Raw genomic sequence first — 57,671 nt, 5'->3', positions numbered from 1 at the left:
ACCTCTACGGCTCTCACGCCAATTGGCCAGAGGTGCGCATTGTCGATGCATTGCCAATTGATGATGGCACTGGCGGCGGGAACAGTGGTGGTGGCAATGGTGGTGGAGACACCGGTTCCGGGGCTCCTTCCGGAGTGATCGTTTGGGAAGCAGGCGTCACTCAAGCCAAGGTTGGCGATACCGTAATTCATCAAGGCAAGTGTTTTACCGCCAAAAACAAACCTGGCGTTTGGGAAACGCCAACGCAAACTAACTGGTTTTGGCAGCAAGTGAATTGCCCGGCTTAAAAATATCATCAAGATCTATAAATCACTGATTTATTATAGAAAATAGAGCGGCAGTTCGGTATCCTCTAGGCTGGTTAAAAAGGACGCATTGGCCAGACATTGAAACATGGACATCGCACTGAGCTGCTGCTCAACTTCCACTATATGGATGAGGCTGATCAAGCCACATATCTTGATAAACTAAAGCACTCAGACCCCAAGCTATACCAGGAACTGCTCAGAGAACAGAGCACCGTACATTCCGATCTAACGCAAATATTAGGTCGACACGCCAGTGTGCATGTCGATGGCTCTGCGATTGCTCAAACCGAGCTCGGACCCTATCGGGTTCGTGAGCGAATTGGGCGCGGCGGCATGAGCCAAGTCTATCTGGCCGAGCGTTGTGATGGCCGATTTGAGCAATCAGTCGCCATTAAGGTGTTTGAGCCTCATCTAACCAACATGGTTGGCAAGGCCATGCTGTATTGGGAAGCACAGCTTCTGGCTAAGCTTAATCACCCTAATATCGCCAATGTATTGGATGCCAACGAAACCGATTCATCGGTATTTTTGGTGATTGAGCATGTAAAAGGTCAACCTCTCAACCAATGGCTTACCACCAACCCCAGCTATAGTATGAAACTGGCGCTGTTTTCCGATATTACCGATGCTATTCACCACGCTCATGCGCAAGGCGTGTTTCATGGGGATCTCAAGCCAGAAAATATCCTGGTCGACGAGAATGGCGACGCCAAGGTGATCGATTTTAGTATCGCTACCCATGATGCTCGCTATACCGACCTGCACATCTACAGTGCCGACTATGCCAGTCCAACGCAAAAACAAACCGGTAAAGTCGATGCATCAAGCGATATTTATGCCCTTGGTAAAATTTTCAACAAACTGTTTCCCTGCCACCAGCACAATTCTGAATGGCAATGGGTCTATCATAAATGTACTCAGCCAAGTGCATTTCAATACTTTCGAATTGCAGAGTTGAAGTCGGACATTAAAGCTCTTCAGCACAATAAGCCCATCGACCACCCCGATGCAAACGCCCTTTATCGATGTCGTAAGCTGTTAAAGCGCAGACCTCTCGCCAGCGCCTTGACACTGCTACTCATGATTTCCGGCTTAGGATTTATTTCTGCGCTAATTAATAAGAACCTTGAACTCCAACAACAGCAACGCGTTTCCAATGAGCTCCTGCTTGAGATGACCCAATTGCTGTTCCACGGCCATCGCAGCGATGCCGTCTCTTTGAAAACCATGCTGGATTTAACCAGCATGCGTTTGCTGAATCATCAAGATTTACCGATTGATATCAAGCAGAAGCTAGTGCTGGCGATGTTAATGCCAGATCAGGACTCTGCCAAACAAGAACAAAAAGACATAGGTACAACCTCAGAATGAAGCGTATGAATCCTACCTGGATGACCATGGTGGCCTCCCTTGCAAGTACGCAAGTTTTCGCAACTGATATTCAGATTGGACATTTTATAGATGCGCCAGTCACAGGCCTTTACTACGAAACCAGCTCCAAGCTTAGCGGCTACACCCAACAAGGCCAATTTGAGTTTAAAGACGGCGATGAAGTGCGTTTTTATTTAGGCAGCACAAATCAACATAAACTGCTGGCTACAGTGGCAGCCCAAGAGGTTGTGACACCAAATCTCGCCTCAACAACCCCGAGCAAAAGCCTCAATATGGTTCGACTCTTGCTCGGCATCGATACCGAACCTAACCGAGAGGATCTCATCAATCTCGACAGTGAATGGCTATCTTCAGATAAGGTTCAAGCACTACTCAAAGCACTGGATCTCAACAACCTACCTGAAAACCTCAGCGTGTCAGATAAGCCGCTCGCCAGTGTGCAAGAGGCAGCTAGACACCTAGAAAGCAGCCAACAATACATTGAGAAGAACTTTACCTCCAAACAAATACTCACAGCGCCATTAGACGTAAAGCTAGTCAACACGATTCTCAAACGTAGAGACTGGCGAGGAAACCTGTGTTTTTACGATACCGCGCGACGCGACGAACCGAATTATCACGGTCCAATTGGCAGCACAACCTACAAGATTGTTGATGGCGGCATCCCGATGTGGGAGATTACTATGGCAGCCGTGATGGCTCCGTCAGCAGCTGTGAGGTCAATGTCAGTCATAGCTACCAAGAGCAAGAATTTGAGAGGATAAACGACTACTCCGACTGGGGCGGACTCATCGCTTGTGCTCATACCGGCTGCACCCACCAAGACCTGAATGGATTCGATATCGAAGATTTTGATGATGAGGGCGATTGGAAGTACCGAACCGTGGCAATCAGCTACAACACTACCACCAAGTTGCTTACTCAAAAGTCCCAAGGATTAGGCAAGAAGACTAAGGTAGAGCACGACAACCTAACTGAACATCTATGGTTTACCTCAGCCATAGACGAAAAACAGCAAATCGATTTTCAAGGCTACTGGCGCCAACGTAATCTTGCGTCCGGTGACACTCGCTGTCTGTACATCGCCAAGGAGCGCGTTCTACAGAGTAAGCGAGCTGTATGCACTACAAACAACCAAGACTATACCCAAGATGTCACGGCAGAGTTTGGCGATATGTGGTGGCTTAACAGCACCGGTACGAATGCAGCAAGTATTGAGCAACTCAACAGCGGTGTGAAATGGTACAGCGCCGATAACACGCCTCGCTATAGCATGTGGGAGTTCCTACCCACTCAAAAACAGTGGAGCGATGGCAAAATTTATCGCCGCTTTCAAGACATTCAAGTCGACCAATTTGGCAAACAACAAGCGCGCACTACGGCGGTGTTTGAGCTAGAAAAACTTCCCGAAGACTCGTGGATATAGGATAACCCATGCAACTGACTGATATTATTGTCCGCTGGCACAATGGCGATAAGCAGGCTGAAGGCCTGCTGTTTCACTTTGCTTATGAGCAGCTCAAGACGATTGCCCACAAAGAGCGCGTGCGTGCTTTGGAGAAGTTTGGCGATAATGCAGAGCACCACGAGCAAGAGATAAACAACACGACTGCCCTAATTCATGATGCTTACCTCAAGCTATCCCAGCACGACGTCAGCTATCTTCAAAATCGGAAGCAGTTTTTCTTATTGGTATCCAAAATTGTGCGCCAAATCCTTATCGACCAATCAAGAAAACGTCTTGCCCAAAAGCGTCAACCAGCAACATCAACCAAACAAGACCAGCAAAACTTTGATCAATTGATGAGCTTTGACAGCGCGTTGGGAGAGCTGAAAAAACGCTTCCCACGCCAATCTGAAGTGTTGCAACTGCGCTACTTCGCCGGCCTCAAAAATAAAGAAATCAGTGACATGCTGCAATGTAGCCCCAGTCTTATCGAGAAAGACCTCAAATTCTCTCGCAGCTGGATGCAGTCACAAATCTAAATTAATTTTACGGCTTTTCGCTGCAATTACGTTCCTTGTTGCTCAGTTGATAAATGATTAAAAAAGGGTCATTAACCGAGTGAAAGCAAACAAGGAACGACCCTATGAAACAACTTAGCGCAATCGCCATCGCGGTTTCTTTGATTCTTACTGGCTGCGGCGGTAGCGATAGTGGTGATGCTGGCACCTCAGCTGGCGGCGGTGAGCAAGCCAAGCCTTCATTGCAGCGACAAGCTCTTGATGGCTACTTGGTCAATGCTGATGTCTACGTTGACCGTAACCGCAACAACATTGCTGAAACCGATGAGAAGTTGACGGCGACCACCGATTCACAGGGTAAGTTCACCATTTCGGAAGCCGATGCCGACTTCCCAATCATCGTTCGCGCCGTTGCGGGTCGCAGTTACGATACCGATAAAGGTGGCAGGCTGATCAACACATTTGAGATCGCGGCACCCGCAGGCACCGCGGTTGTCAGCCCATTCTCAACCATCGCCGTTCTCGAACAGAAAACACTGGAAGAAGTCGCGACAGATTTGAATATCGACCGCACCGTCTTAGATGCGGACTACGTGGCTGCAAAACAAGCCAACGCCGAGGCAAAACAAGTGCATGCCATTGCGCGCTCACTGACGCTGCAACTGGATAGTGATCTCGCCGGCTCAGAAGCAAACCTCTCTGATATCAAAACTCAGCTCACAAACATCCAAGATAAAATTGCTGAGCAGGTCAATAACAACGTCGATCTAGACACCATCATCGTCGATGAAAAGGGTAACGTCACGGAGTCGCCAAAAACCATCAAGAGCATGATGGTCGGCTCGACCTATTACTATGTCTCGACCAATGATTACTATTTCCATACAGAGGGGGTTTCAGAAATCACCTTCCACGAAAACAAGGTGAGTTTTATTGATGACAACGGTAAAGTTGGTGAGCAGCCGCTTACTTACACCGATACTGGCTACATTACCTCAGACGGCGAAGAAACCATCATTTTGCTTGGTGAGAAACTCAGCTTAACCGTGACACCTCAAAACGATTTATTTGTGGCTAGCCAAGTAAACTTTGGTGACACTGGCTATGAAAAGCGTGTGGTGACGGCATCAGAGTTTGCTGGCAAAACGTTATACCACTTCTGGGATGATTCCACGTCTAGCAAGGCTAACCCAGACATGGCTAAGATAATCCTCAATGAGGATGGTAGTGGCGTGATTGTGGAAAGAAATGGGCTCAATTGGCCAGAGACTGAAATGCAAGGCTCATGGCGTATTAGTGACCAAGGTGACCTCGTGCTTAGTGCCAGCGACTTCGATGAAGATTGGGTTATCTCATTCACCACATTAACAAGCCAAGGCTTGCATGTGGCTTACGAGGACAGTCGTAATCAATCTAAGCCGCTATTGTTTACTGAGAACCACGATCTGGCTGACAACCTATACAGAGAATGGCTTAAACTCGCGAAGTAACGCGAGCTCCTCAAACTGCCCTGCGGGGCAGTTTTTACACAACTCTGATCCCCTCTACCTTTCTTAGTTGGCAAAACTTCCTTATAGTTTGTGGAGACTGTAAGGAGTTGTTAATGGAAAAAAAACACGTTTATTTCTTTGATGCTATGCGCTGTGTGGCGGCGCTGGCGGTGATCATCATTCATGCGCTTGGACCTTACCGTCATGAACTTGGACAAATCCCAATGGGCGAGTGGGTAACGGCGATCACTTTCAACGGTTTTAGCCGCTGGGCGGTGCCGGTGTTTATTCTGATCACAGGCGCTCTGATGCTCAACGATACGCGTCCTTTCGATCTCAAATACTATCTGTCACGCCGCTTAGGAAAAGTACTGATCCCATTTCTGGTGTGGTCACTGTTTTACGCCTATTTGTCCGGCTGGACGATTGAAGGTTTTAATGGCGATACGGTGAAACAGGTGCTAGCTGAGAGCTATCATCACCAAACCTATTACCATCTTGGCTTCTTCTATTACTTCATCCCGCTGTATGCGGCAATTCCGTTTCTGCAAATCTTTGTGCGCAAGTTTGATGATGGCGCACTTTATGCGTTTACTGGGCTTTGGCTATTGACCACGTTGCTGTTTTTGATGCGGATTGACGGGCCATGGAGTGAGCAGTTCTGGCTGTATATGGGCTTATTGCCACTCGGTTATATTTTGTATCAGAAGCTACCAGCCAGTCGCGGTGTGGTAATGGCCTCCGTCATTCTTGGCGTTGGTGCGATGGCGCTGAGCAGTTACATGGTGGTGCAAGGCAGTATTGAAGCTGACCGCTATTATGTCGGTCGCTGGTTCTCATACAAGACGCTGAACACGGTTCTCGCCGCCAGTATGATTTTCATCCTATGCAAAGCGTATGCGGATAATCTAAAACCAAAAGTGAAAAAGGTCGTGAGCTTTATTAGTCAGTACAGCCTTGGCATCTACATTCTGCACCCACTGTTTTTATGGCCGATGAATGAACTCGGTCTGCACCACGGGCACCCGATTTATATGATCCCATTCTGGGTCGTCATCAGCGGCAGCTTGGCATTGGGTACCAGTTGGTTACTGGCTCGCAGCGCAAAAACTCGCTGGCTGCTGCCATAACACTTACTTTCCGACACACACCACATTCAACAAGGTGTTGCCTTTAAGCGGTGACACCTTGCCATTAGTAAATAGCCCTTTCTGACCATCGCCCCAATACGGCATCTGCATTGGCCATTGATTCTTGGTCATGATATTGGAGCCAACAAGCGTCTGCCACTCACTGTTGCTCACCAAATGCATATCGAGATCGCTGCATACCTTAATCGCACTGTTATAGCTCAGGCGATTCCAAGCCTTGTCATGCTCCATGTAGAATTGATGGTCACCGCCAGATAGGTAAGGTACCGCATAGCGTTTTCCGTCAAGCTGTGCTGCAAGGCGGATGGAGAGAGAAGAAGACGCAGTGCTAGGGAGAGCGGGTATTGATGTGGCTTTTTTAACGGGTTTGGGCGTTGCCGCTGTAGATTGAGGGACGGGCTGTTTGGGTTTGTCGAGGTTGCGGCTTTCTGATGTCATTTGCGGAGCGCTTTTTTGCTCCGCAGCGTGAGGCTTGGCAAAGGCGGCTTTGACGCCTTGAGTGTTTGACTGAGAGGACTTCTCAGCCTGTCCGTCTCGCTCAACGATGCGAATAAAGGCATCGCCATAACCGCTTACCCCTTTGACCTCGATTAAGTCTTGCTTAGCCTTATTCACATCAACGTAGGGGCCAATCAAACAGCGATAGCTGCTCTTTTGTGGCAACATCCAGACATCCGACGATATCTCTGAGTAAAGAGGCATCGCTTGTTCAAGAGCCATGGGAGTCTCAAGTATCCCACACTGGATCCAATACACGGCGCCGGTCGATACCGGGACTTTACTGCCCCATACTCCCTTCCCGATAGGACAGTTTTCAGCGAGGACGGGAAGTTGATTGGTCGACATTTGGCTGGCATCACACAGTGCATCGTCAGCCAGCACCCCGTTAGACATCGCCAAAACACTTAGCAGAACACTACTACGCAGCCAACGTGATGTTACGCTTGCCAATCCCTTTACTCTGCAAAAAGAGCCCATACCTATCCCCTGAACACTTCATCTGGAATTTGCGGCACAAATAAAAAGAGCCGCAATGATTTGCGACTCTTAGTGTAGTGAGGATTGGGTTTAAAAATCAATCACTCTCGATCACCCTTTGTAGATTTTCGGGTTAAATACATCACGTAACCAGTCACCTAATAGGTTGATTACTAGTACTAAAGTGATCAGAACTAGACCAGGGAACGCCGTGATCCACCAAGCACCAGAGAAGATGTACTTAAAGCCGATACTAATAAGTGCACCCAGCGATGGTTGGTCAACCGGTAGGCCAAGACCTAGGAATGACAGAGCTGCTTCTGACATGATCGCATTCGCAACCTGTACTGTTGAGATAACCAAGATAGGCGACAAACAGTTTGGCAGGATGTGACGGAACATGATGCGAGGCGCTTTAAAGCCCATCACACGTGCAGCTTCTACATACTCTTTCTTCTTCTCAGCCAGTACCGAAGCACGAATGGTACGTGCGTACTGCGGCCATTCGGCAATACCGATGATCACCACCAGCATCAGTACTGCATATTGACTGAAGAACTCACTACCAAAGCTCGCCTTAAAGATAGCCGAGACAATGATCGCTACCATCATGGTTGAGAACGACAGCTGAACGTCTGCAAAACGCATTAGGAAGCTATCAACGCGGCCACCAAAGTAACCTGCTGACAAACCAATAACGGTACCTAGAAATAGCTGAAGACCTACTGCCGCAAAGCCAATCGTCAGCGATAGACGAGATCCGTAAAGAATCGTCGACAGAATATCACGACCTTGCTCATCGGTACCCAGCGGGAAAGTTGCGTCGCCGTCTTCCATCCAAGATGGTGGCAGCTCGGCATCCATAATGTCGATGGTACTGAGATCGTACGGGTTATGCGGTGCAATCAACGGCGAAGCTAACGACATTACTAGAATCACCATAAAGACAGTGAAACTCGTCATCGCAACCTTGTCGCGCTTGAAGTAATACAGAAAATCCGATTGTTTGAAACGCTCCCAACGTGAAGGAACGGTTTGTACTGCTTGTGTCATGGTTATGCTCCTTTACCAGTTAGGTTTACTGTTGGGTTAATCAAGCCGTATAGCAGGTCAACGATAGTGTTAGTCACAACGAAGATAAGACCTACAAAGATAACGTACGCGGTGATAAGCGGCGTATCTACGCGGTTGATTGCCTCTAGGAAAAGGAAGCCTGTGCCAGGCCACTGGAATACGGTTTCGGTTAGGATGGTGTACGCCACCATAGTACCGATTTGCACGCCACCTACCGTCAGTACCGGTAGCATGGTGTTTTTAAGCGCGTGTTGGTAATAGATCTTATGCAGAGCTAGACCTTTTGCTTTACCAAATTTGATGTACTCAGAGCTCAGTACTTCCAACATCTCTGCGCGCACTAGACGAATAAACAGTGGCAACATAATGGAAGCCAGTGCGATACATGGCAGCACCAAGTGCGCCAGACCATCAAGCGTTAAGAAGCCAGAGTCCCAACCAAACCAGTTTGCGGTTTCACCTCGTCCGTAGGACGGGAACCAACCCAGTTCGATAGAGAACACATACATCAACATGATTGCCGTTAGGAAAACAGGGATCGAGATACCGATGCTGCTGCCTGCCATCACGACTTTGGTAAAGAAACTCTTCGGGTTAATTGCCGAATAAACCCCAAGAGGGATAGATAAACAGATTATGATTAACGTGGCACCAAATACCAGCTCTAGCGTCGCCACTAGTTTGCTCGCAATCACTTCAACCGCTGGACGCTTGAAGAAGTATGAGTTGCCTAAATCACCTTGTACCGCGTTACCAAGAAAACGCGCGTATTTCGTAATGAAGGGATCGTTGAGGCCCATTTCATCGCGCATCGCTTGACGCTCTGCTTCTGAAACCGACTGACCTACAAGTTCACGCAACGGGTCGCCCAGGTTATCCTGAATGGCAAACGCCACCAAACTGATCACAAACATCACTATCAGTGCCTGAAACAGGCGCTTGACCAGAAACGAAAACATTCCTTGCCCCTTATGTATCCATTACATTAAAAATTTCGTTCAGCCTAAAAAGCGCGCTCTGCTCGCTGAACAAAGCAGAGCGCGATTATCTGTCGCTTACTCAGCGAGAGAGTGCCGCTTACTTAACGACTAGGTCACCAAAGTATGGGAAGTTCATACCGTTGATGATTGGGCCAATCTCAACGTTAGATTTCGCTGCCCATGATGGATCTTGCCAGTGTAGAGGAACAAACGCCGCTTCATCGTATAGCGTTGCTTCTACTTGCTTAAGCATCGCGCTACGCTTCGCTAGGTCTGTCTCAGAGTTAGATGCAGAAACGATCTTGTCCACTTCTGGGTTAGAGTAGTGACCACAGTTGTACTGACCACGACCCGTAGTTTCATCACGAGTCATCGTTAGGAACTCTGTGAAGTTCGCTGAATCTTCTGTATCTGGGTGCCAGCCGATCATCATCATGTCTGCTGCACACTTATCAAACTCTGGCCAGTATTGCGCTTTAGGCATTGTCTTCAGATCAACCTTGATGCCGATCTTAGACAGCATTGCTGCTGCAGCTTGAGCGATCTTGTCGTCGTTCACGTAACGGTTGTTTGGCGCCATCATAGATAGCGTAAAGCCGTTCTCGTAACCCGCTTCCTTCATTAGCTGTTTCGCTTTCTTCAGGTCGTAGCGTGGCTTAAGTTCTTCGTTGTAACCCGCGTAACCAACTGGGCTTTGCTGACCTGCTGGTGTCGCAGCACCTTTCATGATCTTCTTAGCAATACCTTCGTTGTTGATAGCGTGAACGATAGCTTGACGAACGCGAACGTCTTTCAGCGCTTCGTTGCTGTTTTGGTTCATTTGGAACGTGATTACACGCGTACCAGGCATAGTGTATAGGTTGATGTTGCTCGCGCTATCCACACGCTTGTAGTCGTTTGGTGCTACTGGAGCAATCATGTCTACGTCGCCAGAAAGAAGTGCTGCTACACGCGTTGCTGCTTCTTTGATTGGAACAAGTGTTAGGTTATCAACGTTACCTTTTGATGCGGTATCCCAGTAGTTAGGGTTACGCTCAAACTCAACCTTGATGCCTTGCTCACGTGATTTAACCGTGAATGGGCCAGTACCAGAAACGTTAGTAGAAGCAAAAGAGTTACCGTGCTTAACGATTTCGCCTTTGTCTTTACCGTCTGCCGTTGTACCAGAGTAGAACTTGCTGTCCATTGGGAAGATGTACGTTGCAACGTTCTCAACTAGCGGGTAAGTGCCGTCAGTTTTGATTTCGATGGTGTAGTCGTCAACTTTAGTCAGTGACACTAGCGGCGCAAAGATACCTTTGAAGTCAGCTGACTTCTTAAGACGCGCAAATGTCCATACTACGTCGTCAGCCGTTAGTTCGTTTCCAGAGTGGAACTTAACGCCTTTACGTAGGTTGAAACGCATAGTTTCGTTGTCGACACGCTCCCAAGACTCAGCCAAACGTGGCTCAAATTCCATGTCTTGGTTAAAACGTACTAGTGGGTCAAATACCATGTGTGAAAGCTGCATCACACCGCCAGATAGCTGTTCTTGTGGGTCAAGCGTTACTGGGTCAGCGTCGTATGCTACGGTGATGTTTGCTGCTGCAGCGCTAAGGCTTAGGCCAGCTGCCATCAAAGCCACTGCTAGTTTACTTTTCATGGTTTTCATTATGCATAACTCCTTCATGCGGGGATCCGGATCCCTTTTTGTTGTGTTTGCTTCTGCTTATATTTCCGATAAGGAACTTATTTGGCTTACGCCGTTTTTACTACATCTTCTCTTAAACCTGTAAATTCAGGCATCAAGGAAATCAGTTGCTTGCTGTACTCATGCTGTGGGTCGGTAAACAATTGTTCAGTCGGTGCTACTTCCAGTAGCGTACCCATTTGCATTACGCCCACTCGGTCACACATCTGACGGATAACCGGCAGGTCGTGACTGATAAACAGCATGGTGAGATTCAGCTCTTGCTGAAGATCTTTAAGTAGGTTCAAAATCTGCGCCTGAACGGATACATCCAGTGCCGATGTTGGCTCATCACAAATCAATAGACGTGGACGCGTTGCTAGTGCGCGAGCGATAGAGATACGCTGACGCTGACCACCTGAGAACTCGTGCGGATATTTCACACCCGCCATCTTACCAAGGCCCACGTGCTCAAGCAGATCTTCAACAATCTGTTTGGTTTCTGACTCATTCGCCGTCAGCTTGTGGAAGCGAATAGGCTCGGCGATGATGTCGTAGATCTTCATGCGCGGGTTCATTGAGGTGTACGGGTTTTGGAACACCATCTGCATCTGACGACGCATCGGACGACGTTCTTTCTCCGACTTAAGCGAGGTTAGGTCGATCCCCTCAAAGGTCACTTTACCTGAGTTTGGTGCGTACAGACCGGCAATAACACGAGCAATGGTTGATTTACCAGAACCTGACTCACCTACCAGACCAAATGTCTCACCCTCATGAACTTCAAAGCTCACATTATTAGACGCTTGAACATACTCACGACGGCTTTCGAACAAAGAATCTTTGGTCACAAAGCGTAGGTTTACATTCTCTACGTTAAGAAGTGGGCCTGTGTAGTCACGGTGATCTTGGCTTTGACCTAACCAGTGGTTTTTCACATCAAGCGGCTCCATTTCGTGAGCTTCTTCGATGTAGCTAACCAGTGGGAAGCGATCCAGTTTCATGTCTGAACGAGGAACCGCGGAAATCAGGCTGCGTGTGTATGGGTGATCTGGGTCGCCCAGTACTTTCTTAGTCGCGCCAAACTCCACCAGGTCACCGCGATACATTACCGCTACGCGGTCAGTTACGTTGGAAACCACACCCATATCATGCGTGACTAGCATACAACCCACGTTGTTCTTGATGCACAGTTCGCGAATCAAACCTAGGATTTGATCTTGAATTGATACATCCAATGCCGTGGTTGGCTCATCAGCAATGATTAGGTCAGGTTCACCCGCTAACGCGATAGCGATAACCACACGCTGACGCATACCACCAGAGAACTGGTGTGGGTATTGTTTAAGACGGTTTTCTGGTTGTGGAATACCCACTTGCTTCATTAGGTTAAGCGAGCGCTCATAGGCCTGCTCATCCGTCACCTTCATATTGGCGTGGATGGTCTCTTTTAATTGTTGCTCAACCGTGAAGAGTGGATTAAGTGAGGTCATTGGGTCTTGGAAAATAAACCCGATTTTTGAGCCACGAACTTTTCGCATCTGTTCAGGAGATAGACCGGAGATTTTCTCTCCATCCAAGAACACTTCGCCACCAGCGATCGTTCCTGGAGGTGATAGCAAATCAATCACCGCATTACCTACGGTCGATTTACCTGCACCAGACTCACCCACAACACCAACAATTTCGCCGCGCTCAATATTGAACGACAAATTTTTAACCGCGGCATGTACCCCATGGCGAGATGGGTATTCGATACGAAGATCTTTAACTTCTAATAATGACATTACCAGACCTCTACTGCTTTGGCAGTTTTCTGCCCCTGTCTGAAAAATTGAATCCATTCTTAGACAGCATTTTCTACTGACTAATTACAAGGGCATCAATTTGGCAAAACTTTCACAGAAAAGCAACAAAAATAGTATAAAAATTCGAAAATAATTCTATGTAAAGGCTTAGTAGTAAATAATTATGCACAATAGGCACATATAATATTGTGATACAAAATTCAAAACAGTGATAATAAACCGCGTTCTCACAGGGTGAGATCACAACAAAACGCTAAAAGGGTTACTTTACATAGCATTTACCACCAAACGATATAGAATAGTTATTCCCATATAGTTTTAACACAAATGAAACAAATGTTTTGTAACTGTGTTTGCCGTAGTTGTATTATCTAGATCTAAGTCACATTAACTAGGGCAACCACTCAGGCTGATGAATAATTCAGAACATCACCCTAGGCCTAGGTAAAACAAATTTACTTTTCAGCAAACTCGCTATTTTTCAGATAACTCTACAATCCACAAAAAAGGCAGCACATCACACTATCCACAACCATTTAACTAGTTAGTCGTTCAAGTTACCTCCTGAAAAACCTCAACTTACACATCTATCAACAGCGTCATTCTATCCATTAACGCCCACGAGAATGCCCACCATGAAGGCTCTACCCACTGCCAACGCACATCTCCAAATGTATTAAATGATAGATACGAAAAAAGCCTCATCTTTCGACAAGGCCTTTGAATAGTGGTCGGTGAAAAGGGGATTCGATTGGTTCGACACTCGAGGACTGGGCTTCCCGACCCCCGACTCGCATGAGCTTTCCTCAAAAACTGCAAAGCTACATACGAAAAAAGCCTCGTCTTTCGACGAGGCTTTCGAATGGTGGTCGGTGAAGAGGGATTCGAACCCCCGACCCTCTGGTCCCAAACCAGATGCGCTACCAAGCTGCGCTATTCACCGACAATTTTTATTACGCTTAACAACGTAAAGGGGAGCACTTTAATTTGAAAGTGCTACCAAAATTAATGGGGTGGCTAACGAGATTCGAACTCGCGACCACCGGAATCACAATCCAGGGCTCTACCAACTGAGCTATAGCCACCACAAATTTTGTTTTGTTACCGTTCATAACGATAACTGAAATAGTGGTCGGTGAAGAGGGATTCGAACCCCCGACCCTCTGGTCCCAAACCAGATGCGCTACCAAGCTGCGCTATTCACCGACGATGTTCTTTTCAGAACGATTTCGTTTCGATTAAATCAAAACAGGAGACAAAAGTCACCGAAATAATGGGGTGGCTAACGAGATTCGAACTCGCGACCACCGGAATCACAATCCAGGGCTCTACCAACTGAGCTATAGCCACCATTATGTTTTGCCAATATTATATCCGGATGGCACGCCCGAAAGGATTCGAACCTTCGACCTTTGGCTCCGGAGGCCAACGCTCTATCCAGCTGAGCTACGGGCGCATGCCCTATCGGCGGATGGGAATAATACGGATATCACACTATGTCGTAAAGTACTTTTTCAACTTTTTTTCTCGTTTGTTGTCTTTTTCAGCACTTTGGTACAGAAAATACGAGCTTTACGATGTGATTCACCCCGTGAAGCTGAAAACTTGTGGTTTATTGCAACAAGTTAACAGGATATAATCACCCAATGTTTACATTGATTTAACAGCCGTTAGATCAGCAAGCAGAATAAAATCGTATAAATGAATAGCAAGCACCGACTTGCTACCTTGTTGGATAGTAAAGTGAGTTTAATGGATATGTCTCGTCGAATCTTAACTGTGTTGGTCGCTGCACTAACTTTTTCTACTGCCTCTTTTGCAGCGGATGTGAGCCAAGAAGAATATGACGCTATCGCAGAGCGTATTAAACCTGTTGGTGGCGTTTACTTAGCCGGTAGCGAGCCTGTTGTAGCAGAACCTACAGGCCCACGTGATGGTGCTACTGTTTACAACACCTTCTGTACCGCGTGTCACTCTATTGGCGTCAGTGGCGCACCGAAAACAGGTGACGCTGGTGATTGGGCACCGCGTATTGCTCAAGGTAAAGACGTGTTAGCGGATCACGCTATCAACGGCTTTAACGCGATGCCAGCAAAAGGCTCTTGTATGGATTGTTCGGATCAAGAAATCATCGATGCTATCGAGCACATGATTGCCGGTCTGTAATTCAGAAAAAGCACTCTATATAAAGAAGGGGCTCACTAGTTAGTGAGCCCCTTCTTTATATAGAGTGCAAATTGTCGTTACTTCTTATTGAACATCGCACGAATATTAGCGATATGCGCTTGGCCTTTTTGCATCCGCTCTTCTGCAGAGACTGGCTTTTTAGATTGCTCCCAGTCGACATCATCAAATGGGAGTTCGTCTAGGAAGCGACTATGCTCGGGCTTGATGAGCTCACCAAACTGGCGACGCTCTTTACAGATGGTAAATGTCAGCTCTTTTTGTGCCCGGGTGATGCCTACGTACATAAGACGGCGCTCTTCCTCGACATTGTCCTCATCAATACTGGTTTGATGCGGCAAAATCCCCTCTTCTGAGCCAATCAGATAGACATAAGGAAACTCCAGACCTTTGGAAGCATGCAGCGTCATGAGTTGAACGGCGTCGCTGTCATCTTCTTCTTCACCGCGCTCCATCATGTCACGCAAAGTAAGACGCTGAACCACTTCTTTCAGTGTCTTCTCTTCTTTATCGTAATTGTCACCTTCTAGGTCTGCGACAATCCATGAGTAAAGATCCGACACGTTCTTCATACGCATTTCTGCCGCTTTTGCGCTTGATGAGGTCTCGTAGAGCCAGTCTTCGTAATTAATATCACGAACCAAGGCGCGCACAGCTTCGACCGTGTTACCACGCTCGGCATTATCGCCGATGGTCACTATCCATTGGGTAAAGCGACGCAGATTCTCAAGACCTCGGCCTGTTAAGTGTTGCTCTAGCCCTAACTCGAAACTGGCCTCAAACAAGCTCTTGCCACGCATGTTGGCGTAGCTGCCGAGTTTTTCTAACGTCGCCGGTCCAATTTCTCGGCGCGGCGTATTGACGATGCGCAAGAACGCATTGTCATCATCAGGGTTCACCAACACACGCAGGTACGCCATGATGTCTTTAATTTCTGCACGGGCAAAAAACGAGGTACCACCAGAGATCTTATATGGGACTCGGTTTTGCATCAGCGCCTTCTCAATCAAACGCGACTGATGGTTGCCTCTATATAAGACAGCATAATCACGATAATCGGTGCGATTAACAAAGCGGTGTGCAATGAGCTCCCCCGTGACGCGCTCTGCCTCATGCTCTTCATTCTTGGCTTTAAGTACCTTGAGCTTTTCACCATCAGGGATCTCCGAGAACAGTGATTTCTCAAATACGTGCGGGTTATTAGCAATCAAGATATTCGCCGCACGCAGAATTCGACTCGTTGAACGATAGTTTTGCTCCAGCATGACCGCTTTCAGATTTGGAAAGTCTTTGTTAAGCAATACCAAGTTCTGAGGCTTAGCACCACGCCATGAATAGATAGACTGGTCGTCATCACCTACCACGGTAAAACGTGCTCGCTCACCAACAAGTAACTTAACCAGCTCGTACTGACTGGTGTTGGTATCTTGGTATTCATCCACCAGCAAATACTGAATGCGTTTTTGCCAGCGTTCGCGCACCTCTTGATTGGTTTTGAGCAGAATCACCGGGAGCGCAATCAGATCATCAAAATCGAGCGCATTGTAGGCCTTCATCTGGATTTGATACATCTCAAAGCAGTAAGCAAATAACTGCTCTTGCTCAGATCGCGCACTGCCTTTGACCTGCTCAGGAGTGAGCATGTCGTTTTTCCAGTTCGAAATTGAACTCAGTAGCGAGCGCAACAAATCTTTATCACCATCAAGCTGCTTTTCGGTCAGCTCTTTGAGTAGCGCCATTTGGTCTTGATCATCAAACAGCGAGAAGCCCGCCTTTAACCCCAACGCTTTGTACTCACGGCGAATGATATTCAGGCCCATAGTGTGAAAGGTCGAAACCATCAAGCCCTTTGACTCATTTTTGCCAAGAGTTTGCCCGACACGCTCTTTCATTTCGCGCGCCGCTTTATTAGTAAAAGTCACGGCGGCAATATTTCGCGCCTTATACCCGCAGTTTTGAACTAGGTAGGCTATCTTATTAGTTATCACGCGGGTTTTACCCGACCCGGCACCAGCGAGAACCAGACATGGACCAGAGACGTATTTAACCGCCATATCTTGCTGCGGATTTAGCTTCATTGATGTGCTCACTACTCACGACTTGTAACGCGCACATAATAGACTGCTACTGGCGACAATGCCACGCTCTGTAAGAGTTTTTAACTTTTATAGAATAGTGATTAAAAATAAGTTGCACGTATGCACCTATGTTGATCTATAATGAATGAACGTTCATTCATTATGGTTGGATGGCTTATGACAACAATGAAAAGCGGTGATAAACGCCAACAAATCCTCGAAGCAGCAGAAAAAATGGTTGCTGAATTTGGGATTCAAGGGGTGTCGATGCAAAAGTTAGCGAATGCCGCTGGCGTCGCAGCGGGCACCATTTATCGCTACTTTGATGACAAAGACCACTTGTTAGAGGAGCTGCGACTTTATGTCGTCGCCCGTATGGCCAAAGCAGTTCAAGCTGGCGTCGATGCGGACAAACCACTAAAAGAACAGTACCGAACCATGTGGCTAAATATATGGCGAATCGCTGCATCGAATATCAATTCGTTAAAGACTCGCGCTCAATATGATTCTATTCCTTCAAAAAATTGTTGTTCTGCTCGGGAACAAGAACGAAAAATGTTTGCCAAAGTGGACAACTTATTCAACGAAGGAAAGAAACAAGGGGTTTTCAAAAACCTCGATAATGAAATTCTGTCTGGACTAAGCTTAGAGGCAAGCGTATCACTTGCTCGCAAGCATGCTCTGGGTCTGTATCAACTTGATGATGCATCGTTGGAAGCAGCGATTGAAGCAAGTTGGGATGCAATAATAAAACACTAATGTGGAGTTCTCGTTAGAATGAAAAAGTGGACATTTTTCATGCTACTTATCGCAGTACTGCTGTTCGGCAGTGTGATAGGTTTCAACCTGTTCAAGCAACAGAAAATTGCTGAGTATTTAGCTAACCGCCCGGAGCCTGAGTTTCCAGTCACCGTGACCACCGTTAAACCTGTAGATTGGGTACCGGTTATCGAAGCGATTGGTTTCGTAGAACCGAACCAAGGTGTCACACTGACTTCAGAAACGAGCGGTGTGATCAGCAATATCTCGTTTGCATCGGGCTCTATGGTTGAAAAAGATCAGCTACTTGTATCTCTGGATTCAGACGTAGAAAAAGCCAACCTCAAGAGTTCGCAAGCGCGTCTTCCTGCAGCGAAAGCAAAATACGAGCGTTACCAAGGTCTTTACAAGAAAGGCTCTATCTCTCGTGAAGCTTACGATGATGCTGAAGCGAGCTACTTCTCTCTATCTGCTGACATCGAAAGCTTGAAAGCTCAGATTGACCGCCGTGAGATCAAAGCGCCGTTTTCTGGTGTCGTGGGCATCCGTAACGTATTCCTAGGCCAATACCTACAGCCAAGTGACGACATCGTTCGCCTTGAAGACACTAGCCTAATGAAGCTGCGTTTCACGGTTCCTCAAACCGATTTCTCACGCATTTCTATTGGCCAAGATGTTGATATCTTTGTTGACGCGTATCCAAACCAGCCATTTAAAGGCTCTATCTCTGCTATTGAGCCTGCGGTTAGCATCCAAAGTGGTCTGATCCAAGTTCAAGCGGATATTCCAAATAACGATGGCAAACTGCGTAGTGGTATGTTCGCTCGCGCTAACATCATTCTGCCTAAGCTAGAAAACCAAGTAACGCTGCCGCAAACCGCGATCACGTTTACGCTATACGGCGACAACGTGTATGTCGTGACTGACGTTGATGGCGAAAAACGCGTTAAACAACAAGTAATTAAAGTCGGCGAGCGTACAGGTGACATCGCGCACATCTTAGAAGGCGTTAACCCAGATGACATCATTGTTACCTCTGGCCAGGTTCGTCTGAGTAACGATGTAAAAGTCAAAGTGGTGGAAAGCGATGCAACCGTCCCACCTGCTGAGACACCGATGCTGTAATTGGAGGCAAAATGCGTTTTACTGATATTTTCATAAAACGTCCTGTTCTTGCGGTATCGATCAGCTTTTTGATTGCCCTGCTTGGTTTACAAGCAGTATTCAAAATGCAGGTACGTGAATACCCAGAAATGACGAATACGGTTGTCACTGTGACAACCAGCTACTACGGTGCCAGTGCCGACCTGATCCAGGGCTTTATTACTCAGCCTTTGGAACAAGCTGTCGCGCAGGCCGACAATATTGACTACATGACCTCTCAGTCTGTACTCGGTAAGTCGACCATTACCGTCAACATGAAACTGAATACCGACCCTAATGCGGCACTGTCAGATATTCTGGCAAAAACCAACTCGGTTCGTTCTCAGCTTCCTAAAGAGTCAGAAGATCCTACCGTAACCATGTCAACAGGTTCGACAACGGCGGTGCTGTATATCGGCTTTACCAGTGACGAGTTGGCATCAAGTCAGATCACTGACTACCTGGAACGCGTGATCAATCCACAGCTGTTTACCGTTAATGGTGTATCGAAAGTGGATATGTACGGTGGTATGAAATACGCTCTGCGCGTATGGCTAGACCCACTGAAAATGGCAGCACTGAAGATGACCGCGGCAGACGTGATGAACGTTCTGAACGCCAACAACTATCAGTCGGCAACCGGTCAGGCAACGGGCGAGTTTGTTCTCTATAACGGTAATGCGGATACCCAAGTATCGAATACCGATGAATTGAAAAACCTCGTAGTCAGCTCTAGTGATGGTCAAGTCATTCGCCTAGGGGATATTGCGAAAGTGACTCTAGAAAAGAGCCACGACGTATATCGCGCGAGTGCTAACGGTCAAGAAGCGGTGGTCGCTGCCATTAACGCAGCCCCAAGTGCTAACCCGATTAACATTGCTGCTGATGTGCTAGCACTTCTTCCTCAACTAGAGAAGAACCTGCCTAGCAACATCAAAATGAACGTGATGTATGACTCGACAGTGGCGATCAACGAATCGATTCAAGAGGTTATCAAAACCATTCTTGAAGCCGCATTGATCGTACTGGTGGTTATCACCTTGTTCCTGGGCTCTTTCCGTGCCGTACTGATCCCTATCGTGACCATCCCGCTATCACTGATTGGTGTTGCTATGGTGATGCAGGCGATTGGCTTCTCATGGAACTTGATGACACTACTGGCAATGGTACTGGCTATCGGTCTGGTGGTTGATGACGCGATCGTTGTTCTTGAGAACGTTGACCGTCACATCAAACTTGGTGAGTCGCCATTCCGTGCGGCGATCATTGGTACGCGCGAGATCGCGGTACCGGTTATCGCGATGACGCTAACGCTGGGTGCGGTATATGCACCAATCGCCCTGATGGGGGGAATTACCGGATCGTTATTTAAAGAGTTTGCGTTGACGCTAGCGGGCTCGGTATTCGTTTCTGGTATCGTGGCACTGACACTGTCTCCAATGATGTGTTCGAAGCTACTTAAAGCCAATGAAGAACCAAGCAAGTTTGAACAAAAAGTGCATCATGCACTTGATGGGATGACCAACCGCTATGAAAAAATGCTCACAGCAGTGATGCAGCATCGCCCTGTGGTGATTGGTTTTGCGGTCATTGTGTTTGCAACTCTGCCAGTGCTGTTTAAATTCATCCCAAGTGAACTCGCACCGTCAGAAGATAAAGGCGTAGTGATGTTAATGGGTACCGGTCCATCGAATGCGAACTTGGATTACCTGCAAAACACCATGAACGACGTGAACAAAATCCTGTCGGATCAGCCGGAAGTCGCCTTTGCTCAGGTATTCACGGGTGTGCCTAACTCTAACCAAGCGTTTGGTATTGCCTCTATGGTGCCTTGGAGTCAACGTGAAGCTAGCCAGGCTGAGGTGAAAAACCGCGTGAGTGCATTAGTATCACAGGTTCCTGGTATGGCCGTGACTGCGTTTGAAATGCCAGAACTTCCAGGGGCAGGCTCAGGTCTTCCTATCCAGTTTGTTATCACGACACCGAACAGCTTTGAAAGCTTGTTTACAATCGCGACCGACATTTGGTCTGATGTTCAGCAAAATGCGCAGTTCGTCTACTCAACGTTAGATTTGAACTACGACTCAGCGACAATGAAGATCAATATCGATAAGGACATGGCTGGCGCTTACGGCGTGACCATGCAGGATATTGGTATCACGCTAAGTGCGATGATGGCCGATGGTTACGTAAACCGTATCGACCTGAACGGTCGTTCGTATGAGGTTATTCCTCAGGTTGAACGTAAATACCGCCTAAACCCAGAGTCGATGAACATGTACTTCGTTCGTTCTGATGATGGACAAGCGATCCCGCTAGGTAGCTTGATTAGCATTGATGTGGTTGCAGAGCCTCGCTCACTGCCTCACTTCAACCAGCTAAACTCAGCGACCGTTGGCGCAGTGCCATCACCAGGTGTCGCTATGGGTGATGCCATCGCATGGTTTGAGTCCACAGCGGAAAACAAACTGCCGAGTGGCTACAACCATGACTACATGGGTGAAGCACGTCAGTACGTAACGGAAGGTAGCGCACTGTACGCCACATTTGGTTTAGCGCTAGCGATCATCTTCTTGGTACTGGCTATCCAGTTTGAGTCGATTAAAGACCCATTCGTTATCATGGTCTCGGTACCATTGGCGATTTGTGGTGCCTTGATTGCTCTCGCTTGGGGCGCAGCAACGATGAACATCTACTCGCAAGTGGGTTTGATTACCCTAGTTGGTCTGATTACCAAGCACGGTATTCTTATCTGTGAGGTTGCTAAAGAAGAGCAGCTTCTGCATAAGAAGAGCAAGATGGAAGCGGTCATGGAAGCGGCGAAAGTCCGTCTTCGTCCAATCCTGATGACAACGGCAGCGATGATTGCAGGCCTTATCCCACTGATGTACGCAACCGGTGCGGGTGCGGCTCAGCGCTTTAGTATCGGTATCGTTATCGTTGCTGGTCTTGCGATTGGTACGCTGTTTACGCTGTTTGTACTGCCAGTTATCTACACCTACTTGGCAGAGCGTCATAAGCCTCTACCTGTGTTTGTTGAAGACAAAGACTTAGAGAAAATTGCTCGAGTTGACGAAGCTTCAGCTGCATGCAAAGAGAATCGCGTATAAACAGTGAATGTGATTCTACGCTGTGAGTTAAAAACAGCGTTACTTAGAAAAAGGCCACATTGTGGCCTTTTTTATTACGCTAAATAACGACATTGCCCGGTGGATTACATAGAATAGTGGGATTACTTAAGGAGTTACCAGACATGTTTGACCCAAAGAAACTTGAACAGATTGCTAAGCAGATTCACGACTCTATGCCACAACCGGTGAAAGAGCTTGGAGCGGATGTTGATCAGAAAGTACGTCAAGTGATTCAAGGCCAATTGAATAAGCTTGATGTGGTTAGCCGCGAAGAGTTTGACGTGCAAACTCAAGTGCTGCTTCGTACTCGCCAAAAGCTAACGGAAATGGAACAAAAGCTTGCTGAGCTAGAGCAAAAACTAGCTGACAAGTAACCATTTGTTCACTGTATTCGCGCATTAGGCGCGAATGATATAGACAAAAGAAAGGGGCTACCGATTGGTAGCCCCTTTTACTATGTTGTGTTTACTTTTTTATCTAATTTTTGGTCGGCTTAGCCGCCTACAGCGATGCGCTTCATGTCTGTCATGTAGCCACGTAGCTCTTCACCGATGTACTCAACAGGATGGTTGCGAATAACGTCGTTTACTTCGATGAGCTTACCGTTATCAACTTGGTTAGATGTCTCACCTAGACCTTTACCGATTACGTCCGTACTTACTGATGGCATGAACTTCTCACGAAGAAGTGGAGTCGCCACGTTAGCGAATAGGTAGTTACCGTATTCAGCAGTATCAGAGATGACTACGTTCATTTCGTATAGACGCTTACGTGCAATCGTGTTTGCAATCAGTGGAAGCTCGTGTAGAGACTCGTAGTACGCTGACTCATCAATGATGCCTGATGCTGTCATAGCTTCGAATGCTAGCTCAACACCCGCACGAACCATAGCCACCATTAGGATACCGTTGTCGAAGTACTCTTGCTCAGAGATTTCTACATCAGATGCAGGATAGTTTTCGAACGCTGTTTCAGCTGTCTCTGCACGCCAACCTAGAAGGTTAACGTCGTCATTTGCCCAGTCAGCCATCATAGTGCTAGAGAATTCGCCTTGAATGATGTCATCCATGTGCTTGTTGTAAAGCGGACGCATTAGGTCTTTTAGCTCTTCAGACAGGTCAAACGCTTTCACTTTCGCAGGGTTAGATAGACGATCCATCATGTGCGTGATGCCACCGAATTTCAGTGCTTCTGTGATGGTTTCCCAACCGAACTGAAGTAGTTTGCCTGCGTAGCTTGGGTCGATGCCGTCAGCAATCATCTTCTCGTAACATACGATTGAACCTGCTTGTAGCATGCCACAAAGGATAGTTTGCTCACCCATTAGGTCAGACTTAACTTCAGCAACGAATGAAGACTCTAGAACACCTGCACGGTGACCGCCAGTTGCTGCTGCCCATGCTTTAGCGATTTCAAGACCGTCACCTTGAGGGTCGTTCTCTGGGTGAACCGCGATAAGTGTAGGAACACCAAAGCCACGCTTATATTCTTCACGAACTTCAGTACCTGGACACTTAGGTGCAACCATGACAACCGTTAGGTCTTTACGGATTTGCATACCTTCTTCAACGATGTTGAAGCCGTGAGAGTAACCTAGAGATGCGCCTTCTTTCATTAGCGGCATTACCGTCTCTACCACGTTAGTGTGCTGTTTGTCAGGAGTTAGGTTAACCACTAGGTCAGCTTGAGGAATTAGGTCTTCGTAGCTACCCACAACGAAACCGTTGTCTTTCGCGTTTTTGAACGATTGACGCTGCTCATCGATCGCTGCCTGACGAAGTGCGTACGACACGTCTAGGCCAGAATCACGCATGTTCAAGCCTTGGTTTAGGCCTTGAGCACCACAACCAACAATGACTACTTTCTTACCTTTTAGGTAATCCGCTTCTGAAGCAAATTCAGAGCGATCCATAAAACGACAACGACCTAGTTGGTCTAATTGCTCACGCAAGTTAAGAGTATTGAAATAGTTAGCCATAGTTGGGCTCTCCTGTTGAATTCTGTCCGTAGTGTCGATGCTTATCATCGAATGACTTCATACTAAAGCAGAGACCAAATTGCTTAAAGTGATATATTCACAATTTGTTATTGCAATTAATGCAACTACCGATATCTTTAGTATTATGAATATTAAAAGCCTTCAAGCTTTTATCCACCTTTGTGAGAGTAAAAGCTTCAGTAAAACCGCGACAGCGATGCATGTCAGTGCGTCAGCACTCAGTCGCCAGATCCAAAAGCTAGAGCAAGACACTCATCAAAGCCTGTTCTTGCGTGATAACCGCTCGGTAGAGTTGACGCCAGCGGGCAAGAAATTATTGCCTATCGCCGTTAACATCGTGAGTGAGTGGCAACAGTTTCAATCAGACAGCCAACATGGTGAACAGGAACTTCGCGGCAAGCTACGACTGTTTTGTTCAGTCACCGCGAGTTACAGCCATCTGCCCGAGCTATTGGCGGAGTTCAGGCTGCTCTATCCTTATATCGAATTTGAACTCTCAACAGGCGACCCCGCACAAGCAATAGATAAGGTCATCAACGATGAGACCGACATTGCCATCTCTGCTTTGCCCGAACTGCTTCCTGCACGACTGGAGTTTGAGACCATTAGTGAGATCCCGCTATCCGTGATAGCACCAGCAGGCGTTAGCAGCTTTGGTTCTGAACTTGCCGATGGCATGCCAGACTGGAGTAAGATCCCGTTTATTGTCCCAGAAGCGGGCACCGCTCGCGAAAGAGCCAACCTCTGGTTTAAAAAGATGCGTATCAAGCCCAACATCTATGCGCAAGTATCGGGTCATGAAGCCATTGTCAGTATGGTGGCATTAGGGTGTGGTGTGGGTATCGCACCAGAGGTCGTTATCGTCAACAGTCCGGTTAGGGACAAGATCCAGCGCCTGAAACTAGAGCCCATCAAACCCTTCAAATTGGGGGTGGTGTGTAAACGCTCGAATCTCGACAACCCACTGCTTTCCGCATTTTGGAAAGTGGCAGAAAAGGTCTATATCCAGCCTTAATCAAGCGCTGTGCTATGACACAGTCGGGATACTTTGTTACCGCCGTTATCGATACTATATGGTTAGTATTCTGCTCAATAGGCCCGTTGTTTTATGCTCAAAGTCAAAAAAACCGTTCTCGCCTGTACATCCATAGTGCTATTTGGCTGTGCATCTGCACCAGACAATGTGCCTTTATCAGAAAGGGACTATTGCGCAGAGCTCACCAAGAGAGAGCACTTACCGCTGTCTCACTATACTCAGCCTTTCGAGACTGAAATGAAGAGTAGTACAGGTGTTTATGTATTAGAGCAAGGGGCAGAAGCGATGATGTCGCGGGCTTGGTTGACCGAGCGAGCAGAAACTTCCATTGATGTGCAGTACTTTATTTTTTCAGTCGATAACGTAGGGCTCATTGCTACCGACTATCTTGTCAGAGCGGCTGAGCGAGGCGTTAAAGTTCGAGTATTGGTAGATGACATCATGCTCAACGCCAAAGGGGATGAGCTGCTCATGTTGGCCGCCCATGACAACTTTGAGATAAAGATATACAACCCTAACGCCAATATCGGCAAAAACATTGTACAAAAGATGACGACAGTCTTAACCGATTTCCACGGCATCAATCAGCGCATGCACAACAAGGTCTTTTTAGTCGATGACCAAGTTGCCATTACTGGCGGTAGAAACATTGCTGACGAATATTTCGGTTTCGACCACGAGTATAACTTCCGCGATAGAGATGTTTTTCTCGCTGGCAAAGCCGTTGGAGAGATCGATACATCATTTGAGCAGTACTGGAACAGTCCGCTCAGTGTTCCCGTAGAAGATCTGTTTAAATCCAACCCCTATGATAGCAATCCAGATTTCTCACGGTTACATTCCTATGCCTGTAACCCGAAGCACTTCCATCCCGAAATAAGAGCTGAAATAGACAAGGTGCCAGAGACCTTTCAGGCTCTATCTAATGAAGGCAAATTTTTATTCGTTGATAAAGTCGAGTACATAGCAGATAAGCCAGGAAAGAACGATCGCCAGACCTTCTTGGGCGGTGGTAGCATTACTCGTGACAAACTGATTGAGCTGGCTGAGAGTGCGCAATCATCGATCCTGATCCAAACACCTTATCTGATCACTACCAGAAAGGATCGTGATTTTCTCAGCGGTTTAGTTGATAAAGGCATTTCAATAAAGATCCTGACCAATAGCCTCGCTTCCAACGATAATCTTGCCGCCTTTAGTGGCTACCAGAGAAATCGGCAGCAACTTTTGGCCACAGGTGTAGAGGTTTATGAGTTTAAACCCGATGCTAAGGTTAGACAGCGAGTAATGACCGAGCATATGTACAAGAAACTGCCAACCACACCTATCTTTGGTCTGCACGCAAAAACCATGACTATCGACGACACTATTACCGTCGTTGGTACCTACAATCTTGACCCACGTAGCGCTCATTTGAACACCGAGAGCTTTGCTATTATCCACTCACCACAGATCACCAAACATGTCTCAAAGGCAATGAAGGTAGAAATGGAGCCGGAAAATGCATGGCGTATAACGCAAGACTTTAACCCTGATAATGAAGTCAGCGTAACAAAAAGAGTTGGCGTAAAACTGCATCGCATCGTGCCTAAGAACATTCTTTAGCTTTAGTATCACGTGATGGGCTAGGACGGCCTAAGGATAAAACGAAAAAGGCTCCGACCTAAGTCAGAGCCTTCGGATATTGCAAATGCAAAAAAGCCCCGTCTTTCGACGAGGCTTTAAATATGGCAGGGGTGGAGAGATTCGAACTCCCAACACGCGGATTTGGAATCCGCTGCTCTGCCAATTGGAGCTACACCCCTAAAGTGTTATCTAATCTATGCTATTTAATCGCTTAAATCAACACGTTAGATTCAAAAAAGCCTCGTCGTTAGACGAGGCTTCTTGATATAAGTGGCGGAGTGGACGGGACTCGAACCCGCGACCCCCGGCGTGACAGGCCGGTATTCTAACCAACTGAACTACCACTCCGCAGTGGTCTATTTAAAGTCTTATCTAAATCGTGCTTTAAACAGATTATGTTCAAAGCCTGGCGATGTCCTACTCTCACATGGGGAAGCCCCACACTACCATCGGCGCTATTGCGTTTCACTTCTGAGTTCGGCATGGAATCAGGTGGGTCCACAACGCTATGGTCGCCAAGCAAATTCTGCTTTGGTTTTCAGCTTTTCAAAAAAGCTAAAAGCCAAAATATCTGGAAAGCTGTTAATGTGTTCTCTTACACATTCAATTTGTTCTTGCTTTGAGTCCATCAAAACCCTTTGGGTGTTGTATGGTTAAGCCTCACGGGCAATTAGTACAGGTTAGCTCAACGCCTCACAACGCTTACACACCCTGCCTATCAACGTTCTAGTCTCGAACAACCCTTTAGGACACTTAAAGTGCCAGGGAAGACTCATCTCAGGGCTCGCTTCCCGCTTAGATGCTTTCAGCGGTTATCGATTCCGAACTTAGCTACCGGGCAATGCGTCTGGCGACACAACCCGAACACCAGAGGTTCGTCCACTCCGGTCCTCTCGTACTAGGAGCAGCCCCCTTCAATCTTCCAACGCCCACGGCAGATAGGGACCGAACTGTCTCACGACGTTCTAAACCCAGCTCGCGTACCACTTTAAATGGCGAACAGCCATACCCTTGGGACCGACTTCAGCCCCAGGATGTGATGAGCCGACATCGAGGTGCCAAACACCGCCGTCGATATGAACTCTTGGGCGGTATCAGCCTGTTATCCCCGGAGTACCTTTTATCCGTTGAGCGATGGCCCTTCCATTCAGAACCACCGGATCACTATGACCTGCTTTCGCACCTGCTCGAATTGTCATTCTCGCAGTCAAGCGGGCTTATGCCATTGCACTAACCTCACGATGTCCAACCGTGATTAGCCCACCTTCGTGCTCCTCCGTTACTCTTTGGGAGGAGACCGCCCCAGTCAAACTACCCACCAGGCACTGTCCTCATCCCCGATTAGGGGACCAAGTTAGAACATCAACACTACAAGGGTGGTATTTCAAGGACGGCTCCACTAATACTGGCGTACTAGTTTCAAAGCCTCCCACCTATCCTACACATGTAGGGTCAATGTTCAGTGCCAAGCTGTAGTAAAGGTTCACGGGGTCTTTCCGTCTAGCCGCGGGTACACTGCATCTTCACAGCGATTTCAATTTCACTGAGTCTCGGGTGGAGACAGCGTGGCCATCATTACGCCATTCGTGCAGGTCGGAACTTACCCGACAAGGAATTTCGCTACCTTAGGACCGTTATAGTTACGGCCGCCGTTTACCGGGGCTTCGATCAAGAGCTTCGACCTAAGTCTAACCCCATCAATTAACCTTCCGGCACCGGGCAGGCGTCACACCGTATACGTCATCTTACGATTTTGCACAGTGCTGTGTTTTTAATAAACAGTTGCAGCCACCTGGTATCTGCGACTCCCCATAGCTCCATCCGCAAGGGACTTCACCGCGAGGAGCGTACCTTCTCCCGAAGTTACGGTACCATTTTGCCTAGTTCCTTCACCCGAGTTCTCTCAAGCGCCTTGGTATTCTCTACCCGACCACCTGTGTCGGTTTGGGGTACGATTCCTTACAATCTGAAGCTTAGAGGCTTTTCCTGGAAGCATGGCATCAATGACTTCACTACCGTAGTAGCTCGACATCGTGTCTCAGCCTTAAAAAGAGCCGGATTTACCTAACTCTTAAGCCTACGCACTTGAACCTGGACAACCGTCGCCAGGCCCACCTAGCCTTCTCCGTCCCCCCATCGCAATTGTAAGAAGTACGGGAATATTAACCCGTTTCCCATCGACTACGCCTTTCGGCCTCGCCTTAGGGGTCGACTCACCCTGCCCCGATTAACGTTGGACAGGAACCCTTGGTCTTCCGGCGAGGAGGTTTTTCACCCCCTTTATCGTTACTCATGTCAGCATTCGCACTTCTGATACCTCCAGCAGACCTTACAGTCCACCTTCAACGGCTTACAGAACGCTCCCCTACCCAATATACAAAGTATATTGCCGCAGCTTCGGTGTATAGCTTAGCCCCGTTACATCTTCCGCGCAGGCCGACTCGACTAGTGAGCTATTACGCTTTCTTTAAATGATGGCTGCTTCTAAGCCAACATCCTAGCTGTCTAAGCCTTCCCACATCGTTTCCCACTTAGCTATACTTTGGGACCTTAGCTGGCGGTCTGGGTTGTTTCCCTCTCCACGACGGACGTTAGCACCCGCCGTGTGTCTCCCGGATAGTACTTACTGGTATTCGGAGTTTGCAAAGGGTTGGTAAGTCGGGATGACCCCCTAGCCTTAACAGTGCTCTACCCCCAGTAGTATTCGTCCGAGGCTCTACCTAAATAGATTTCGGGGAGAACCAGCTATCTCCAGGTTTGATTGGCCTTTCACCCCTAGCCACAAGTCATCCGCTAATTTTTCAACATTAGTCGGTTCGGTCCTCCAGTTGATGTTACTCAACCTTCAACCTGCCCATGGCTAGATCACCTGGTTTCGGGTCTATATCCAGAGACTGAACGCCCAGTTAAGACTCGGTTTCCCTACGGCTCCCCTAAACGGTTAACCTTGCCACTGAATATAAGTCGCTGACCCATTATACAAAAGGTACGCAGTCACACCACGAAGGTGCTCCTACTGCTTGTACGTACACGGTTTCAGGTTCTATTTCACTCCCCTCACAGGGGTTCTTTTCGCCTTTCCCTCACGGTACTGGTTCACTATCGGTCAGTCAGTAGTATTTAGCCTTGGAGGATGGTCCCCCCATATTCAGACAGGATATCACGTGTCCCGCCCTACTCGATTTCACTGATGATGAGATGTCGGTTACGGGGCTATCACCCTGTATCGCGGCACTTTCCAGAGCCTTCACCTGTCTCATTAAAAGCTTAAGGGCTAATCCAATTTCGCTCGCCGCTACTTTCGGAATCTCGGTTGATTTCTCTTCCTCGGGGTACTTAGATGTTTCAGTTCCCCCGGTTCGCCTCGCTGAGCTATGTATTCACTCAGCGATAACTGCTTATGCAGTTGGGTTTCCCCATTCAGGAATCCCAGACTCACAGGTTATTACTACCTAATCTGGGCTTATCGCAAGTTATTACGCCTTTCATCGCCTCTGACTGCCAAGGCATCCACCGTGTACGCTTAGTCACTTAACCATACAACCCCAAAGAGTTTCAGAAGAAACCATGAGATTGTCGTTAAACAACCAAAGTTGTCTGCAATTTTTATACATGATGCAGACTCGATTTTGCCGGACTCAAATTCCAAGAACACTTGAATGTGTGTTGGTACCTAATCAAAAGATTAGGATTTGAGAACTTTTAATTGAATAACTTAATCAACAGCCTTGAGCTGTTTTGTTTTACTTTTTCAAAAGTAAAAACCAATTAAGCTATTCGTCAGCTTTCCAAATTGTTAAAGAGCAATGCAAACTTAATGCATTTTCTAAAGATTCTCAGTGCCTTGCGGCGTCAAAAATTCCAACCACGCACGCTTTACTGAAGTGGTTTGGAAATTCTTAATCCAAAAATTCTTAGAGAATGGTGGGCGATACCGGGCTCGAACCAGTGACCCCCTCCTTGTAAGGGAGGTGCTCTCCCAACTGAGCTAATCGCCCACATAAGTTTCCTATTGTTTTCACTTTAAAAAAGTAAAACAAAGGCCATTCCTTCGTGGAAAAGAATGGTGGGTCGTGCAGGATTCGAACCTGCGACCAATTGATTAAAAGTCAACTGCTCTACCAACTGAGCTAACGACCCAATGGTATCCCGTAGGGGAGTCGAACCCCTGTTACCGCCGTGAAAGGGCGGTGTCCTAGGCCTCTAGACGAACGGGACACTAAGCAGTAAGTGTTGGGCACTTACTATTTTCTGCTTTCGCTTTTCAGCAAAAACAAAATCTCTTTATCTTTACAAACCTAATCAATCTGTGTGAACACTCATCGCAATAATCTTTCGTATAAGGAGGTGATCCAGCCCCAGGTTCCCCTAGGGCTACCTTGTTACGACTTCACCCCAGTCATGAACCACAAAGTGGTGAGCGTCCTCCCGAAGGTTAAACTACCCACTTCTTTTGCAGCCCACTCCCATGGTGTGACGGGCGGTGTGTACAAGGCCCGGGAACGTATTCACCGTGGCATTCTGATCCACGATTACTAGCGATTCCGACTTCATGGAGTCGAGTTGCAGACTCCAATCCGGACTACGACGCACTTTTTGGGATTCGCTCACTTTCGCAAGTTGGCCGCCCTCTGTATGCGCCATTGTAGCACGTGTGTAGCCCTACTCGTAAGGGCCATGATGACTTGACGTCGTCCCCACCTTCCTCCGGTTTATCACCGGCAGTCTCCCTGGAGTTCCCGACATTACTCGCTGGCAAACAAGGATAAGGGTTGCGCTCGTTGCGGGACTTAACCCAACATTTCACAACACGAGCTGACGACAGCCATGCAGCACCTGTCTCAGAGTTCCCGAAGGCACCAAAGCATCTCTGCTAAGTTCTCTGGATGTCAAGAGTAGGTAAGGTTCTTCGCGTTGCATCGAATTAAACCACATGCTCCACCGCTTGTGCGGGCCCCCGTCAATTCATTTGAGTTTTAATCTTGCGACCGTACTCCCCAGGCGGTCTACTTAACGCGTTAGCTCCGAAAGCCACGGCTCAAGGCCACAACCTCCAAGTAGACATCGTTTACGGCGTGGACTACCAGGGTATCTAATCCTGTTTGCTCCCCACGCTTTCGCATCTGAGTGTCAGTATCTGTCCAGGGGGCCGCCTTCGCCACCGGTATTCCTTCAGATCTCTACGCATTTCACCGCTACACCTGAAATTCTACCCCCCTCTACAGTACTCTAGTCAGCCAGTTTCAAATGCAGTTCCGAGGTTGAGCCCCGGGCTTTCACATCTGACTTAACTAACCACCTGCATGCGCTTTACGCCCAGTAATTCCGATTAACGCTCGCACCCTCCGTATTACCGCGGCTGCTGGCACGGAGTTAGCCGGTGCTTCTTCTGCAGCTAACGTCAAATGATGCCGCTATTAACGACACCACCTTCCTCACTGCTGAAAGTGCTTTACAACCCGAAGGCCTTCTTCACACACGCGGCATGGCTGCATCAGGCTTGCGCCCATTGTGCAATATTCCCCACTGCTGCCTCCCGTAGGAGTCTGGACCGTGTCTCAGTTCCAGTGTGGCTGATCATCCTCTCAGACCAGCTAGGGATCGTCGCCTTGGTGAGCCATTACCTCACCAACTAGCTAATCCCACCTGGGCATATCCTGACGCGAGAGGCCCGAAGGTCCCCCTCTTTGAGCCGAAGCTATTATGCGGTATTAGCCATCGTTTCCAATGGTTATCCCCCACATCAGGGCAATTTCCCAGGCATTACTCACCCGTCCGCCGCTCGACGCCGTTAACGTCCCCCGAAGGTTCAGTTAACTCGTTTCCGCTCGACTTGCATGTGTTAGGCCTGCCGCCAGCGTTCAATCTGAGCCATGATCAAACTCTTCAATTTAAGATTTTGTCGGCTCAATGAATACTGAACATTACATAAGTAATGTTTGAATTGACTGTGCTGAATCTTTCGATTCAATGGTCACTTCGTTTCATTGAAACCTAATTTGAAACCCCTCTTTATTAAGAGAAATTTCTAATTTGATTATCATCAACGAGTGCCCACACAGATTGATAGGTTTATATTGTTAAAGAGCTTGTTTCGAGCTTCGGACTAAGCATCCCTCTCAAAACGGATGGCCATTTTAGCGAGATAAGTTTTAGTGTCAACCACTTTTTTCAACTTATTTTGCTAAGCTTCTTAGAAGCTTGTGACCTTCTGACTCGTTGGGGATTTCGTTGTCCTTTCCCGTGTCAGCGAGGGGGCATTATAGAGATCGGATTAAACTTGGCAACCCTTTTTTTAAAGTTTTTCGCTTTTTTTTATCGTTCGCTTAAAAACGAGTCAAAACGGCGTAAAAACCAACATTTTCTCTCTATAGCTGGGCAAATTTCTCGGCAAACAGCCCCACTTTCTCCCAATTGGTATACTCAACTTCCTTGGTAGTATCCGTTTCACCGCCAGTCATGGTCATAATTAGCTTAATCATAAAGCGATCAAACGAATTATAACGAGGGTAATAGAGGGCACCGGCAAAAACACCGATCAGCGTCGGCTGCCAAGGTGACTTTTTAAGAAACGTCTTTATATAAGCGCTACCTTCTGGCGTATCTTTACCTTGGTCTTCTTTTCTTGCCGTCAGGTTCACGCAGAAGAACGCCGCCTTCATTCCACTCAGCTGTTGTTGGTTTGCTTCAATAAACTGATACAGCTTCTTATTAAGATGGCCATAACGAATAGAGGCACCAATGAGTACTTTGTCATAGTCACTCAGATTTACATCTGGGTTTTCATGAAGGTTAATAGTGGCGGCATCATTATGACCAAGCTGCTCAGCGATACGTCCGATGATTTTCTTTGTTTGTCCTTCGCGAGAAGAATAGAGATAGAGAACTTTTTCCACGATGATTTCCTTCGCTGCCATCTATTAATAAAGTAGCTATTGATGAATTAGCTTCGCCAGAATGCTGGCGTTAGTAGTATAAGAAGAGTGAACACTTCTAATCGCCCAAATAGCATCGACACAATCAGTACCCATTTCGCCTTGTCGTTCACATCACCAAAGTGAAGTGCCACCTCTCCAAGACCTGGGCCTAGGTTATTCAGTGTCGCCGCGACAGCAGAGAAAGCACTCAGCTCATCCATACCCGTTGCGATGAGGGCTAACATACACACCACAAACACCAGCGCATAAGCGGAGAAGAACCCCCAAACCGCATCGACAACGCGCTGTGATAGTGCCGTCCCGCCGACTTTGATGGTATAGACCGCTCTTGGGTGAACCAAGCGCTTCATTTCACGAGCACCTTGCAGTGTCAGTAGTAAAATACGAATGACCTTCATACCGCCACCCGTTGAACCCGCGCAGCCACCAATAAACGATGAGAACAGCAGGAGTACCGGCAAGAACAGTGGCCATTCCGAGAACCCCGTTGTTGTAAAGCCGGCCGTCGTCGATATCGAGACTGACTGGAACAGAGCCTGATCGAACGCGTCGTACATAGAATTGTAGGAGTGATGCTCAAGTAAGATAAGGAAGCACACCAAAAACAGAACCACCTGAATAAAGATGAAAGCTCTAAACTCAGGATCTTTCCAATAGTACTTAGGGTGCACGCCACCCGAGGCAAAAGCCGCAAAGTGCAAAGAATAGTTACACGCAGATATCAGCAGGAACACGACCGTAATCATGTTAATAGCAGGACTATTGAAATAGCCCATACTGGCATCATGAGTGGAGAAGCCGCCAATCGCTATGGTTGAGAAGCTATGAGCAATCGCATCAAATGGGGTCATACCTGCAACCCAAAACGCTGCCGCACAGGCGATGGTCAAACTCAGATAGATGTACCAAAGCGCTTTTGCGGTTTCAGCAATACGCGGCGTCATCTTGCTATCTTTAACAGGTCCTGGGATCTCCGCTCGATACAGCTGCATGCCACCGATACCCAGAACAGGTAGGATCGCAACGGCAAGTACAATGATACCCATACCGCCAAACCATTGAAGAAGTTGGCGGTAGAACAAAATCGCTTTAGGAAGTTCGTCTAAACCGACGATAACCGTCGCACCCGTAGTGGTTAATGCAGAAAAAGATTCAAAGAAGGCATCGGTTACCGAGACATTCGGGTAATCAGAAATGAGAAATGGCAGCGCGCCCGCACTGCCGATTACGGTCCAAAACAGGACAACGATTAGAAATCCGTCTCTGGCTTTGAGCTCATGCTTATGACGACGATTTGGAAACCAGAAAAACCCGCCGCAAAGTAGTAGGACGAAGAAGGTCGTGACAAAAGGCACACCCGCACCATCTCGATAGATCAGTGCGACTAAAGCGGGTGCGAGCATTGAAACGCTAAACAGAGCGAGTAGCAGTCCGACAATGCGAATAATGGATCGAAATTGCATATGAGTTGATGAAGCTGCGCTTCGTTACGTCCTAGTTGTTTTCTACCGGGGAGACCATTGCCTTGGCTCCGCTTTTATTAATGATACTCTGCGTCAGTGCATCGACATGGTTCACTTCTAGCTCAACAATGAGAATAACCTTGTCGGTGTAGTGCGACTCGACCTCTACCGCTTCGAAACGATTCAGCTCTGCCTGAGCTATAGACACGAATGCATAGTCTAACTCTAGACGTAATTGTGTGGTGATTTTTTTTTCGATTGTTTGAATTAGCTTAAGTGCTTGCTGCACGCCGCCACCGTAGGCTTTCACCAAGCCGCCAGTTCCAAGCTTGATGCCACCAGAATAACGCGTCACTACCGCGGTGAGCTCTCCAATACCAGAGCCACTTAACTGGGCCAAGATAGGTTTACCTGCCGTGCCAGACGGCTCACCGTCATCACTAAACCCCCACATCATCGAGTTTTCAGGACGCCCTGCGACAAAACCCCAGCAATTATGCCTCGCACTACTATGCTGTCTTTTTACTTGGTCAACAAACGCTTTCGCAGACTCAATACTCGGCGTATGAGCAATTTGCGTGATGAACACGCTCTTTTTGATTTCTTCTTCAAAAACCACGGGGTGCTCTGGTATCAGGTATGCAGTTGAGTTCATTGGGTTTTACAGGTTTGTCGCCTAAAAGGGGTATTCTAACACGGGCAATAGCAATTGACTCCAAGATTGGACACTGGTCATAATGTTAAACACTTGTTTAAAAAATGTATTGAAATTACTTTCATTGCAGTACACACTTACACAACTGGTCTAACCAGCACTAGAACTATAACAACCGCTTTCACGCAATCACGGATTGTCTGTCACGGAGAATGACAATGATTTACCAATCTGAAACTATACAGGTAAAGGAAGTACGTAACGGCATCGCCGAGCTGTGCTTTAGCTCTCCTAAGTCGGTCAATAAACTTGATCTGGCTACCCTCGAAGCTCTAGACAAAGCACTTGATGCTGTTACAGCATGGAGTGACCTTAAAGGGCTTATCCTAACCACTGATAAAAGTGCCTTTATTGTGGGTGCTGACATCACTGAGTTCCTTGGTCTATTTGCCAAACCAAAAGCTGAACTCAAAGAATGGCTAGGATTCGCCAATAACATTTTCAACAAATTGGAAGATTTGCCCGTTCCAACGCTATCTGCATTAAAAGGCCACGCCCTAGGCGGTGGTTGTGAGTGCGTGCTGGCAACAGACTTTAGAATTGGTGACAAGACCACCAGCATCGGTCTGCCAGAAACTAAGCTTGGCATTATGCCTGGTTTTGGCGGCACGGTTCGCTTGCCAAGGCTTATCGGCGCAGACAGCGCAATGGAAATCATCACTCAAGGCAAAGCATGCCGTGCAAATGAAGCATTAAAAGTAGGCCTTATCGACGCCATCGTCGAAACCGACGCGCTGTATGATTCTGCATTGAACACCATTGAGCTGGCTATCAACGAAAAGATTGACTGGAAAGCGCGTCGCCAAGCGAAAGTGTCTCCACTGACACTAAGCAAGCTTGAGTCCATGATGAGCTTTACCATGGCAAAAGGTCTGGTCGCACAAAAAGCAGGACCACACTACCCAGCACCAATGGCAGCGGTCAAAACCATCGAAGAAGCATCTCGCTTCAGTCGTGATGAAGCACTCGAAGTCGAAGCAAACTACTTTATACAGCTTGCTGGCTCCGATGTGGCGAACGCTCTGGTTGGCATATTCCTCAACGATCAATACATCAAAGGTCTAGCCAAGAAAGCTGCGAAATCAGGTAAAGAGACGGAGCGCGCCGCAGTACTGGGTGCAGGCATCATGGGAGGCGGTATCGCGTTCCAATCTGCACTTAAAGGTGTGCCGGTCATTATGAAGGACATCGCCCAAGCATCACTTGAGCTAGGCATGACCGAAGCGTCTAAACTGCTGAATAAGCGTTTGCAGCGTGGTCGTATCGACGGACTTAAGATGGCTGGCGTACTGGCTTCTATTACTCCTAGCCTACATTACGCCGGTATCGAGAAAAGCGATGTGATTGTAGAAGCGGTGGTAGAGAATCCAAAAGTCAAAGCCGCGGTACTCAGTGAAGTCGAAGAGATGGTCGGTGAAGGCACAGTTATCGCGTCCAACACTTCAACCATTCCTATCAATACACTCGCGAAGTCACTAAAACGCCCAGAAAACTTCTGTGGTATGCACTTCTTTAACCCAGTGCATCGCATGCCATTGGTTGAAATCATCCGCGGTGAACACACCTCGGAAGAAACCATCAACCGCGTGGTGGCGTACGCTGCGAAGATGGGTAAATCCCCTATCGTGGTCAACGACTGCCCTGGTTTCTTCGTTAACCGTGTTCTGTTCCCGTATTTTGGTGGCTTTAGTCAACTACTGGCTGATGGTGCTGACTTTATCCAAATCGATAAAATCATGGAGCGTAAGTTTGGCTGGCCAATGGGTCCTGCTTACCTACTTGACGTGGTCGGCATCGACACCGCGCATCACGCACAAGCAGTGATGGCAGAAGGTTTCCCAGAGCGCATGGCGAAAGATCAGCGTGATGCCATTGACGTGCTGTTTGAAAATACACGCTATGGTCAGAAAAATGGTTCTGGTTTCTATGCTTACACCACAGACAAGCGTGGTCGTCCTAAGAAAGCACCAAGCGAAGACATCAGCTCACTGCTTGAGCCCGTGAGCAAGCCTGCGCAATCATTCGAAGATGACACCATTATTCAACGCATGATGATTCCGATGATCAACGAAGTCGTACTGTGTTTGGAAGAGGGCATCATTGCGACACCGCAAGAAGCGGATATGGCGCTGGTCTATGGCCTCGGCTTCCCTCCATTTAGAGGTGGCGTATTCCGTTATCTAGACAGTATCGGTATCGATAACTACGTGGTGATGGCGAAACAATACGAGTCACTGGGTGCAATGTACAAAGTGCCGCAGTCGCTGGTCGATATGGCAAGCTCTGGCAAGCGCTTCTATGACGTACAGCAAGCTAGCTCACTGTAACCACCGATTGGATGAGGAATATCAAAATGAAAAATGTTGTCGTTGTTGATTGTCTTCGTACACCTATGGGTCGTTCCAAGGGTGGTGCTTTTAGACATCAACGTGCTGAAGATTTATCGGCACACCTAATGAAAGGGATCCTGGCTCGCAACCCACAAGTGAAGCCAGAAGAGATTGAAGATATCTACTGGGGCTGTGTACAACAAACCCTAGAGCAAGGCTTTAACGTTGCTCGAAACGCTGCGCTTCTCGCAGGTCTACCGATTGAGATTGGTGCCGTCACGGTCAACCGCTTGTGCGGCTCGTCTATGCAAGCATTGCATGACGCGGCGCGCTCTATCATGGTTGGCGATGCTGAAATCTGTCTGATTGGTGGTGTTGAGCACATGGGACACGTCCCTATGACGCACGGTGTAGACTTCCATCCTCAGCTTTCTAAGAACGTTGCGAAAGCAGCTGGCATGATGGGTCTAACCGCAGAAATGCTGGGTAAACTGCATGGCATCAGCCGTGAGCAACAAGATGAATTTGCTGCGCGAAGCCACCAGCGAGCGCAAGCGGCGACGCTTGAAGGCCGCTTCAAGAACGAGATCTTGCCGACAGAAGGTCACGCAGAAGATGGTTCACTATTTACCCTCGACTACGATGAAGTGATTCGTCCAGAAACCAATGTGGAAGGGCTATCCAAGCTTCGTCCAGTATTTGACCCTGCGAACGGTACTGTAACAGCGGGTACATCATCGGCACTGTCTGATGGCGCATCTGCCATGCTGATCATGAGCGAAGAGAAAGCCAACGAGCTTGGTTTAACGATTCGCGCGAAGATCCGCTCGATGGCCATTGCGGGCTGCGATCCGTCGATTATGGGTTACGGCCCTGTCCCAGCGACACAAAAAGCACTCAAGCGTGCTGGCCTGACGATGGACGATATCGATATTGTTGAGCTTAACGAAGCCTTTGCAGCTCAATCTCTACCATGTGCTAAAGATCTTGGTCTACTGGATGTGGTCGATGAGAAGGTTAATCTGAATGGCGGCGCCATCGCATTAGGCCACCCTCTAGGTTGTTCGGGCTCTCGTATCTCGACCACCCTTATCAATATCATGGAAAACAAAGACGCCAAGATTGGTCTCGCCACTATGTGTATTGGTTTAGGTCAAGGTATCGCAACCATTTTTGAAAGACCGTAGCCCTCTCATTACGGCTTTTCAACACAAACAGCTCCGTTATCGGAGCTGTTTTTATTTATGCATGCAGCGCATATATCTAATGTTGAAGTTTCATTGTTTATTTTCCCATTTCTCACCTACACTTTGCAGCAGATAACACGTCAACTCATTGGAGAACATCATGTTCAAAGCACTGTTACTTAACCAAGAAGATAAAAAAACAATCGCTACTATTTCTCAAGTAGACGAGTCACAGCTTCCAGAAGGTAATGTAAAAATAGATGTAAAATATTCATCTTTGAACTACAAAGATGGGTTGGCAATTACCGGTAAAGGTAAAATCATCCGCAATTTCCCAATGGTACCGGGTATCGATCTTTCTGGCGTCGTGTCGCAATCAGACGACCCTCGCTATAAGGAAGGCGACGAAGTGGTTCTCACTGGCTGGGGGGTCGGTGAGAATCACTGGGGTGGCATGGCTGAGAAAGCGAGCCTAAACGGCGACTGGCTAGTGCCAATGCCAGCGGGTCTCGATGCAGAAAAAGTTATGGCTATCGGTACTGCTGGTTTTACTGCGATGCTGTGTGTACAAGCCATTGTTGATGCCGGCGTGAAACCTGAAGACGGCGAAGTGCTGGTCACTGGCGCAAGTGGTGGTGTGGGTAGTGTATCAGTGACGCTGCTAAGCCAGCTAGGTTACAAAGTCGCAGCAGTGACAGGTCGCGCTTCGGCGAATGGCGAACTGCTAAAATCACTCGGTGCATCACGCATTGTTGAGCGTAGCGAGCTTGAAGAGCCAGCAAAACCGCTTGAGCGTCAATTCTGGGCTGCAGCTGTCGATACGGTAGGCAGCAACATGCTTGCTAAAGTGCTTGCGCAAGTAAACTACAACGGTGTTGTCGCAGCATGTGGTCTAGCGGGTGGCTTTGATCTACCAACCACAGTGATGCCATTTATCCTGCGTAACGTGCGTCTACAAGGTGTCGACTCAGTAATGTGCCCACGCGAAAAACGCATCAAAGCTTGGGAGCAACTAGCGACGCTACTTCCTGAGTCATACTACGCACAGGCAAGCAAAACCGTAGCACTAGAAGATGCGATTCAAGCGGCTGAAGACATCACTAACGGTGCTGTGACTGGTCGCGTAACTATCAAGATCTAATTAACGATGACCTCGTTATAGAAAAGGCTCTCATTACGGGAGCCTTTTTTGCATTCAGCCTAAACCCACATCTTCGATACGCTTAGCAATCAATTTCCCGCACTCTTCTTTTACTACCGAGCGAAGCCACTTTTGAGATTCCGAGGTATCGCATCGAGCATGCCAAATTAAGGAATAGTCAAACGGCGTGAAGGCAAAAGGCAGCGGCTTAATCACTAAATCGTAGCGCTCGGCCACTAAGTAAGCGAGATCAGCCGGAACGGTAATAATGAGCGGCATGCTATCGACAATCGCTAACGCCGCTTCGAGATGATACGCGCGCAGCACCATCTTTCTTGGGTTTTGATTAATAAGCGCAGCATCCAAGAGCGCTTTGACGCCATCGCTAATGGCAATCATCGCGTGAGGCGCATTAATGTAATCCTCCAGTGATAAAGGCTTATCCGCCAAAGGATGTTGTTTGGAAACCAAACAAGAAACGCCTACAGGCCCAAGCACTTCTTGATGCAAAGGTGTCACAGACCCGGTCGGACGGCAAATCGCCATGTCGACTTTGTCTGTACTGAGTTGTTTGAAAAGGCTTTCATGTTGCAGTGGCGCAAACTCTAAAGAAATATTCGGTGCTAACTGATAAATCTTAGGCAACGCATAAGGCAAGATGGTTTGCATCGCGTAGTCAGTCGTTGCGATGAGGAAGCGCTCATTGCAGTAGTAAGGATTAAACTCGCTAGGTGTTAATAGCTGCCGAAAAGACTCAAGTGGCTGGTCTATTTGCTTACATATCTCAAGCGCCTTGCGGGTCGGTATAATGCGTTGCCCTTGGCGAGTAAATAACGGATCGCCAAGCAAATCTCGCAATCTTCCCAGCACTCGACTCGTCGCAGACTGACTTAGGTTAAGTCGCACAGCTGCCTGACTAACACTGCCCTCTTCCACCAGCACTTTTAGTGCCACCAACAAGTTAAGATCGCGGCGATAGATTTCTTCGAGTTCCATAAGCCTTTCCTAGGTTCATCTTTACTTAGTCTACACCTGGTTTGCTTTTCTTCAGATAAAAAAAATCCCGCCTTTCAGCGGGGAAGCCCAAGAAAATGGGGATAGTGTCGGAATGTCGTAGTCTATTGGAAATCTAAAATAGCAAGATGTTTATTAAATGTTAATTTTCTTGTTCCTCAGAGGCATCTTGCCAGCGTCTCATCTCTAACCACAATCCCATGATTGCGGCACTCAATCCAATTAATGGTGTCCAACCGGCCTGCTGTGAAGGCTGAAGTACCAAAGCACAAAAGGCTATCAAGCAAAGTACCGAGTAAATTGTCAATCTATCTAGTGCGGTCAACATAGCTACTTCCTTGTCTCTTTGTTACCAACTTGTTAATAAAGTTAAAGCAAAAAGATCCATTTGCCAAGGGGTTATTGCATATTTTTTCTTCATAAGTAGAATTTGGCCTGTTTTCTAGAGAAAAGAGTTCCCCATGACAATCAATACAGACCTTGCCACGCAAACACTCGAAGCCCAAGGATTGCGCTGCCCAGAGCCAGTGATGATGGTCAGGAAGACAATTCGTAAAATGGAAGATGGTGATGTGTTGTTGGTGAAAGCTGACGATCCTTCCACCACTCGCGATATTCCCAGTTTCTGTCGTTTTATGGATCACCAACTGCTTGGTGCACAAACAGAAACCGTGCCTTACCTTTACCTAATCAAAAAAGGATTAGCGTAACGCATTAAAAAAGGCTGCCATTGGCAGCCTTTTTGCTATTCGTCCTGTTCGAGCTATTCGTCATATTCCAGCGTTCTGACTTCTGATTGCAGTTTCTTGATCTGCTTTTGCATCGAACGTATCTCATTGTGCATTGGGATGAGATGCTGAACTCGAATCCACGACTCAACAGCCAAACCAGTCATCACAATGGCGCCTACTACCATAGGTATCCACATGTCCGTGAGTACCATACCAAGCAGCGTTAATACCAAACCGAAGGTAAACAAACGGCTTTGGCTTTCTGCGGTCATTCCTGTGTAACGTGTAAGCATAATCGTTGCCCTCTCGCTAGGATCCACATGATTAAAGTACCATGACAATTATGACACTAATATGTCATTCATCACGAAATCAGTCAGATTCGAGCGAGAGTTTGATCGCGATTAAACTTTGGTAGTCATTTGATATTATTGTTAAAAAATCGCCGCACCAAGAGCCAATCCAACAAACAAAATCGCGGTAATACGACGAATCCAATCTAGCGGTAATTTATCCGCTGACAACTTACCAATCAGCACCACGGGTACATTGGCCAGTAGCATACCGACCGTGGTGCCAATCACCACCCAAGTCAGGGCATCCGCGTATTGCGCGCCGAGAATGGAAGTCGCAATCTGAGTCTTGTCACCGATTTCGGCAATAAAAAACGCGATAAAACTGGCGATAAACGGACCACGGCTGGAGATGTTTTCATCGTCGTCCAGTTTATCCGGCACCAAGATCCATGCTGCCATCGCTAGGAAGCTGACCACCAGCACCCACTTTAGGACTTGAGGCGATAGATAGTCCGCCACCACAACACCGAGCCAAGCGGCTAGCGCATGATTGGCAATGGTTGCTAGAAAAATAGCGGCAATAATAGGAATCGGTTTACGGTAACGACTGGCAAGCAACAATGATAAAAGTTGGGTCTTATCACCAATTTCTGCAAGTGCCACAGTAGTAATTGAAATAGCTAAAACGCTCACGACATGCTCTTTGGGGCAGGGTTTATAGTATTTAACCTATAGACAAACCTCGCGCCCCACCCCGGTTCACGATGTTTATCTATGGTCTTGCTAAACTTGTGGGCACAAGTCTCGAGCGCCATGGTGATTTTGCACCAATTATGTTGACGAACGAATCCAAACGCTTGCAAGCGTATAGATAAGCTACTCCCCAAAGATGGCGGCATTGTAATCATCCACTAAATCAAATTCAACAATATTGCCCTCTTCATACCGTCATACAGCGAATAACACCGAAAAACCGCATTTTTTTACCTTTATGATGATTAATTCGGCACTTTTACCCCTACTCCCCTTACCGATTAGTCGGTATACTTATTTGTTATTTTCTGAATATCAGATAGACCTTTTCACTTAGAGAATTGCGCGAATTACTATGCAAAAATACGATATCAAAACCTTCCAGGGAATGATCCTCGCGCTGCAGGATTACTGGGCACAGAACGGTTGTACTATTGTTCAACCACTAGATATGGAAGTAGGTGCAGGCACCTCTCACCCAATGACATGTCTACGTGCACTTGGCCCAGAGCCAATGTCTACGGCATACGTTCAACCTTCACGTCGTCCGACCGATGGTCGTTACGGTGAGAACCCGAACCGTCTTCAGCACTACTATCAGTTCCAAGTAGCGCTTAAGCCGTCTCCTGACAACATTCAGGAGCTGTACCTTGGTTCACTTGAAGTGCTTGGTATCGACCCACTAGTTCACGATATTCGTTTCGTAGAAGACAACTGGGAAAACCCAACGCTTGGCGCATGGGGTCTTGGCTGGGAAGTATGGCTAAACGGCATGGAAGTAACTCAGTTTACTTACTTCCAGCAGGTTGGTGGCCTAGAGTGTAAGCCAGTGACTGGCGAAATCACTTACGGTATCGAGCGTCTAGCTATGTACATCCAAGAAGTAGATTCCGTGTACGACCTAGTGTGGAACATCGCACCAGACGGCAGCAAAGTGACTTACGGTGATATCTTCCACCAAAACGAAGTTGAGCAATCAACATACAACTTCGAACACGCTGACGTTGATTTCCTTTTCACTTACTTCGATCAGTGCGAGAAAGAGTGTAAAGAGCTACTTGAGCTTGAGAAGCCACTTCCTCTACCCGCTTATGAGCGCATTCTTAAAGCGGCTCACGCGTTCAACATCCTTGATGCACGCAAGGCTATCTCTGTAACAGAGCGCCAACGTTACATCCTTCGTATCCGCAACCTGACTAAAGCGGTTGCTGAAGCATATTACGCATCACGTGAAGCTCTGGGCTTCCCAATGCTTAAGAAAGACGAGGAGAAGTAATCATGGCAAAAGAATTTCTAATTGAACTCGGTACTGAAGAGCTACCACCAACGCAGCTTCGTACTCTAGCAGAAGCTTTTGCGGCAAACTTCGAAGCAGAGCTTAAAGGCGCAGATCTCGCACACGAAGGTGTGAAATGGTACGCGGCACCTCGTCGTCTCGCACTTAAGATTGCCGGTCTTGCTGAAGGCCAAGCTGACAAAGTGGTTGAGAAGCGTGGTCCTGCCGTTTCTGTGGCATTCGATGCTGACGGTAACGCCACCAAAGCTGCACAAGGCTGGGCTCGCGGTAACGGCATCACCGTTGAACAGGCAGACCGTCTAGTCACTGACAAGGGCGAATGGCTACTGTTCAAACAAGAAGTCAAAGGCCAAGCAACGACTGAAATCGTTGTTGACCTAGCAGCAAAAGCGCTGGCTAACCTACCAATCGCTAAGCCAATGCGTTGGGGTAACAAGACGACTCAATTTATCCGTCCTGTTAAAACACTGACTATGCTAATGGGCTCTGACCTGATTGAAGGCGAGATCCTAGGCGTGGCATCTGACCGCACTATCCGTGGTCACCGCTTCATGGGTGAGCAAGAGTTCACTATCGATTCTGCTGAGCAATACCCTGCGATTCTAGAAGAGCGCGGTAAAGTCATGGCGGATTACGAAGCGCGTAAAGCGATCATCCTAGCGGATTCTCAAAAAGCTGCAGCGGCTGTTGGCGGTATCGCTGACCTAGAAGACGACCTAGTAGAAGAAGTGACTTCTCTAGTTGAATGGCCAGTTGTACTAACGGCGAAGTTTGAAGAAGAATTCCTGAAGGTTCCTTCTGAAGCGCTGGTTTACACCATGAAAGGTGACCAGAAGTACTTCCCTGTCTATTCATATGAGAATGGCGATGAAAACAAGAAGCTACTACCTAACTTCATCTTTGTCTCTAACATCGAGTCGAAAGAGCCTCGCCACGTTATCGAAGGTAACGAGAAGGTTGTACGTCCACGTCTAGCGGATGCAGAGTTCTTCTTTAACACTGACCGTAAGCGTCCTCTTATCGACCGTCTGCCTGAGCTAGAACAAGCTATCTTCCAAAAGCAGCTTGGTACTATCAAAGACAAGACTGACCGTATTACCGCACTTTCTGGTTACATCGCTAAACAAATTGATGCGGACGTTGAAAAAGCAACGCGCGCAGGTCTACTGGCCAAGTGTGACCTAATGACATCAATGGTATTCGAGTTTACCGATACCCAAGGTGTAATGGGTATGCACTACGCGACTCACGACGGTGAAGACGAGCAAGTTGCGCTCGCACTATACGAGCAGTACATGCCTCGTTTCGCCGGTGACGAGCTACCAAGCACAGGTATCTCATCAGCGGTAGCCATGGCTGACAAGCTAGATACGATTGTCGGTATCTTCGGTATTGGCCAAGCACCTAAAGGCTCAGATCCATTCGCACTGCGTCGTGCATCACTCGGTGTGCTACGTATCATCGTTGAAAACGGCTACAACTTAGACCTAGTTGACCTGATCCGTGAAGCGAAGGTGCAGTTTGGTACTAAGTTAACCAACGACAACGTTGAGCAAGATGTGATCGAGTTTATGCTAGGTCGCTTCAATGCATGGTACAAAGACGAAGGCTTCAGCGTGGACATCATCCAAGCGGTACTTGCACGTCGTCCAACCAAACCAGCAGACTTCGACCAACGCGTTAAAGCGGTATCTCACTTCCGCGGTCTAGAAGCTGCAGAAGCACTAGCGGCAGCGAACAAGCGTGTAGGTAACATCCTAGCGAAATTTGACGGTGAACTGGCAGCAGACATCGACCTTGCTCTTCTACAAGAAGATGCAGAGAAGACGCTAGCCGAAAACGTTGAAGTCATGACTGAAGCCCTTGAGCCAGCATTCGCAACCGGTAACTATCAAGAAGCACTAAGCAAACTTGCTGACCTACGTGAGCCAGTGGATGCGTTCTTCGATAACGTGATGGTCATGGCCGATGACGAAGCGCTTAAGAAGAACCGTCTAACGCTATTGAACAACCTACGTAACCTGTTCCTACAAATCGCCGACATTTCACTTCTTCAGAAATAGTCATCGATTCTGGTAACAAGAGTTAATTAAAAGGGAAGCTTCGGCTTCCCTTTTTTGTCGCTTTAAAACGGCGCTAAGTTATTGTTAGTTCTGTGAACCAGTAAGAAGATTGTAGGGTAACGGCCTGCAAACGAGCGGTTATGGCACTCAGAATGTAGAGGGTAACATTTGATATAAACGTGGGATAACTTCAAGGAAGAGACACCATGAAAAAGACCCTAATTTCACTATCTGTGGCGATGCTCAGTGCCTGCAGCCAACTACCCGACGATGCTTTACTGCTTAGCCTAGACGACCAACAGGTCGCTTTTGCTGCCAATGAACAAGGATTGCTGATCGCAGAAAAGAAACTCGATAAAGGCAGTTACACCTTTTCTATCGGTGATAATGCGCAAACCTGTGGCAGCACCTTTGCTCTAGCTGACGATGCACGCATTAAATTTAACCGCCCACTCAAGCTCGACGATTGTGCTGGGGAGTCCGTCATTCCTATGCGGGTGTTCAAAGCCAATACCTACCAATTTACGCTAAACCCAATAAGCAATGAGCTGACAGTCCGCGTGAAGCCAAAACAAACGACGGACTACACGGCGACCTGCCCCGTTGCCACAGACACCGCCAAAATCATTGATGTCAGTGCGACTTTTGCCGATGGCACTGTGCTCAAAGACGCGCTAACGGGTCAACAAGCCACTGTCAGCAGTGGCAAGATCGCACTGCAGCCCGGTGCGAATAGCCAAGGCTTACTATTGCTAGAGCCGGCTGAGCAAACACCGAAGGCGGAATTTGACTGGGACAACGCGACGGTCTATTTCGTGATGACCGACCGCTTCTACAACGGCCACCCAGATAACGATAACAGCTATGGCCGAAGCAAAGATGGCGAACATGAAATCGGCACCTTCCATGGTGGCGATCTGGCTGGTCTTACCGACAAGCTCGACTATATTGAATCGCTCGGTGTGAATGCCATCTGGATCACTTCACCGCTGGAGCAAATCCATGGCTGGGTTGGCGGCGGCGATAAAGGCGACTTCAAGCACTATGGCTATCACGGTTACTACCATCAGGATTGGACTAAGCTCGACGCCAACATGGGTACCGAGGCGGACTTACGCCGCTTTGTCGATACCGCCCATGAAAAAGGTATCCGCGTCGTCTGGGATGTCGTCATGAACCATACCGGCTACGCCACGCTAGCGGACATGCAAGAATTTGGCTTCGGAAAACTGTACCTATCAGATGAAGAGGCAAAACAAGAGCTCGGTGAAAACTGGACCGATTGGCAACCAAAATCAGGGCAAAGTTGGCACAGCTTTAATGATTACATCAAGTACAGTGATGACGAAGCATGGGATAAGTGGTGGGGTAAAGATTGGATCCGTACCGATATTGGTGACTACGACGCGCCTGGATACAACGACAGAACCATGTCACTTAACTTCTTGCCGGATCTAAAAACTGAATCGACACAGAAGACAGGCCTGCCGAACTTCTATCGTAATAAAGAGACCAATGCCAAAGATGTTCAAGCCACGCCAAGTGAGCATTTAATCACCTGGCTCACCGATTGGGTTCGCGAGTATGGCATCGATGGTTTCCGTGTCGATACCGCGAAACACGTCGAGCTGGAAAGCTGGGCCAAGCTCAAGCAAGCCAGTAATGAAGCACTGGCAGAGTGGAAACAAAACAACCCAGACAAGGCACTGGATGATAAACCCTTCTGGATGACCGGTGAAGTTTGGGCGCACAGTGTGGTGAAGAGCCCGTATTTCGATAACGGTTTTGATTCCATCATCAACTTCGAGTTCCAAGGCGACGTCGCACCTAAGGCATTGAAGTGTTTCGCGAACCTAGACAATGACTATCGCCGCTATGCAGAGCGCATTAACAGTGACAGCGAGTTTAATGTGCTGAGCTACCTCTCTTCGCACGATACTTCACTGTTCTGGGCATCTCGAAGCCGAAGTATTGATGATCAAATGCGTGCCGCAAATGCACTGATGCTGAGTCCGGGAGCAGTGCAGATCTACTATGGTGATGAGGTCGCAAGAGACCTAGGTGTCAGTGGCTCCGACTCACACCAAGGTACGCGCTCTGATATGCCTTGGGACAAGATCACCGGTCAGCGCGAGGCGTTACTCAAACACTGGCAAGCACTAGGGGATTTCCGCCTGCGTCACCCAGCCGTTGCCAAAGGACAACACATTACCCACCAGCGTGAAGGTTACTACGCGTTCGAGCGTCGTTACCAAGATGACAAGGTACTCATCGTTTACACTGGTGAATAATACCGACCATCACCCCCGTCACCCCAATAAAGGAGCACGAGTTTGCTCCTTTTCTGGTTGCCAATTTACCATCAGGCAAATAGTACTTTGCCTGATGGTGTCATTGCTGTATGTTCAAAGATTCATCTTGCTCCAAGCAGGATAAAAATCGGTATAAATACAACAAGTGAACACAATGAACTAGGTACCACAATGCAATTTTCGAAGTTTGGTGAAAAATTTAATCGTTACTCAGGTATTACCCAATTAATGGATGATCTTAATGATGGCCTTCGCACTCCAGGTGCCATCATGCTCGGAGGTGGTAACCCAGCCGCCATTCCTGCCATGCTCGAGTATTTTCACCAAGCCAGTAGTGACCTCCTTGCCAGTGGAGAGCTGGTGGCCGCCATGGCCAACTATGATGGCCCACAAGGAAAAGATGCGTTTGTAAAATCGCTCGCTAAGTTACTTCGCGATACCTATGGCTGGAACATTACCGAAAAGAACATCAGCCTAACCAATGGCAGTCAAAGCGGTTTTTTCTATCTGTTTAACTTATTAGCTGGAAAACAAAGTGATGGTAGCCATAAGAAAATCTTGCTACCGATAGCACCGGAATACATTGGCTATGGCGATGCTGGCATCGATGAGGACATTTTTGTCTCTTATCATCCAGAAATCGAACTGCTGGATAACGGTCTGTTTAAGTACCACGTGGATTTCGAACACTTAAAAATTGATGATTCGGTGGCTGCCATTTGTGCCTCGCGCCCAACCAACCCTACGGGTAATGTGTTAACCGACGAAGAGATCCACAAGCTAGATAAACTGGCTCGTGAAAACAACATCCCACTTATCATCGATAACGCCTACGGCTTGCCATTCCCAAACATCATCTTTGAAGATGTAGAACCGTTTTGGAATGAAAACACCATCCTCTGCATGAGCCTATCTAAACTAGGCCTGCCTGGACTGCGCTGCGGCATCGTGATTGCGAGCGAAGAAGTCACCCAAGCGATGACTAATATGAATGGCATTATTAGCCTAGCGCCGGGCAGCTTTGGTCCTGCGCTTGCTCATCATATGATTGAGAAAGGCGACATTCTGGATCTCAGCTCGAACGTTATTAAGCCGTTTTACCAGCAAAAATCCCAGCGCGCGGTAGAGTTGTTGCAATCAGCGATTACCGATCCTCGCTTTCGAATCCATAAACCAGAGGGCGCCATCTTCTTGTGGCTTTGGTTTGACGAACTGCCAATTACCACTATGGAGCTTTATCAGCGCTTGAAGGATCGCGGCGTGTTGATTGTGCCAGGAGAATACTTCTTTATCGGTCAGGAAGATGAATGGGATCATGCCCATCAGTGTCTGCGCATGAACTATGTACAAGATGACGACAAAATGCAGCAAGGTATTGCGATTATCGCGGAAGAAGTGGCTAAAGCATACGCGCAAGGCACTCACGCTTAAGGCTGTTGATAAAATAGAATAGATACAAAAAGAGCGCCTTCTGGCGCTCTTTCACTCTTTATATCAGGGCTTTCATTTCAGTGAAATGATTAGCCTTCGATCAGTTTGTTACCACCAATCTCGATTTTACGTGGCTGCATCGCTTCTGGAATTTCGCGCTCTAGATCAACGTGAAGTAGACCATTTTCCATGCTTGCACCCACCACTTTCACGTAGTCAGCTAGCTGGAATTTACGCTCGAAATCGCGCTCTGCGATACCTTGGTACACGTAGTTTTTGCCTTCTTCGGCTTTACGTTCACCCTTCACAATCAACATGTTCTCTTTTTGCGTAAGATCGAGTTGGTCTTCAGCAAAGCCAGCCACAGCCATAGTAATACGGAAATGGTTCTCGTCTTGTTGCTCAATGTTGTATGGAGGGTAACCGCCAGAAGAGTTTTTCGCTGAGTTCGCTTCCATCATGTTGAATAGACGATCGAAGCCAATTGCGTTGCGGTATAAAGGAGTGAAATCTACAGTTCTCATCATGCTATCCTCATAGTAAGCAATAGTCTTAGCCGTGAGTTTTCACTTACACCCAGCCTATAAAACTGATGTAGTGACGACTAAGGGATTCATCCACCACTCCGCTGACAGCCGTGCTGTTCGGGGACGTAGCAACAAATCAGTTTTTTCAGTGTGCCGTTAAAGTTATCCTCCGCTGAGCGATACTTTGCAGGCGTTTAAAAGGTCTGTTTCTTCTCTCTTGAGCAAGACAGCTCCCTCTTCACAACTAGATATAGGGATGGCGAAAATCGCTTTCAAGGCATTTTCTTTAATTATTTTTATAACGGTTATTTTTCATAGAGTTAAAAACAAAAAAGACCGCCGTGTAAGGCAGTCTTTTTGTTTTTAGATTGGTTTATCGAAGCTGGGTGAGCTGAGTTCAAGGAGAAGGCGCGCAATTTATAGGTATAAATGAGCACCTTCGACGCAGAAATCAGTTCAGCCAGCGAAGAGAAATCAATCTAAACGTCTAGGTTAGCGACTTTAAGTGCGTTCTCTTCGATGAAGTTACGACGAGGCTCTACTTGGTCGCCCATTAGCGTCGTGAACAGTTGGTCTGCGCCAACCGCATCTTCAATCGTGACTTGCATCATGCGACGTGTCTCTGGATCCATCGTGGTTTCCCAAAGCTGGTCTGGGTTCATCTCACCTAGACCTTTGTAACGCTGTAGGCTCAGACCGCGACGTGACTCTTTGATCAGCCAGTTTAGGGCCTCTTCAAATTGACTCACAGGTTGAGTACGCTCACCACGTTTCACGTAAGCACCTTCTTCGATCAGACCTTCTAGTGCTTCCGATAGAGACGCTAGCTTGCCGTACTCTTTCGAGTTCAGTAGGTCAATACTCAGTACATGCTCATGAGTCACACCGTGAGTACGCACGATGATTTTCGGTAGGTTCAGACCTAGCTCAGCGTGCTGTTCAACCTCGAAGCTGTATTGGCTTGCGCCCACTTCTTTAGCATTGAGCTGCTCAACAAGCTGCTTAGACCATGCTTCAACCGCCGCTGCGTCGTGACACTGCTCAGCCGTTAGGCGTGGCGTGTACATGAACTCACTCACTAGTGCGTGCGGGTAGCGACGAGCCATGCGCTCTGCAATTTTCACTGCGCCGTTGTACTGCTGTACCAGTTTCTCTAGCGCTTCACCAGCTAGCGCTGGCGCTTCAGGGTTCACGTGCAGAGCGGCGTTATCCAGTGCCAATGAAACTTGGTATTGGTTCATCGCATCTTCATCTTTGATGTACTGCTCTTGCTTACCTTTCTTCACTTTGTAAAGCGGTGGCTGAGCGATGTACACGTAACCGCGCTCGATAAGCTCTGGCATTTGACGGTAGAAGAAAGTCAAAAGCAGCGTACGGATGTGAGAACCATCGACGTCCGCATCGGTCATGATGATGATGTTGTGGTAACGCAGTTTATCTGGGTTGTACTCGTCACGGCCGATACCACAGCCTAGAGCTGTAATTAGCGTTGCCACTTCCTGTGAAGAAAGCATCTTATCGAAACGCGCTTTCTCTACGTTTAGGATCTTACCTTTCAGTGGAAGAATCGCTTGGTTCTTACGGTTACGACCCTGCTTAGCACTACCGCCCGCAGAGTCACCCTCCACTATGTACAGTTCAGAAAGCGCTGGGTCTTTCTCTTGACAGTCAGCCAATTTGCCTGGCAGACCCGCTAGGTCTAGAGCGCCTTTACGACGTGTCATTTCACGCGCTTTACGCGCTGCATCACGTGCACGAGCGGCGTCAATAATCTTAGTACAAACAATCTTCGCTTCACCTGGGTTCTCTACTAGGAACTCAGACAGCTTCTCACCCATCGCAGACTCAACCGCTGATTTCACTTCTGATGAAACGAGCTTGTCTTTGGTTTGGCTTGAGAACTTCGGATCTGGCACTTTCACCGATACGATAGCGGTTAGGCCTTCACGAGCATCATCACCTGATGTCGCCGTCTTAGCCTTCTTAGAGAAGCCCTCTTTATCCATGAACGAGTTCAGCGTACGCGTTAGTGCGGCACGGAAACCGGCAAGGTGAGTACCACCATCACGTTGTGGGATGTTGTTGGTAAAGCAGTAAATGTTTTCTTGGTAGCCATCATTCCACTGCATCGCCACTTCAACCGTGATGCCATCATCACGCTCGTTATCAAAGTGGAAGATTTTCTGAATGATTGGTGTCTTGTTGGTATTTAGATGCTCAACAAACGCCTGGATACCACCTTCAAACATGAAGTGATCCATTTTGTCTTCTTCGCGCTTATCGACCAGCTTGATTGAGACACCTGAGTTTAGGAACGACAGTTCACGTAGACGCTTGGCAAGAATGTCGTAGTGGAACTCTACGTTAGAGAAGGTTTCTTCACTTGGCCAGAAACGAATTTCTGTACCCGTTTTGTCGGTATCACCAATCACAGCCAGTGGCGCCTGCGGCTCACCGTGGTGATAAGTTTGAGTATGAATGTGACCGCCACGATGGATTGTTAGTGTCACTTGCTTAGACAGTGCGTTTACAACCGAAACACCTACGCCGTGCAGACCACCCGATACTTTGTACGAGTTGTCATCGAACTTACCACCCGCGTGAAGTACCGTCATGATAACTTCCGCCGCAGACACTTGCTCTTCTGGGTGCATTTCCGTTGGAATACCACGGCCATCATCGCTAACAGAAACAGAGTTGTCCTCATGAATAGTCACGATAATGTCGCTACAGTGACCTGCTAACGCTTCATCAATTGAGTTATCAACCACCTCAAAAACCATGTGGTGTAGACCGGTTCCATCGTCCGTGTCGCCGATGTACATTCCTGGACGCTTACGTACCGCATCCAGACCCTTTAGTACTTTAATACTCGATGAATCGTAATTTTCTGACATGAGTTTCTCTCACTATTTACCTTGCTCTATTGTGCCATGTTCCACATGAAACATCTTGCCATTTTCGTCAATCATGTCGGCAACTTGGCTTTCGGTAATAGAGCTTACAAAAACTTGAGCCTGAGTCTGTTTTAAGTAATCCGCTAAGCGTTTACGACGCAGGCTATCTAATTCTGAAGCAAAGTCATCTATCAGATAGATACATTGCTTTCCAGTCAACTCTGCGAGGTGCTGCCCTTGCGCAAGACGCAGCGCACACATCATCAGTTTCAGTTGACCACGAGACAACACATCCTCTACAGGGGTGTTGTTCACTTTAATTCTTAAATCGGCTTTATTTGGGCCACTGAAGGTGTACCCCAAACTTTGGTCACGCTCAAAGTTACGTTCTAAGAGCTCGCCATACGGCGTGTCTTTTTCCCAGCCACGGTAATAACCGAGTTTGATTTCAAACTCCGGCAGAAAAGACTGACACATTTCTTCAGCCAAGGTTTTCATCTGTTCGACATAGGTGCGGCGCCAACCATCGATTTGCTCAGCGAGCTGGGCTAAATCTCTATCCCAATAGCTTAACTCTCGGTAGCTGGTGGCAGTCTTAAGTAGCGCATTACGCTGCTTACTGAGACGCTTAAAACGACCCCAAGCTTCAAAAAAACCTGGCTCAGAGTGAAACACACCCCAGTCGATAAATGCTCGGCGAAACTTAGGGCCATCAGTGAGCAATTCAAAGCCCTCTGGATGGATAAGTTGCAGCGGCAACACCTTGGCAAGCTGAGCTAACTTTTGCCCAGATTGACCGCCTATTTTAACCTCTGTTGAGCCATCGCGCTGCTTATTAATGCCAATGGGTATCTCAAATTGATCCGAGTTCAAAAAACGGCCGTGTACAAACAGCTCTTGACAGTCATTTCGTATCACTCGACCGGTGAGCGAACTTTTAAATGAGCGCCCATGACCAAGCAAATAGATCGCCTCCAACAAGCTGGTTTTGCCACTGCCGTTGGGGCCAATAATAAAGTTAAAGCCTGTAGATAGTTCAATATCACAGGCTTTAATATTTCGAAATTGCTGTACGATTAAACGCGTAAGCGGCATAACATCATGCTCGTCTTAGAGACGAATCGGCATCACCACGTACATGGCACTGTCATCTTCGCTATTTTCAATCAACGCACTGGCGTTGGCATTGGACATCGACATGCGTACTTGGTCGCAGCGAAGCGTGTTAAGTACATCGAGAACGTAAGAAACGTTGAAACCAATCTCGAGCGCGTCACCTTGGAAGTTCACATCGAGCATCTCTTCCGCTTCTTCTTGCTCTGGGTTATTCGCCGTAATGCGCATCTCATTGTCCGCTAGGTTCACACGAACGCCACGGAATTTCTCATTCGATAGAATCGCGGCACGGGAGAACGCTTGACGCAACTCATCACAGTTTGTTTCGAGTGTCTTGTCGGTATTTTGCGGCATTACGCGGCGATAATCTGGGAAACGACCATCAACAAGCTTAGAAGTGAAGACATAGTTGTTCACTTCAGCACGGATGTTCGAGCTGCCAATTTGTAGCGTCACTGGCTGCTCTGGTGCGTCTAAAAGCTTAGAAAGCTCCTGTACACCTTTACGCGGCACAATGATCTGTTTGCTGTCAAAGCTGCCTTCTAGTGCTACCGTTGCCACCGCCATACGGTGACCGTCAGTGGCGACTGAACGAAGTATGTTTTGGTCAATTTCAAACAGCATGCCGTTGAGGTAGTAACGTACGTCTTGGTTTGCCATTGAGAACTGAGTCTTGTCGATCAGCGACTTAAGCTCAGCTTGAGTCACCGTCACTGCCACTTCTTGTTGCCAATCTTCAATGTTCGGGAAATCGCTTGCTGGCAATGTGGATAGAGAGAATCGGCTACGACCAGAACGCACCTGTACGCGATCACCTTCTAATACGATGGTGATATTGGAATCATCAGGCAAACCACGACAGATATCGAGGAACTTACGTGAAGGTACGGTCACGCTACCTGCTTCAAATTCACTCTCTAACGTCACCTTACTTACCAGCTCTACCTCAAGGTCAGTCGCGGTAAGAGAAAGCACCCCTTCTTCTACTTTAAGAAGCAAGTTGCCCAAAATAGGTAATGTAGGACGGCCGCCTAATGCACCAGAAACTTGTTGTAACGGCTTTAGTAGGTGATGACGTTCGATAGTAAATTTCATAGATAACTCTTCGTAAAGATGGCAATCCATGCCACTTATATGCGAAATACAATAACTTGAATGCTAATTATAGTGATTATGCCACTATTATGAAGAAAGCGTGCGAATTAAGTTGGAATAGTCTTCCTTAATGTCATGACTCTCCTCACGCAGCTGAGCGATTTTACGACACGCATGCAGCACAGTAGTGTGGTCACGACCACCAAACGCATCGCCAATCTCTGGCAGGCTGTGGTTGGTCAACTCTTTGGCTAGTGCCATCGCTAGCTGACGCGGGCGAGCCACAGAGCGAGAACGACGCTTGGAAAGCAGATCCGCAACTTTAATCTTGTAGTATTCGGCAACCGTCTTTTGAATGTTATCAATGGTCACCAACTTCTCTTGCAGAGCGAGCAAGTCACGCAGCGCTTCACGAACAAAATCGATGGTAATTGGACGCCCAGTAAAGTTCGCATTGGCAATCACGCGGTTAAGGGCACCTTCCAACTCACGAACGTTTGAACGCAAACGCTTAGCAATGAAGAATGCCACTTCGTCTGCTAGGTGAATTTGGTGGTCTTCGGCTTTTTTCATCAAGATCGCCACGCGAGTTTCTAACTCAGGTGGTTCAATAGCCACGGTCAAGCCCCAACCAAAACGAGATTTCAGGCGATCTTCTACGCCGTTGATCTCTTTGGGATAGCGATCCGATGTCAGGATGATCTGTTGATTGCCTTCAAGCAGCGCATTAAAGGTATGGAAGAACTCTTCTTGTGAGCGCTCTTTATTGGCGAAGAATTGAATATCATCGATAAGCAGCGCATCAACACTGCGGTAGTAACGCTTAAATTCTTCAATTGCGTTGTTTTGTAGCGCCTTAACCATGTCCTGAACGAAACGCTCCGAGTGCATGTACACCACTTTCGCGTTTGGTTTGTTATCAACAATGGCGTTGCCCACAGCGTGCAATAGGTGAGTTTTACCTAGACCGGTACCACCATATAAGAACAGCGGGTTATAGGCCGCACCAGGGTTATCCGCCACCTGACGTGCCGCAGCAAGACCAAGTTGGTTCGACTTACCTTCAACGAAGTTGTTGAACTTATGCTTGATGTTAACGTTTGAGCGGTGATTGATGTCCGAGACTTCCGCCTCATCATCCCAGGTTTTATGCACAGGTTGGCGCGCTTGCAGCTGCGCAGGTGCAGAAGATTCAGCCGCAACGTCGGCCGCAGTCTTAACAGGCTTGGGTGCTGGTGGCGCAGAAACTGGCTTGCTGCCGACTTCGAAACGAAGATTCGGCACATCATTACCACAGTACTCTTTTAGTAGGCGGTTAATGCTGTTGAGGTATCTATCGCGCACCCAGTCGAGTACAAAGCGGTTAGGCGCAAATAGAGTTAGGGTGTTGTCATTAAGCTCAGCTTGTAGGGGTCTAACCCACATGCTGAATTCGGTAGCGGGTAGCTCTTCTTGTAGACGTTGCGAACATTGCAACCAAAGCGAAGATGACACGGTGCTCTCACTCTATTTATTGGAATTGGAAAAGATTGGTAATTTTACCTGTTGATAACCAAGATCGCCAGCAAATGATCGGCGATCCAGTGAATAAGAT

General features: G+C 47.7%; 41 protein-coding genes, 10 tRNA genes and 3 rRNA genes (1 of these 54 running past the window's edge). 22 read left to right on the top strand and 32 right to left on the bottom strand.

Annotated features, from left to right (window positions below; genetic code table 11):
* The 7 genes from AAA946_RS00270 to AAA946_RS00240 form a co-directional block, all read left to right on the top strand.
* A protein-coding gene (locus AAA946_RS00270; RefSeq protein ID WP_338163183.1) for a chitinase crosses the window boundary here: on the top strand, positions 1–287 show its final stretch. The gene continues 1,213 nt to the left of window position 1, outside the view; the window shows 287 of its 1,500 coding nt (coding positions 1,214–1,500); its start codon lies off the left edge, out of view; its stop codon occupies positions 285–287.
* A gap of 99 nt (positions 288–386) precedes the next feature.
* The gene (locus AAA946_RS00265; protein ID WP_338163182.1) at positions 387–1,679 is read left to right on the top strand and encodes a serine/threonine protein kinase; all 1,293 of its coding nucleotides are present in this window, start codon (positions 387–389) and stop codon (positions 1,677–1,679) included.
* Entirely contained in the window at positions 1,676–2,464 is a 789-nt protein-coding gene (locus AAA946_RS00260) for a hypothetical protein (RefSeq protein ID WP_338163181.1), read from the top strand. Before AAA946_RS00265 ends, AAA946_RS00260 begins: the two co-directional genes overlap by 4 nt.
* On the top strand, positions 2,371–3,126 hold the full coding sequence (locus AAA946_RS00255) for a hypothetical protein (RefSeq protein WP_338163180.1): 756 nt from the start codon (positions 2,371–2,373) through the stop codon (positions 3,124–3,126). Before AAA946_RS00260 ends, AAA946_RS00255 begins: the two co-directional genes overlap by 94 nt.
* Before the next feature lie 8 nt (positions 3,127–3,134).
* Positions 3,135–3,686 (top strand): ECF-type sigma factor, encoded by a 552-nt coding sequence (locus AAA946_RS00250; protein ID WP_112461462.1) that lies wholly within the window; start codon positions 3,135–3,137, stop codon positions 3,684–3,686.
* A 104-nt stretch (positions 3,687–3,790) separates the two neighbouring features.
* Positions 3,791–5,155: a hypothetical protein gene (locus AAA946_RS00245; protein ID WP_338163179.1), complete on the top strand. Its 1,365-nt coding sequence runs from the start codon at positions 3,791–3,793 to the stop codon at positions 5,153–5,155.
* A 113-nt stretch (positions 5,156–5,268) separates the two neighbouring features.
* Positions 5,269–6,285, top strand: a complete 1,017-nt coding sequence (locus AAA946_RS00240; protein WP_338163178.1) for an acyltransferase — start codon at positions 5,269–5,271, stop codon at positions 6,283–6,285.
* Positions 6,286–6,288: 3 nt separating this feature from the next.
* On the opposite strand, the gene AAA946_RS00235 is transcribed toward AAA946_RS00240, so the two are convergent.
* The 10 genes from AAA946_RS00235 to AAA946_RS00190 all read right to left on the bottom strand — a co-directional run bounded on the left by AAA946_RS00235 (position 6,289) and on the right by AAA946_RS00190 (position 14,271).
* The gene (locus AAA946_RS00235) at positions 6,289–7,200 is read right to left on the bottom strand and encodes an SPOR domain-containing protein (RefSeq protein ID WP_338163177.1); all 912 of its coding nucleotides are present in this window, start codon (positions 7,198–7,200) and stop codon (positions 6,289–6,291) included.
* A 195-nt stretch (positions 7,201–7,395) separates the two neighbouring features.
* Positions 7,396–8,337 carry an ABC transporter permease gene (locus AAA946_RS00230; protein ID WP_338163176.1) on the bottom strand — a complete coding sequence of 314 codons (942 nt, stop codon included), beginning with the start codon at positions 8,335–8,337 and terminating at the stop codon, positions 7,396–7,398.
* A 2-nt stretch (positions 8,338–8,339) separates the two neighbouring features.
* Complete coding sequence (locus AAA946_RS00225) at positions 8,340–9,317, bottom strand: ABC transporter permease (RefSeq protein ID WP_042477785.1); 978 nt, start codon at positions 9,315–9,317, stop codon at positions 8,340–8,342.
* 118 nt (positions 9,318–9,435) lie between these two features.
* Positions 9,436–10,989, bottom strand: a complete 1,554-nt coding sequence (locus tag AAA946_RS00220) for an ABC transporter substrate-binding protein (protein ID WP_338163175.1) — start codon at positions 10,987–10,989, stop codon at positions 9,436–9,438.
* A gap of 86 nt (positions 10,990–11,075) precedes the next feature.
* Positions 11,076–12,794, bottom strand: coding sequence for an ABC transporter ATP-binding protein (locus AAA946_RS00215; protein ID WP_338163174.1), 1,719 nt, complete (start codon positions 12,792–12,794; stop codon positions 11,076–11,078).
* 887 nt (positions 12,795–13,681) lie between these two features.
* Positions 13,682–13,758, bottom strand: a tRNA-Pro gene (locus tag AAA946_RS00210).
* A 66-nt stretch (positions 13,759–13,824) separates the two neighbouring features.
* A tRNA-His gene (locus AAA946_RS00205) sits at positions 13,825–13,900 on the bottom strand.
* Positions 13,901–13,944: 44 nt separating this feature from the next.
* Positions 13,945–14,021: transfer RNA gene (locus tag AAA946_RS00200), tRNA-Pro, on the bottom strand.
* 68 nt (positions 14,022–14,089) lie between these two features.
* Positions 14,090–14,165: transfer RNA gene (locus AAA946_RS00195), tRNA-His, on the bottom strand.
* A gap of 29 nt (positions 14,166–14,194) precedes the next feature.
* A tRNA-Arg gene (locus AAA946_RS00190) sits at positions 14,195–14,271 on the bottom strand.
* 296 nt (positions 14,272–14,567) lie between these two features.
* On the opposite strand from AAA946_RS00190, the gene AAA946_RS00185 reads away from it, so the two are divergent.
* Positions 14,568–14,981, top strand: coding sequence for a c-type cytochrome (locus tag AAA946_RS00185; protein ID WP_338163173.1), 414 nt, complete (start codon positions 14,568–14,570; stop codon positions 14,979–14,981).
* A gap of 77 nt (positions 14,982–15,058) precedes the next feature.
* Here the strand turns inward: AAA946_RS00185 and rep are convergent, their stop codons facing one another.
* Entirely contained in the window at positions 15,059–17,077 is a 2,019-nt protein-coding gene (gene rep / locus AAA946_RS00180) for a DNA helicase Rep (protein ID WP_338163172.1), read from the bottom strand.
* A gap of 177 nt (positions 17,078–17,254) precedes the next feature.
* Here rep and AAA946_RS00175 point away from each other — a divergent pair, with 177 nt between their 5' ends.
* From AAA946_RS00175 to ubiK, 4 genes are all read left to right on the top strand, one after another.
* Positions 17,255–17,836, top strand: coding sequence for a TetR/AcrR family transcriptional regulator (locus AAA946_RS00175; protein ID WP_338163171.1), 582 nt, complete (start codon positions 17,255–17,257; stop codon positions 17,834–17,836).
* Positions 17,837–17,854: 18 nt separating this feature from the next.
* The gene (locus AAA946_RS00170) at positions 17,855–18,961 is read left to right on the top strand and encodes an efflux RND transporter periplasmic adaptor subunit (RefSeq protein WP_338163170.1); all 1,107 of its coding nucleotides are present in this window, start codon (positions 17,855–17,857) and stop codon (positions 18,959–18,961) included.
* Between the two features lie 11 nt (positions 18,962–18,972).
* Positions 18,973–22,089, top strand: coding sequence for a multidrug efflux RND transporter permease subunit (locus AAA946_RS00165; protein ID WP_338163169.1), 3,117 nt, complete (start codon positions 18,973–18,975; stop codon positions 22,087–22,089).
* A gap of 143 nt (positions 22,090–22,232) precedes the next feature.
* Positions 22,233–22,484 (top strand): ubiquinone biosynthesis accessory factor UbiK, encoded by a 252-nt coding sequence (ubiK, locus tag AAA946_RS00160; protein ID WP_042477776.1) that lies wholly within the window; start codon positions 22,233–22,235, stop codon positions 22,482–22,484.
* 119 nt (positions 22,485–22,603) lie between these two features.
* Here ubiK and ilvC read toward each other — a convergent pair whose 3' ends face one another.
* A complete protein-coding gene (gene ilvC, locus AAA946_RS00155; RefSeq protein ID WP_338163168.1) occupies positions 22,604–24,088 on the bottom strand; it encodes a ketol-acid reductoisomerase in 1,485 nt (494 codons plus the stop codon).
* A 145-nt stretch (positions 24,089–24,233) separates the two neighbouring features.
* Between ilvC and ilvY the strand changes: the two genes are divergently transcribed.
* Positions 24,234–25,124: an HTH-type transcriptional activator IlvY gene (gene ilvY, locus AAA946_RS00150; RefSeq protein WP_338163167.1), complete on the top strand. Its 891-nt coding sequence runs from the start codon at positions 24,234–24,236 to the stop codon at positions 25,122–25,124.
* A 93-nt stretch (positions 25,125–25,217) separates the two neighbouring features.
* A complete protein-coding gene (locus tag AAA946_RS00145) occupies positions 25,218–26,750 on the top strand; it encodes a phospholipase D family protein (protein WP_338163166.1) in 1,533 nt (510 codons plus the stop codon).
* Between the two features lie 123 nt (positions 26,751–26,873).
* Here AAA946_RS00145 and AAA946_RS00140 read toward each other — a convergent pair.
* From AAA946_RS00140 to AAA946_RS00090, 11 genes are all read right to left on the bottom strand, one after another.
* A tRNA-Trp gene (locus tag AAA946_RS00140) sits at positions 26,874–26,950 on the bottom strand.
* 92 nt (positions 26,951–27,042) lie between these two features.
* A tRNA-Asp gene (locus tag AAA946_RS00135) sits at positions 27,043–27,119 on the bottom strand.
* Between the two features lie 56 nt (positions 27,120–27,175).
* Positions 27,176–27,291 (bottom strand): 5S ribosomal RNA (gene rrf / locus AAA946_RS00130).
* 129 nt (positions 27,292–27,420) lie between these two features.
* Positions 27,421–30,308 (bottom strand): 23S ribosomal RNA (locus AAA946_RS00125).
* Positions 30,309–30,693: 385 nt separating this feature from the next.
* A tRNA-Val gene (locus AAA946_RS00120) sits at positions 30,694–30,769 on the bottom strand.
* Positions 30,770–30,835: 66 nt separating this feature from the next.
* Positions 30,836–30,911 (bottom strand) — tRNA-Lys (locus AAA946_RS00115).
* Positions 30,912–30,913: 2 nt separating this feature from the next.
* Positions 30,914–30,989: transfer RNA gene (locus AAA946_RS00110), tRNA-Glu, on the bottom strand.
* A 122-nt stretch (positions 30,990–31,111) separates the two neighbouring features.
* A 16S ribosomal RNA gene (locus tag AAA946_RS00105) occupies positions 31,112–32,664 on the bottom strand.
* The 16S, 23S and 5S rRNA genes sit together here with 5 tRNA genes alongside, the layout of an rRNA operon.
* 475 nt (positions 32,665–33,139) lie before the next feature.
* Positions 33,140–33,667 carry a menaquinone-dependent protoporphyrinogen IX dehydrogenase gene (hemG, locus tag AAA946_RS00100; RefSeq protein WP_338163165.1) on the bottom strand — a complete coding sequence of 176 codons (528 nt, stop codon included), beginning with the start codon at positions 33,665–33,667 and terminating at the stop codon, positions 33,140–33,142.
* Between the two features lie 47 nt (positions 33,668–33,714).
* Positions 33,715–35,172 carry a TrkH family potassium uptake protein gene (locus AAA946_RS00095; protein WP_338163164.1) on the bottom strand — a complete coding sequence of 486 codons (1,458 nt, stop codon included), beginning with the start codon at positions 35,170–35,172 and terminating at the stop codon, positions 33,715–33,717.
* 31 nt (positions 35,173–35,203) lie between these two features.
* Positions 35,204–35,827, bottom strand: coding sequence for a YigZ family protein (locus tag AAA946_RS00090; RefSeq protein WP_338163163.1), 624 nt, complete (start codon positions 35,825–35,827; stop codon positions 35,204–35,206).
* Positions 35,828–36,045: 218 nt separating this feature from the next.
* Here AAA946_RS00090 and fadB point away from each other — a divergent pair, with 218 nt between their 5' ends.
* From fadB to acuI, 3 genes are all read left to right on the top strand, one after another.
* The gene (gene fadB / locus AAA946_RS00085; RefSeq protein WP_338163162.1) at positions 36,046–38,214 is read left to right on the top strand and encodes a fatty acid oxidation complex subunit alpha FadB; all 2,169 of its coding nucleotides are present in this window, start codon (positions 36,046–36,048) and stop codon (positions 38,212–38,214) included.
* Positions 38,215–38,240: 26 nt separating this feature from the next.
* Entirely contained in the window at positions 38,241–39,404 is a 1,164-nt protein-coding gene (fadA, locus tag AAA946_RS00080; RefSeq protein ID WP_042478154.1) for an acetyl-CoA C-acyltransferase FadA, read from the top strand.
* Positions 39,405–39,564: 160 nt separating this feature from the next.
* On the top strand, positions 39,565–40,545 hold the full coding sequence (gene acuI, locus AAA946_RS00075) for an acrylyl-CoA reductase (NADPH) (RefSeq protein WP_042502476.1): 981 nt from the start codon (positions 39,565–39,567) through the stop codon (positions 40,543–40,545).
* Between the two features lie 54 nt (positions 40,546–40,599).
* Here acuI and AAA946_RS00070 read toward each other — a convergent pair whose 3' ends face one another.
* Complete coding sequence (locus tag AAA946_RS00070; protein ID WP_338163161.1) at positions 40,600–41,541, bottom strand: LysR family transcriptional regulator; 942 nt, start codon at positions 41,539–41,541, stop codon at positions 40,600–40,602.
* Between the two features lie 160 nt (positions 41,542–41,701).
* On the bottom strand, positions 41,702–41,887 hold the full coding sequence (locus AAA946_RS00065; protein ID WP_338163160.1) for a hypothetical protein: 186 nt from the start codon (positions 41,885–41,887) through the stop codon (positions 41,702–41,704).
* 133 nt (positions 41,888–42,020) lie between these two features.
* On the opposite strand from AAA946_RS00065, the gene tusA reads away from it, so the two are divergent.
* The gene (tusA, locus tag AAA946_RS00060) at positions 42,021–42,269 is read left to right on the top strand and encodes a sulfurtransferase TusA (RefSeq protein WP_338163159.1); all 249 of its coding nucleotides are present in this window, start codon (positions 42,021–42,023) and stop codon (positions 42,267–42,269) included.
* A gap of 53 nt (positions 42,270–42,322) precedes the next feature.
* Here the strand turns inward: tusA and AAA946_RS00055 are convergent, their stop codons facing one another.
* Together AAA946_RS00055 and AAA946_RS00050 are read right to left on the bottom strand one after the other, a co-directional pair.
* A complete protein-coding gene (locus AAA946_RS00055; RefSeq protein WP_338163158.1) occupies positions 42,323–42,583 on the bottom strand; it encodes a hypothetical protein in 261 nt (86 codons plus the stop codon).
* Positions 42,584–42,724: 141 nt separating this feature from the next.
* Positions 42,725–43,279 carry a TMEM165/GDT1 family protein gene (locus tag AAA946_RS00050; protein WP_338163157.1) on the bottom strand — a complete coding sequence of 185 codons (555 nt, stop codon included), beginning with the start codon at positions 43,277–43,279 and terminating at the stop codon, positions 42,725–42,727.
* Between the two features lie 415 nt (positions 43,280–43,694).
* Here AAA946_RS00050 and glyQ point away from each other — a divergent pair, with 415 nt between their 5' ends.
* From glyQ to AAA946_RS00030, 4 genes are all read left to right on the top strand, one after another.
* Positions 43,695–44,615, top strand: a complete 921-nt coding sequence (gene glyQ / locus AAA946_RS00045; protein ID WP_338163156.1) for a glycine--tRNA ligase subunit alpha — start codon at positions 43,695–43,697, stop codon at positions 44,613–44,615.
* Between the two features lie 2 nt (positions 44,616–44,617).
* On the top strand, positions 44,618–46,699 hold the full coding sequence (glyS, locus tag AAA946_RS00040; protein ID WP_338163155.1) for a glycine--tRNA ligase subunit beta: 2,082 nt from the start codon (positions 44,618–44,620) through the stop codon (positions 46,697–46,699).
* 206 nt (positions 46,700–46,905) lie between these two features.
* On the top strand, positions 46,906–48,990 hold the full coding sequence (locus tag AAA946_RS00035; RefSeq protein ID WP_338163154.1) for an alpha-amylase: 2,085 nt from the start codon (positions 46,906–46,908) through the stop codon (positions 48,988–48,990).
* A 192-nt stretch (positions 48,991–49,182) separates the two neighbouring features.
* Complete coding sequence (locus AAA946_RS00030) at positions 49,183–50,442, top strand: valine--pyruvate transaminase (RefSeq protein WP_338163153.1); 1,260 nt, start codon at positions 49,183–49,185, stop codon at positions 50,440–50,442.
* Positions 50,443–50,531: 89 nt separating this feature from the next.
* Here AAA946_RS00030 and AAA946_RS00025 read toward each other — a convergent pair whose 3' ends face one another.
* From AAA946_RS00025 to dnaA, 5 genes are all read right to left on the bottom strand, one after another.
* Positions 50,532–50,966 (bottom strand): Hsp20 family protein, encoded by a 435-nt coding sequence (locus AAA946_RS00025; protein ID WP_112481031.1) that lies wholly within the window; start codon positions 50,964–50,966, stop codon positions 50,532–50,534.
* Positions 50,967–51,448: 482 nt separating this feature from the next.
* On the bottom strand, positions 51,449–53,866 hold the full coding sequence (gene gyrB / locus AAA946_RS00020; protein ID WP_338163152.1) for a DNA topoisomerase (ATP-hydrolyzing) subunit B: 2,418 nt from the start codon (positions 53,864–53,866) through the stop codon (positions 51,449–51,451).
* A 12-nt stretch (positions 53,867–53,878) separates the two neighbouring features.
* The gene (gene recF, locus AAA946_RS00015) at positions 53,879–54,961 is read right to left on the bottom strand and encodes a DNA replication/repair protein RecF (RefSeq protein ID WP_338163151.1); all 1,083 of its coding nucleotides are present in this window, start codon (positions 54,959–54,961) and stop codon (positions 53,879–53,881) included.
* A 15-nt stretch (positions 54,962–54,976) separates the two neighbouring features.
* A complete protein-coding gene (gene dnaN, locus AAA946_RS00010) occupies positions 54,977–56,077 on the bottom strand; it encodes a DNA polymerase III subunit beta (protein ID WP_338163150.1) in 1,101 nt (366 codons plus the stop codon).
* Positions 56,078–56,164: 87 nt separating this feature from the next.
* Positions 56,165–57,571 (bottom strand): chromosomal replication initiator protein DnaA, encoded by a 1,407-nt coding sequence (dnaA, locus tag AAA946_RS00005; RefSeq protein WP_038224178.1) that lies wholly within the window; start codon positions 57,569–57,571, stop codon positions 56,165–56,167.
* Between the last annotated feature and the right edge of the window lie 100 nt (positions 57,572–57,671).

Source organism: Vibrio sp. 10N, from assembly GCF_036245475.1.
Lineage (GTDB): Bacteria > Pseudomonadota > Gammaproteobacteria > Enterobacterales > Vibrionaceae > Vibrio.
Note: the sequence above shows the minus strand (reverse complement) of the source record. Positions and strands in the feature narration are given on the sequence as shown.

What these genes read in the sequence shown, in the direction of transcription:
- recF (WP_338163151.1), bottom strand. Translation starts at nt 54,961, where the DNA reads ATGCCGCTTACGCGTTTAATCGTACAGCAATTTCGAAATATTAAAGCC.
- AAA946_RS00035 (WP_338163154.1), top strand. Translation starts at nt 46,906, where the DNA reads ATGAAAAAGACCCTAATTTCACTATCTGTGGCGATGCTCAGTGCCTGC.
- AAA946_RS00225 (WP_042477785.1), bottom strand. Translation starts at nt 9,317, where the DNA reads ATGTTTTCGTTTCTGGTCAAGCGCCTGTTTCAGGCACTGATAGTGATG.
- gyrB (WP_338163152.1), bottom strand. Translation starts at nt 53,866, where the DNA reads ATGTCAGAAAATTACGATTCATCGAGTATTAAAGTACTAAAGGGTCTG.
- AAA946_RS00090 (WP_338163163.1), bottom strand. Translation starts at nt 35,827, where the DNA reads ATGAACTCAACTGCATACCTGATACCAGAGCACCCCGTGGTTTTTGAA.
- AAA946_RS00070 (WP_338163161.1), bottom strand. Translation starts at nt 41,541, where the DNA reads ATGGAACTCGAAGAAATCTATCGCCGCGATCTTAACTTGTTGGTGGCA.
- glyQ (WP_338163156.1), top strand. Translation starts at nt 43,695, where the DNA reads ATGCAAAAATACGATATCAAAACCTTCCAGGGAATGATCCTCGCGCTG.
- AAA946_RS00170 (WP_338163170.1), top strand. Translation starts at nt 17,855, where the DNA reads ATGAAAAAGTGGACATTTTTCATGCTACTTATCGCAGTACTGCTGTTC.
- AAA946_RS00145 (WP_338163166.1), top strand. Translation starts at nt 25,218, where the DNA reads ATGCTCAAAGTCAAAAAAACCGTTCTCGCCTGTACATCCATAGTGCTA.
- AAA946_RS00165 (WP_338163169.1), top strand. Translation starts at nt 18,973, where the DNA reads ATGCGTTTTACTGATATTTTCATAAAACGTCCTGTTCTTGCGGTATCG.
- AAA946_RS00260 (WP_338163181.1), top strand. Translation starts at nt 1,676, where the DNA reads ATGAAGCGTATGAATCCTACCTGGATGACCATGGTGGCCTCCCTTGCA.
- AAA946_RS00025 (WP_112481031.1), bottom strand. Translation starts at nt 50,966, where the DNA reads ATGAGAACTGTAGATTTCACTCCTTTATACCGCAACGCAATTGGCTTC.
- tusA (WP_338163159.1), top strand. Translation starts at nt 42,021, where the DNA reads ATGACAATCAATACAGACCTTGCCACGCAAACACTCGAAGCCCAAGGA.
- fadA (WP_042478154.1), top strand. Translation starts at nt 38,241, where the DNA reads ATGAAAAATGTTGTCGTTGTTGATTGTCTTCGTACACCTATGGGTCGT.
- dnaN (WP_338163150.1), bottom strand. Translation starts at nt 56,077, where the DNA reads ATGAAATTTACTATCGAACGTCATCACCTACTAAAGCCGTTACAACAA.
- AAA946_RS00245 (WP_338163179.1), top strand. Translation starts at nt 3,791, where the DNA reads ATGAAACAACTTAGCGCAATCGCCATCGCGGTTTCTTTGATTCTTACT.
- glyS (WP_338163155.1), top strand. Translation starts at nt 44,618, where the DNA reads ATGGCAAAAGAATTTCTAATTGAACTCGGTACTGAAGAGCTACCACCA.
- ilvC (WP_338163168.1), bottom strand. Translation starts at nt 24,088, where the DNA reads ATGGCTAACTATTTCAATACTCTTAACTTGCGTGAGCAATTAGACCAA.
- AAA946_RS00030 (WP_338163153.1), top strand. Translation starts at nt 49,183, where the DNA reads ATGCAATTTTCGAAGTTTGGTGAAAAATTTAATCGTTACTCAGGTATT.
- AAA946_RS00240 (WP_338163178.1), top strand. Translation starts at nt 5,269, where the DNA reads ATGGAAAAAAAACACGTTTATTTCTTTGATGCTATGCGCTGTGTGGCG.
- AAA946_RS00230 (WP_338163176.1), bottom strand. Translation starts at nt 8,337, where the DNA reads ATGACACAAGCAGTACAAACCGTTCCTTCACGTTGGGAGCGTTTCAAA.
- AAA946_RS00055 (WP_338163158.1), bottom strand. Translation starts at nt 42,583, where the DNA reads ATGCTTACACGTTACACAGGAATGACCGCAGAAAGCCAAAGCCGTTTG.
- AAA946_RS00235 (WP_338163177.1), bottom strand. Translation starts at nt 7,200, where the DNA reads ATGTCTAACGGGGTGCTGGCTGACGATGCACTGTGTGATGCCAGCCAA.
- ubiK (WP_042477776.1), top strand. Translation starts at nt 22,233, where the DNA reads ATGTTTGACCCAAAGAAACTTGAACAGATTGCTAAGCAGATTCACGAC.
- AAA946_RS00220 (WP_338163175.1), bottom strand. Translation starts at nt 10,989, where the DNA reads ATGAAAACCATGAAAAGTAAACTAGCAGTGGCTTTGATGGCAGCTGGC.
- AAA946_RS00215 (WP_338163174.1), bottom strand. Translation starts at nt 12,794, where the DNA reads ATGTCATTATTAGAAGTTAAAGATCTTCGTATCGAATACCCATCTCGC.
- AAA946_RS00175 (WP_338163171.1), top strand. Translation starts at nt 17,255, where the DNA reads ATGACAACAATGAAAAGCGGTGATAAACGCCAACAAATCCTCGAAGCA.
- AAA946_RS00065 (WP_338163160.1), bottom strand. Translation starts at nt 41,887, where the DNA reads ATGTTGACCGCACTAGATAGATTGACAATTTACTCGGTACTTTGCTTG.
- fadB (WP_338163162.1), top strand. Translation starts at nt 36,046, where the DNA reads ATGATTTACCAATCTGAAACTATACAGGTAAAGGAAGTACGTAACGGC.
- AAA946_RS00185 (WP_338163173.1), top strand. Translation starts at nt 14,568, where the DNA reads ATGGATATGTCTCGTCGAATCTTAACTGTGTTGGTCGCTGCACTAACT.
- rep (WP_338163172.1), bottom strand. Translation starts at nt 17,077, where the DNA reads ATGAAGCTAAATCCGCAGCAAGATATGGCGGTTAAATACGTCTCTGGT.
- AAA946_RS00250 (WP_112461462.1), top strand. Translation starts at nt 3,135, where the DNA reads ATGCAACTGACTGATATTATTGTCCGCTGGCACAATGGCGATAAGCAG.
- AAA946_RS00095 (WP_338163164.1), bottom strand. Translation starts at nt 35,172, where the DNA reads ATGCAATTTCGATCCATTATTCGCATTGTCGGACTGCTACTCGCTCTG.
- acuI (WP_042502476.1), top strand. Translation starts at nt 39,565, where the DNA reads ATGTTCAAAGCACTGTTACTTAACCAAGAAGATAAAAAAACAATCGCT.
- ilvY (WP_338163167.1), top strand. Translation starts at nt 24,234, where the DNA reads ATGAATATTAAAAGCCTTCAAGCTTTTATCCACCTTTGTGAGAGTAAA.